This window comes from Microbacterium sp. USHLN272, assembly GCF_037149655.1.
Classification (GTDB): domain Bacteria; phylum Actinomycetota; class Actinomycetes; order Actinomycetales; family Microbacteriaceae; genus Microbacterium; species Microbacterium galbinum.
Genome location: NZ_JBBCRA010000002.1, coordinates 1 through 55,888, shown reverse-complemented (window position 1 = coordinate 55,888; position 55,888 = coordinate 1). Strand labels below are relative to the sequence as shown.

The window sequence follows — 55,888 nt, the reverse complement described above, 5'->3', positions numbered from 1 at the left end:
TCGCCTCGATGTTCATCGCGATCCTCATCATCCCGCGGGCGATCTCTCTGCTGCGGGAGGTCTTCTCGGTGCTCTCCGAGTCGGCACCGAAAGGGATGGCGGTGGCCGACATCCGCTCGCACCTGCTCGGCTACGACGGTGTGGTCGGGGTGCACGACGTGCACGTCTGGCAACTGACCCGTGGCGCGCCGGTGTTCAGCGCGCACGTGCTCGTCGACCCGGCGATCCTCGCCGACGGACGATCGACCAGGCTCCTCTCGGAGATGCAGGGATGCCTCGCCGAGCACTTCGACGTCGAGCACTCGACGTTCCAGATCGAACCGGCGGAGCAGTCGGACTGCGAGCCGCACCACGCCTGAGGGTCAGCTCTCGCGTACGACCTCATCGGGCGATTTGTCGGGGCGCAGTCCGCGCCAGCGCGCGTGCCGCAGCACCCCGTCCGGCGTCCAGTTCGCGAATTCCACCTCGCCGACCACTTCCGGGCGCACCCAGAGCGCGTCGGAGGCGTCGGGCGCGGGAACCCCGTCGAGGGGTGCGGTCTTCGTGCGCAGCGGCTCGAGCAGGTCGAGCAGATCGCGCAGGATGCGCTCGGTGAACCCGGTTCCGACCCGGCCGACGTAGCGCAGGGGTGAGCCGGGGGAGTCGTGCACCGCGAGCAGGAGGGAACCGAGCGTGCGCTCGCGATCGCCCTTGCCCGGACGGATGCCGACGATGACCGTCTCCTGCATTCGAGTGTGCTTGAGCTTGAGCCAGGAGGGCGAGCGCGTGCCGGGGCGGTAACGCGAGTCTCGGTCCTTGACGACGACGCCTTCGAGACCGAAGTCGTCGCTCGCGACGAGAGCGTCATCGACGTCGTCGAACACGGGCGGCACCTGCACCGGCGCGTCGAGATCGGCGATCAGGTCATCGAGGAGCGTGCGCCGCTGGTGCAGGGGGAGGCCGGTGAGATCGTGGCCGTCGAGGCGCAGCAGGTCGAAGAGCATGTACACGATGGGCGTGCGCACGACCTCTCGTTCGATCTCGCGCGCGCGGGTGAGGTGCATGCGGTTCTGCAGCCGCGAGAAGCTCGGGCGGCCGTCGTGGTCGAAGGCGACGATCTCTCCGTCGACGACCGCGTCCGCCGCCGGCAGGAACGGGGCGCCGTCGCTCGTGAGCTCCGGGTAGCGCGCGGTGATATCGGTGCCTCGGCGGGCGTGCAGACGCATCCGTCCGTTCGACCAGGTGCCCATCGCGCGGATGCCGTCCCATTTCACTTCGGCCCAGGCGGGATCGCTCAGGCGGCGCGCGAGTGCGGGGGTGCCGTGCTCGGCGAGCATCGGCTCGAAAGTCGGGAGCGTCGCCTCCGGATCGAGCGCGACGGGAGAGGCGCCGCGGCTGCTCGGCCGGTGTCGCTCCGCCTTCGACTGGGCGGCCGGCGGGGAACTCGGGGCCGGGGCATCCGCCGGGTGCAGCGCCGCCATCGGGTCGATGCTGGCTGCCGCGCGCTCCAGCACCTCGTCGAGGTCGAGCTGTGCGAGATCGGGGTCGTCGAGCTCGTCCCAGGTGCGGGGAGCCGCCACCCATGGCCGGGCGCGGCCGCGCAGCGAGTACGGCGAGATCGTCGTCTTCTTGCCGTTGTTCTGACTCCAGTCGAGGAACACTCGGCCGCTCCGCACGGCCTTCGACATGGTGGCGGTCGCGAGGTCGGGGTGCTCGTTCTCGATGACGCGGGCGAGTTCCTTCACGACCATCGAGATCTCGGCGCTCGTCTGCTCGCCGGGGAGCGCCGCGTACAGGTGGATGCCCTTGCTGCCGCTGGTCACCGGCACCGGATCGAGCCCCATCCCGGTCAGGATGCCGCGGGCGAGACGGGCGACGGCCGCGCACTGCGCGAGTCCCACGCCGGGGCCCGGGTCGAGGTCGAGCACCAGGCGGTCGGGTCGCCCGGGCAGTCCGTCGGATCCGAACCGCCACTGCGGTACGTGCAGCTCGATCGCCGCGACCTGAGCCAGCCACACCAGGGTCGGCACCTCGTCGACCAGCGGATAGTCCTTCGGACCGTCGGAGTGCACGATCGCCTGGCGGGGAATCCACTCGGGTGCCCCGCGTTCGAGCTGCTTCGCGAAGAAGGCATCGGCCGGGGCATCCGCCGTCCCCACACCCTCGACCCAGCGCTTGCGGGTCACGGGGCGACCGGCGAGCAGGGGCAGCAGCTGCGGCGCGATGGCCGAGTAATAGGCGAAGATCTCGCCCTTCGTCGTACCGGTTTCGGGATACACGACCTTGTCGAGGTTGGTCACGCGCAGGCGGCGTCCTTCGACCTGCACGATCCGACCGTCGACGACCATGGAGCCAGCGTAGTCAAGGGCTGGTCTCGGCCGGTGCCGCTGGTGTTCACTGGGGTCATGAGAACGATCTGGAAGGGCGCGGTCACGTTCGGGCTCGTCAACGTGCCGGTGAAGGTCTACTCCGCCACCGAGGACCACGATGTTCCGCTGCACCAGGTGCACGACAAGGACGGGGGACGCATCCGCTACCAGCGCACGTGCGAGGTCTGCGGCGAGACCGTGGCCTACTCCGACATCGATCGCGCCTACGTCGACGAGGGGCACACCGTCGTGCTCACCAAGGACGATCTTGCCGCTCTCCCGTCCGAGAAGAGCCGCGAGATCGATGTCGTGGAGTTCGTGCCCAGCGACCAGGTCGATCTGCTCACCCTCGACAAGCCGTACTACCTCGAGCCGGATTCGAAATCCCCCAAGGCTTACGTGCTGCTGCGCAAGACGCTCGAGCAGAGCGAGCGCACCGCGATCGTGCGCTTCACGCTCCGGCAGAAGACCCGTCTCGCCGCGCTGCGGGTGCGCGGGGACGTGCTCGTGCTGCAGACGCTGCTCTGGGCCGATGAGGTGCGCGAGGTCGACTTCCCTTCGCTGCACGAGGATGTGTCGATCTCGAAGAAGGAACTCGAACTGTCGGCATCGCTGGTCGAGAGCTACTCGAGCGACTTCGACCCCGAGGAGTTCGTCGACGAGTACCAGAAGGAGCTGCGCACGCTCATCGACGCCAAGATCGATGCGGGCGAGGGCTTCGACGTCGCCGACACCTTCGGCGAGGCGGAGGGAGCGGAGAAGGGCGGCGAGGTCATCGATCTCATGGAGGCCCTGCGCGCCAGCGTCGCGAAGTCGAAGGAACAGCGGGCGAAGGGCTCCGCGGAGAGGTCCGGTGGCAACGGGAAGGATGCCGACGCCGAGAAGTCGGCCGCGAAGAAGCCCGCCGCGAAGAAGGCGGCGGCGAAGAAGAAAGCGGGCTGACGGCCGCGCCCGCTTTCAGCCCGCGTCGTCAGTGCTTGCCGTCGCCGTCCAGGTCGGGCGCGCGGTCGAAGACCTCGGGATCGAGCGTGAGGGCCTCTGCCTCGGCCGCGTCGGTGACGACGTCGTGGCCGGCCTCGGCTTCCTTCTTGGCCTTGTAGCGCTCGCGGAGGTAGTGCCACAGCGTGACCAGAGCAGTGCCGCCGACGGCGGCGAGCAGGATCAGGTCGATGTAGCTCTCGACGAAGTCCGCCACGGGCGGGATGAACCCGATGGCGTAGCCGAACATCGTGAGACCGAAGCCCCAGAGGATGGCACCGATGAGGTTGTAGAGCGTGTACTTGCGCCACGGCATGTGTCCGACGCCCGCGGCGACCGGGGCGAACGTGCGCACGATCGGCACGAACCGGGCGAGGATCACGGTGATGCCGCCGAAGCGCTCGAAGAACGCGTTCGTGCGCTCGACGTTCTTCTTGCTGAAGAGTCCCGATTCCTTGCGCTCGAAGACGGCCGGACCGCCCTTGTGGCCGATCACGTAGCCGACCTCGCCGCCGACGAACGCCGAGAGACCGATCAACAGCGCCACGAACCACACGTTGATGCCGAAGACGCCGTGCTCGGAACCCGCGATCGGGTGCGACAGCAGGCCCGCGATCACGAGCAGCGTGTCACCCGGGAGCAGGAAGCCGACCAGCAGTCCGGTCTCGGCGAAGACGATGAAGCACACCACGAGGAGAGCCCACGGGCCCGCCGTGCCGATGATCGTGGCCGGGTCGAGCCAGGGGATGAGCGCGGCGTGATGCATGGGTGTCCCGTCGTGGTGCGATGGTGCGGCGGTCGAGCAGCCGAACGCGCGAATGCGCTCGTCCTGTGCGGAAGGTGGGACTTGAACCCACACGCCCTGGGGCACAGGAACCTAAATCCTGCGTGTCTGCCAATTCCACCACTCCCGCGCGGTGCTCACAGTCTACCGAGCGGAGGCCTCCGCTTTCCCGGGAGAATCCGGTACAAGGAGAGGGCGGGGATCGCTCGATCCGTCGGGTGACTCGACCGTCCGATCGACGGCCGCGTGATCATCCCCGCGGCGATCCGGGCACCGGGGGCTCCGAGGGGTCGGAGGCCACGTCTTCAGTGCAGGACGAGGGCCGTTCCGAGGTCGTTCCGTCTTCGCTGTGGATAACTTCCGCGCCGTTCTCGCGATTCTTGCGAGGATGCTCGGCGTGAATCCTCCCTCTCTCGCCGTGGCCGATCGTGTGCGCCTTCGTCTGCGCAGCGACGGCACCGACCCCTCGATCGATCCTGATGCCGTCCGTCGGATCACCGAGGCCGAGGTCCGCAGGCACAACGACCTGGCACTCGCCCGAGGGCAGGAGCTCATCGACGACGAGGCGCGCTCGGTCCGCGATGTGCTCGCGGCGGTCAGCGGGTACGGGGCGTTGCAGCCCTTGCTCGACGATCCGGGCATCGAGGAGATCTGGGTGAACGGGGGAGACCAGGTGCACATCGCGCGGGGCGGAGTGGCCGAGCGCGTCGATCTACGCCTCGGCGAGACGGTCGTGCGCGACCTCGTCGAGCGGATGCTGCAATCCACCGGTCGCCGCGTCGACATCAGCCAGCCGTTCGTCGACGCCTCGCTGCCCGACGGCTCCCGTCTGCACGTCGCGATCGCCGATGTGGTGCGCGGCGGGTGGGCGGTCAACATCCGAAAGTTCCTGCCCGGGCATCGGACTCTCGATGCGCTCGCCGCGCAGGGGGCGCTCCCCGTCGATCTCGCGCGATTCCTCGGCGATGAGATGCGTGCGGGGCGGAGTGTGATCGTCTCCGGGGCGACGCATGCGGGCAAGACCACGATGCTCGGCGCCCTCCTGGCCGCCTGCGCCGACCTGCAGCGCATCGTCACGGTCGAGGAGACCTTCGAGCTCTCGGTCGACGGACCCGATCTCGTCGCGCTGCAGGGGCGCCAGGCGAGTCTGGAGGGCTCCGGTGAGATCACCCTCCGCAGGCTCGTGAAGGAAGCCCTCCGCATGCGTCCCGATCGGCTGGTCGTCGGAGAGGTGCGCGATGCCGAGGCGCTCGACCTGGTGCTGGCGCTCAACACCGGGGTGCCGGGAGCGGCGACCGTGCACGCGAACTCCGCCGACGATGCGCTCGACAAGCTCACGATGCTGCCTCTCCTGGCCGGGCGGAACATCGACCGCTCCTTCATCGTGCCGGCGCTCGCCGCGTCCGTCGATCTCGTCGTGCACTGCGTGCGCGATCCGGAGGGCGGACGACGGGTACGCGAAGTCATCGCCCCGACCGGCGAGATCGCCGACGGACGGATCGCCACCCGCGTCATCTACTCGGACCCCGGGCGCGGCACCGCTCTGCGTACCCCGCGGCGCGACTCGTGACGCTGTTCCTCGGCGCCCTCCTGGCCGCAGGAGCGCTGCTGTGCCTTTCGCCGTGGCTGTGGCCGCCGGGCGCGCCGAAGAGCACGACGCCCCGTCGGGGGCATCTCGCTCGGCTCGTCGCGGAGGCGGGGATCGGCGCGCTGACGCCGCGAGCGGTGCTCACGGGCATGATCGCGGCGGCGCTCGCCGCGGCGGCTGCCGCCTGGCTCATCTCCGGTCTTCCGGTTCTGGCGCTCCTCGCCGGGCTCGCAGCGGGCTCGGCGCCGATCGGGTACCTGCGGGGGCGTCGACTGCGTCTGCGCCGTCTTCGCCGCCAGCTCTGGCCGGACGTATGCGATCTGCTCATTGCGTCGATCCGCGTCGGTCTGTCCCTCCCCGATGCGGTCGGAGCGCTGGAGGACTCCGCGCCGGCGATGCTGCGACCGGCGTTCGCGGTGTTCGCGCACGATGTGCGGGCGACGGGGCGGTTCGAGACGAGCCTCGATCGCCTCAAGGACACGCTCGCCGACCCCATCGGGGACCGCATCATCGAGACCCTGCGCATGGCCCGGCAGGTGGGTGGCACCGAGCTGACGGGCGTGCTCCGCGCGCTCGCCGCCTCTGTCCGTGCCGATGCCGCTCTCCGCGGCGAGGTCGAGGCGCGCCAGTCATGGATCCGCGGGGCCGCCGTGCTCGGCGCGGTGGCGCCATGGGTGATCCTCGGCCTGCTGGTGATGCGGCCCGAGGGCGCCGAGGCCTACGGCACGCCCGAAGGTGTGCTGGTGATCTGTCTCGGAGCCGCCGTGTCGACCGTCGCCTTCCGGGTGATGGTGCGGATCGGACGCCTGCCCGAGCCTCGTCGGTGGTTCGGATGAGCACCGGGTCGTCGATCGCGATCGCCGCACTGCTGGGTGGGATGTTCGGACTCGGCATTCTGGGCATCCTCTCGGTCGTGCCGCGCTGGGGTGCCGCATCCCTGGCCGTGCGGATCGCTCCGTACGTGCGCGACGTCGTGGACGATGCCGACCTTCCACTCTCGGCGCTCCCGTCGATCGCCCTGCTCCCCGCGGGGAGGCGCTCACCCTGGCAGCATCTCCTCGTTCTCTTCGAGAGGGTGCTCGGCGGGGGAGAAGCGCTCGCTCGTCGCATCGCGCAGTCGGGCGCGAGTGTCACTCCCTCGGGATTCCGGGCTCGCCAGCTCGGATGGATCGTCGGGGGGATCGCCGGCGGTGCGCTGGTGATCGTCGTCCTCGTGCTCACCGGCCGCATGACCGCACCCGTTGCCGTCCTTCCGCTCCTCTGCGGAGGGGCTGCCGGAGCCCTCTACGACATGCAACTGTCCACTCGGGTCAAGGCGCGACGCACCCGCCTGACCGACGAGCTTCCGACGACGCTCGAGTTCCTGGCCCTCTGCCTGTCCGCCGGCGAGGGGTTCCTCGACGCTCTGCGGCGGGTGTCATCGGTCGGATCCGGCGAGCTCACCGGCGAGTTCCGGCAGGTCGTCCTCGCGGTCGGCACCGGGTCGCCGCTGGCGGAGGCGCTGAGCGAGACCGCCGCACGACTCCAGCTGCCGGGCCTCTCACGCGCGATCGATCAGGTGATCGCCGCGCTCGAGCACGGCGCACCCCTCGCCGCCGTCCTGCAGGCGCAGGCGGGCGACGCCCGCGAGGACGCCAAGCGGATCCTCATCGAGCAGGCCGGGCGAAAGGAGATCCTCATGCTCCTGCCGCTCGTCTTCCTGATCCTGCCCCTGTCGGTCTTCTTCGCGATCTACCCAGGACTCTTCATCCTCCGACTCGGCATCGGCTGAGCTCCCACGAAAGGAAACCTATGAACCCGATCCTTCCCCTCCGCGCCCGCGCGACCCGGTGGTTGCGCGCGCTCGCGCACGATGACCGCGGCGATGTGCCCGGCTGGGTGCTCGTGACGCTCATGACCGCCGGCCTCGTCGTGCTCATCTGGGCGGTCGCCGGTCCGGCGCTGTCGGATCTGTTCGAGCAGGCGATCCAGCGGGTCTCCGGGATCCAGTGAGCTCGTCCGGGATCCGCGACGACGAGCGGGGATCGAGCCCCGTCGAGTTCGTTCTCGTCGGCACGCTCCTCACCGCGCTCACACTCGCCGTGATCCAGCTCGGTGTCGCCGTCTACGTCCGCAACGTGGTGCACGATGCAGCGGTCGAGGGCGCGTACCACGCGGCGCTCGCCGACACCACGCTCGAGGAGGGCGCCGAGCGGGCGCGCGAGGTGATCGAGCGCGCGGTCGGGGCCGCGTATGCCGAGGACATCGCCGTCGGCGTCACCGACCTCGGTGACCGCGATCGCGTCGACGTGCGCATCCGGACGACGTTCCCACTGGTGGGCCTGATCGGTATCCCCGCCGCCTGGGAGGTGACCGCGCATGCTCCGATGGAGAGCCTGGGGGAGGAATGACGACGGTTCCGCCGCGCTGGAGTTCATCACGGTCGGGGTGATCCTGCTGGTGCCGTTCGCCTACCTCGTGATCGTCCTGGGCGCGATCCAGGAGCAGTCCTTGGGGGCGGAGGCCGCTGCGAGACACATCGCCCGGACCATCGCGCTGTCGACCGGCCCGGAATCCGCGGCGCTCGCCGCGGACGACGTGCTCACCGCGGTCATCGACGAGTACGGGATGGATGCCGAGGCCACCGACGTCGCTCTCTCCTGCGTGCCCGAAGGTGCCGAGTGCCTGACGGGCGGCGCGACGCTCCGCGTGACGGTCACCACGGTCGTGCGGATGCCGTTCGTGCCGGAGATGCTCGGACTCGACAGCGCCCTCGCCGTTCCTCTGGAGGCCACCTCCGTGCAGAAGGTCGGTCGCGGTTGGGGGAGCGGATGATGCGACGTCGTACGAGCGAGGCCGAGGAGGGCAGCATCCTGCTCCTGACCCTGGGCTATGTGCTCCTCGCGCTCGCGATCGTGCTGGTCTGCGTGTGCGCCACCGACCTGTACCTCGCGCAGAAGCGGCTCGACGCTGTGGCCGATTCGGCGGCGGCAGCGGCAGCGGACGGGTTCACACTGGTCGCCGATGACCACGGCGTCCGTGCCGAGCTCGACGACGGCGACATGCGGGAGCAGGCGCTCGAGGTCATCGACGCGGTCGAACGCCACGCCGCCCTCATCGACGCGTGGACACCCGACGGTGTCTCGGTGCAGGTGACGGTGACGGCACCCTGGCATCCGCCGGTGTTCTCGCCCTTCGTGCCCGACGGCGTCGTGCTCGAAGCGACCGCGACGAGCCGCACCGCGCTGCGATGAGCGACCGTCAGCCGGGAGGCGGCACCGGGTCGTCGTCCCGAACCCTCGGGACGAACCGAGGGATCCACCGGACGAACCCCACGGCACCGAGCAGCCCGATCACCCCGATCGCAGCGGCTGCGACCGGAAGGGACGCGATCGCCGTGATCGCCGACACCAGGAGCGGCGCGATCGCCCCACCGGCATCCGTCAGCGTCCGCCAGGATCCGAGGAAGGCCGCGGGTTCGCGCTTCGGCGCGACATCGGCGCCCAGCGTGAGCAGGATGCCGCTGGACAGGCCGTTGCCCACACCGAGCACCGCCGCGAACATCCCGAACCACAGCACCGGTGCCTCGACGTCGTGCGACAGCGAGAGGGCGACGAAGCCCGCTCCCATCAGGATCATCGCCGGCATCGCCGCCCACATCCGGCCGAACCGGTCCATGACCTGCCCGCTCGCGTAGAACAGCGCGAAGTCGATCGCGCCCGAGATCCCGACGACCAGTGCGATCGTCTGCGCATCGAGGCCCAGCGAGAGGCCCCAGAGCGGCAGCACGACCTGGCGGGCCGAACGCACGGCCGAGAGCGACGCCGCGGCGAGGCCGAGCCGGCTGAGCACCGTGCGCTGCTGCCACATCGTGCGGAAGATCCCGATCCGCTCGAAGGTGGGGATCGCTCCGCTGACCACCGCGCCCGGGTCCTCGGCCGTGCCGATGCGGATGGGGGAGGTCACAGCGGGCGGCATCGTCTTCTCCGGATCGGGGCCGAAGAGTACGAGCAGCACCATCACCGTGAGGCATCCGAGGAAGAACCAGATCGCGGCGGTCTCGGTGGCGAACAGTTCCAGCAGACCCGCCGCGACGAACGGCCCGATGAAGATCCCCAGGCGGAAGCTGCCGCCCAGCAACGACAGCGCACGTGCGCGGAACTCGATGGGCACCCGCGTGGTCATGAAGGCGTGACGCGCGAGCCCGAAGGCGGCGGCGCAGAAACCGAGGACGAAGACGGATGCCGCCAGCACGCCGATCGACGGGGCGAAGACCATCCCGACCGCCGAGAGCATGGCGATCGCGCCGGCGATGACCATCGTGAACCGCTCGCCGATACGGGCGACCGCCCATCCGGCGGGCAGATTGCCGCAGAGCTGACCGACGACCAGCGCCGAGGCGACCAGCGCGGCGAACGCGACGTCGGCGCCCATCGATGCGGCGATGACGGGGATCAGCGGGATCACCGCGCCCTCGCCGAGCGAGAACAGCACGGTCGGGAGATACACCATCGGCCCGAATCGTCGGAGGACCGTGGATGCACTGCTCACCGTTCGAGGCTACTCCCGCGGCGACGACAGGATAGGCTCGGTGATCATGCTCGAACTCGATCTCTCCGCCGACATCCAGGCACTCAGGCACACCTTCGGCGACATCAGCGAGGTCGTCGATGTCGCACGGCTCCGCGACGAGATCGCGCGGCTCAGCGAAGAAGCCGGTGCCCCCGACCTCTGGGACGACACCGAGAACGCACAGAAGGTCACCAGCGCGCTGAGCCACCGCCAGTCCGAGCTCGCCCGCGTCACCGGCATCGCCCAGCGCCTCGACGACCTCGAAGTGCTCGTCGACCTGGCCAACGAGATGGGTGACGAGGACTCCGCCCAGGAGGCTCGCACCGAACTCGCAGCCCTCACCGAGATGATCAACCAGCTCGAGGTGCAGACGCTGCTCGACGGCGAGTACGACGAGCGCTCCGCGATCGTGACGATCCGCTCCGGCGCGGGTGGCGACGACGCGACCGACTTCGCCGAGATGCTCATGCGCATGTACCTGCGCTGGGCCGAGCGGCACAAGTACCCCGTGAAGGTCATGGACACCTCCTACGCCGAGGGCGCGGGCATCAAGTCGGCCACGTTCGAGATCGACGCGCCGTACGCGTTCGGCACGGTGTCGGTCGAGGCCGGCACCCACCGCCTGGCGCGCATCAGCCCCTTCGGTTCGGCCGACAAGCGTCAGACATCGTTCGCCGCGGTCGAGGTCATCCCGCTCATGGAGGAGGCGACCGAGGTCGACATCCCCGAGAACGACATCCGCGTCGACGTCTTCCGCTCGTCCGGCCCCGGCGGCCAGTCGGTCAACACCACCGACTCCGCCGTGCGACTGACGCACCTGCCGACCGGCATCGTCGTGTCGATGCAGAACGAGAAGTCGCAGATCCAGAACCGCGCCGCAGCCATGCGCGTGCTGCAGACCCGCCTCCTCCTGCTGCAGAAGGAGCAGGAAGCAGCGAAGAAGAAGGAACTCGCGGGCAACATCACCGCCAGCTGGGGCGACCAGATGCGTTCGTACTTCCTCTACGGTCAGCAGCTCGTGAAGGATCTTCGCACCGGATACGAGTCGGGCAACCCGATGGCGGTCTTCGACGGCGACCTCGACGGCTTCATCTCCGCCGGCATCCGTTGGCGTAAGCGTCCCGAAGAGGACTGATCTCGAACGGCCCGTCCGCGCCTCAGCGGGCGGCGCCTTCGAGGGTGCCGGTCACGGTGCCGTCGTAGCTGTAGATCAGGCACTGCATAGTGCGGTCTCCGCCGGCCCACGACGTCTCCGTCGGAGTGAGCCACCAGTAGTCCAGCTCGGATTCCTCGTAGGCGATATCGGCGAAGTCCTCGAACTCGGGCTCGCACTCGCGGATGGCCGCGTCGGCGAGTGCTTCCTCGCCGGGGAACTCTCCGTCCGGTAGGTCGAACTCGTAGTAGATCTCGTCGATGTGCGGACCGTCGCACGGCACGATCGTCACTTCGAAGAACTCTTCGCCGTCCAGCCCCTCGGGCAGGCAGTCGCCCACCTCCAGGTCGCTGGCGTAGATCACCTCGCTGCCGGGAACGTCGTCCGCGCTCCCTGACGCGGAGAACGAACCCACGAGGACGAACGAGAGCACGGCCGCGAGAAGCGCCCCGAGCACGGAGACCGCCAGCCCGGCGATTCCCGCCCACTTCCGGGCGCGGAGGAACAGCGACACGAGCGACAGGACGAATCCCGCGCCGAGAAGCAACCATCCGATGAGCGGGATCTGCGGGATGCAGGCCACGATCGTTCCGAGCGCGGCGGCGATGAGACCGGCGAGTCCGACGGCCGGGAACGGCGCAGGAGAGGTGCCGGGGAGTGCGTAGCCGTCGTACGGCGCCGGCACCCCCGGTGCCGACGGGTACGGCGAGAACTGCGGAGCGGGCGAGTACTGCGGTGCGGACGGGTACTGCGGGTAGGCCGCTGCAGAGGGGGACTGCGGCGCCGACGGATATGCAGGTGCCGAGGGGTACTGCGGCGCGGCGATCGGCGCTGCCCCTGGCGGTGCGGTGGGCACCGGCGGGGCGAGGGGCGGCGTGTACGGCGGTACGAACGGTGCGGGCTCAGGAGACACGAGCGCGGGGGCCGCGGAGGCGGCGACGTGCGCCGTCCATCCCGATCCGTCCCACCAGCGCTTCTGCCCGGATCCGTCGTCGTACCAGCCTGCGGGAGTCGACACCTCGGTGGTGCTCTTCGTCTCGACGCTCCGCGGTCAGCGGGCGCTGGCCTCGACGGTCACTTCCGCGACGTCCTGCAGCAGTTCGTCGGTGATGACGATCGTGTAGGAGTCGCTCTGCGCGACATCGAACGACAGCGTGCCCTGCGCGGTCTCGCCCGGGGCCAGCTGGGCGGACTCGAGCGTGGCGTCGCCGAAGTAGTCGTAGGTGCCCTCGTTGCCGTCGGCATCGATCACCGTGAAGTAGAGCGGGTTGACGGAGGTGTCGCCGCTGATGGCCTCCCACGTGAGCTCGACCGAGAGGTATCCGCCGTTCTCGGCCTCGAAGCTGGAGCCGTTGGAGGTGCCCCAGGACGCGGCGGTGATGGTGACCTCGCTCTCGCCCGAGTACTGGTTCACGGTGACGGGAGAGCCCATCGTGCCCTCGACGATCTCGCCGGAGTCCTCTCCGCCGTCGGTGCCGATCGAGGGCACGGGCGGGGGCGAGTACGACTCCGCGCTGTCGATGGCGATCTGGGCGATACCGAACGTGAAGAACACGATCGCCATGATGCCGCCGACGATGCCGCCGAGGACGGACACTCCGATTCCCGTGATTCCCGGCCACTTCTTACCCTTGAGGAAGAGCGACACGATCGAGACCACGAGCCCGGCGAAGAGGAGGATCCAGCCGAAGACCGCGGTCAGCAGGAAGCACACGAGGATCGTTCCCAGCACGGCGAGACCGAGTCCGACCAGGCCGAGCACCGAGATCGGGCGGGGCTCGGCGGCGGGGGATCCGGGGTACGGGGTGTACCCGCCGGGGGCGCCGCCGTAGGGAGCGATGCCGGGGTATGCGCCCGTCGGAGCGACGCCGTAGGCCGGAGCGCCTCCGGGGGCGGTGGTCGGATAGCCGGGTGCCGCGTAGGCCGGCGCTGCGTAAGCGGGTGCTTCGGGAGCGACGTACGCGGGCGCCTCGGGAGCCACGTACGCCGGTGCTTCGGGGGCGACGTAGGCCGGTGCTTCGGGGGCGACGTATGCGGGTGCTTCGGGGTCGACGTCGGATGCCGGCCCCTCGGCTGCGGCATCCGCATGTGCCGACGGCTCGTTCTCTTCGGCGACCGCGATGGTCGCGTCCACCTCGGCCTCGGTCGGGACGACGGGGAGCGGCTCCTCGGCGACCTGCGCGGTCGGCTGCTCGGAGACGGTGGTCGTCTCGGGAGCGCTCGCTTCGGGAGCCGTCGCCTCGGGAGCGAAGTGCTCGGTCCACTGCTCGCCGTCCCACCAGCGCTGACGCCCGGAACCGTCGTCGTACCAGCCTGCAGGTGTCGTCATGGCATCCCCCTCGGATCTCACGTCCGCGTGGATGGCGCGGACTGCCACTTCATGTATAGCAGTGGCTCGTGACATCGACGGAGACGGATGTCGAACGATGCCTTCTCGCACGTCCGGCCCGCGCGGGGTGTCGCGCGCGGCGCGGGAGGGGAGCGCGCTTAGGCTCGTACCGCCATGATTCGGTTCGAGAACGTCACGAAACGCTACCGCGGGACGTCCAAGCCCGCCCTCTCCGGAGTCGACTTCGAGGTGCAGCGCGGGGAGTTCGTCTTCCTCGTGGGTGCCTCGGGTTCCGGGAAATCGTCCTGCCTGCGGCTCATCCTGCGCGAGGACGTGCCCACCACGGGCCGCGTCGCCGTGATGGGGCGCGACCTCCGTTCGCTCGCGAACCGCAAGGTGCCGTACTTCCGACGCCACATCGGCTCGGTGTTCCAGGACTTCCGCCTGCTTCCGTCGAAGACGGTGTACCAGAACGTCGCCTTCACCCTCCAGGTGACCGGTTCGTCGCGGGGCTTCATCCAGCAGGCCGTTCCCGAGGCGTTGGCCCTGGTCGGTCTCGACGGCAAGCAGAAGCGCATGCCGCATGAGCTCTCGGGCGGTGAGCAGCAACGCGTCGCGATCGCGCGCGCTCTCGTCAATCGCCCGCAGGTGCTTCTCGCCGATGAGCCGACGGGAAACCTCGACCCCGCCACCTCTGTCGACATCATGCAGCTCCTCGCACGTATCAATGCGGGCGGGACGACCGTGCTCATGGCCACACACGAGGCCGGTTTCGTCGATCAGATGAAGCGCCGAGTCATCGAGCTCCGCGACGGCGTGATGGTGCGCGACGAGGTGCACGGCGGTTACGGCGACACCTCCAACATCCCGCGTCTCGTTCCCGAGGAGGTGCGCGGCGCCGCCGCCGCGGCTGCGCTCACGGCGGTGCAGGAGGTGCAGCGCCAGACGTCTGATCTGTCGATCGTGCGGGCCGCACTGACCGAGGAGCTCAGCGCGCAGCGCAAGGCCGCGGCATCCGCGCCGACCCCGGCCGCGCCGGCATCCGCTCCGACACCCGCTTCCCCGGCGCCCGTGCCGACTCCCGCCGCCGCGGCAGCCGCTCCGGCTCCGGGCCAGGTCCCCGCCGCGGCTCCCACGGAACACGCCGCCGATGCGGCTGCGCCCGCCGAAGCCGACGCCGCGCCGACGTCTCCCTCCACCGGTCCGCGCACGCATCCGATCGTCCTCCCCGAGGTCGACGTCGCCGAGCTCGGCGTCGCCGACAGACTCGGCCTCTCCAGCGGCGACGACGAGGAAGTGGGTCCGACCTCATGAGAATCGGACTGATCCTCACCGAGGCCCTGCTGGGCCTGCGCCGGAACATCTCGATGGTGATCTCGGTCGTGCTCGTGACGTTCGTCTCGCTCACCTTCGTGGGCGCGGCGATCCTGATGCAGTCGCAGATCGGCGTCATGCGCGGGTACTGGAGCGAACGCGCCCAGGTCGCCGTGTACATGTGCTCGGCGGTGTCGGAGTCCGACACCTGCGTAGACGGGGCTGCAAGCGAAGAGCAGGTCGCCTCGGTGCGCGCCCAGCTCGAGGGCGACGCGCTCGCGCCGCTCATCAGCTCGATGACCTTCGACACGAAGGAAGACACCTACGCCAAGCTCGTCGAGCAGGTGGGCGAGGAGCAGGCGAGCGTGATCACCCCGGACCAGGCGTTCGAGGTCTTCTTCGTGACGATGAAGGATCCGGGGCAGTCCCAGGTGCTCTCCGAAGCCTTCAGCGGTCAGACCGGCGTCGAGCAGGTCAAGGATCAGCTGCAATATCTCGAACCGCTGTTCTCGGCGCTCACGGTCGCGACGTACGTGGCCGTCGGGATCGCGGTGCTCATGCTCATCGCGGCGACGCTGCTCATCGCCACGACCATCCGATTGTCGGCCTACGCGCGGCGCAAGGAGATCGGGATCATGCGCTTGGTGGGCGCGTCGAACCGCTTCATCCAGACGCCGTTCGTGCTCGAAGGCGTCTTCGCCGCCCTGCTGGGATCGGCGCTCGCGAGCGCGGCGATCCTCGCGGGCGTGCACTTCGGCGTGAACGGCTACCTGCGGGGACGCGTGCCCTTCATCACGACCTGGATCGGAATGCAGGATGCCGCGTGGGTCGTGCCGGTGCTGATCGGCATCGGCGTCGTGCTCGCCGCACTCTCGGCGGGCTTCGCGATCCGGCGCTGGCTGCGCACCTGACCATCTCGGCCGGGTCGGAAGTGGCTCGGAGGCACGTGACGCAGGTATGCTGAAAGGCTGTTGTGCGAGCGCACGACACGGATCAGGAGAGCATCATGCCCAGGGAACGCGGGGAGAAGGTCATCGCGACCAATCGTCGCGCACGTCACGACTACAACATCGAGAAGTCGTACGAGGCGGGGATGGTGCTCACCGGCACCGAAGTCAAGTCACTGCGCCAGGGGCGCGCGAACCTCTCGGACGGTTACGCGTTCGTCAAGGGCAACGAGATCTTCCTCGACTCCGTGCACATCCCCGAGTACTCGCAGGGGCACTGGACGAACCATTCGGCCAAGCGCATCCGCAAGCTGCTGCTGCATCGCGAGGAGATCGCGAAGATCGCCCACGCGGTCTCGGCGGGCGGTTACACGCTGATCCCGCTCAAGCTGTACTTCTCCGACGGCCGCGCCAAGGTCGAGATCGCACTCGCCAAGGGAAAGCGCGAGTACGACAAGCGCCAGACCCTCCGTGAGCGTCAGGACACGCGCGAAGCGGAACGCGCGATGCGACTGCGCAACCGCGTCGGCGAATAGCCGCAGGTCACGGCGACGGCGTGAAGCCGAACGCCCGACCCAGGAACGCGAGTTCGCGTTCGAGGGCATCGACGACCGTCTCCGCGCGCCGGAAGCCGTGCCCCTCTCCGGGGTAGAGCACGTACTCGTGATCGACGCCCCGTCGGGCGAGCGCATCGCGGATCGCCTCGGACTGCGACGGAGGCACCACGATGTCATCGGCTCCCTGGAGCAGGAGCACCGGAACGTCGATCCGGTCGGCGTGCGTCAGGGGCGAGCGTTCGATGTACAGCTCCTCGGATGCCGGGAGCGGACCGACGAGGCCGTCGATGTAGTGCTTCTCGAAGTCGTGGGAGTCGGCGACGAGCATCCTGAGGTCGGAGACGCCGTAGCGCGAGATGCCCGCCGCGAACGCGCCCCCGCGCACGAGCGCGGAGAGGACCGTCCAACCACCGGCCGAGCCTCCGCGGATCGCGATGCGCGTCGGGTCCGCGAGGCCCGCCGCCGCGAGGCCGTGCGCCGCAGCGATGACGTCGTCGACGTCGACGACGCCCCACTGGCGGTCGAGCCGCTCGCGATAGGCGCGCCCGTAGCCGGTCGACCCGCCGTAGTTCACGTCGAGCACCCCGATCCCGCGGCTCGTGTAGAACGCGAGCGCCGCCGAGGTCGCCCCGGTCACGTGAGCGGTCGGGCCGCCGTGCACCAGCACCAGGTACGGCGGGAGTTCGTCGGTGGATGCCGCAGCACCCGGGTTCGCGGGCGGATACGCGTAGGCGTGCACCGGGCCGTGACGGCCGTCGAAGGTGAGAGCGAGGGGCGGCGGCATCCACGCGGGATCGACGGCCTCGCCTCCGCGGACCGCGACGACGGCACCCGTGCCGAGATCGGCGCACCACACGCCGGAGGTGACGCCCGATCCGTTCCCCGAGAGCAGGACGAGCGAGCCGACGACGTCATCGATGCTCACGTGCCCGTCGCACGGCACCTCGAGGCGTCGCTCGGAACCGTCGCCGGAGAGGACGACGATCTCGTCGCGGCCGTTCGTGCGCACGGCCACGAGACGGCCGTCATCGAGGGGCTGGAACCAGCGATTGCCGAGCACCCACAGTCCGTAGCCGGTGTCGGCGTCGGCGGAGGTGAGAGGGACCGGCGCGGCCGTGGGCACGATCCCGTCGACGGTGACACGGTGCACGGCCCAGCGCCCGTCTCGGTCGTCCGCGAAGAGGAGTTCGTTCTCGGATATCCACTCCGGCTGCAGGGCCGCACGTGTGGACACCGAGCCCGTCTCGCCGGAGCGCAGGTCACGCAGACGCAGGTGCGCTTCGTCCCACGGCATCCGCTCGCCCGACCATTCGACCCAGGCCAGCCTCGTGCCGTCGGGGGAGAGGGAGGGATGGGCGTAGAAGGCGCCGCTCTCGGCGTGCACGATGACGGCGGACGGGGACTCCGCGGCAGACCCGTCGGTCGGGATCTCGACGATCGCCCGACGGTGCTCGGTCGAGGTCAGGTCCTCGCGGACGGCGAGAAGGCGGCTGTCCTGCACGCGCAGCCCGCCGTGGGCGGGGCCCGGAGGAGTGAGAGCGACAGGCTCCGTGCCGCGACCGAGCCGGTAGACGCGCTGATCGTCGGCCTGGACGAAGAAGAGGGTGCCATCGGCGTCCGCCGTCCATGCTCCACCGCCGTACTCGTGCACGCGCGATCGGGCGCTCCAGGGAGCGGGGAGCACCTCATGTCCGAGCGATGAGCGCACCGTCATGCGACCGCCCTCTGCGGGTACGGACTCCGCCCACCAGATCTCCTCGCCGACGAATCGTGCTCCGTCGAGGCGCGGGGAGGCCGCGGCGACGGATGCCGGGGTGAAGGGCGAGGGCCAGGAACCGTACGGTGACGACATGCTTCGAGCCTATGCGTCGGCGCGAGCGCGCCGGGCCCGGGCGTGCGTCAGACCGCGCGGAGGACGGCGACGACCTTTCCGAGGACGACGGCTTCGTCGCCGAGGATCGGTTCGAACGCCGAGTTGCGCGGAAGCAGCCAGGTGTGGCCGTCGCGGCGCCGGAAGGTCTTGACCGTCGCCTCACCGTCGAGCATCGCCGCCACGATCTCGCCGTTCTCGGCGGTGTGCTGGGAGCGGACGACGACCCAGTCGCCGTCGCAGATCGCCGCGTCGATCATGGACTCGCCCGAGACCTTGAGCATGAACAGGTCGCCCTTGCCGACGAGCTGTCGCGGCAGGGGGAAGATCTCCTCGACGTGCTGGTCGGCCGTGATCGGGACGCCGGCGGCGATGCGACCGACGAGGGGCACCAGAGCAGCGTCGCCCACGGGAGTGGCGACATCGGCGGGGTTCTCGGTGCTCGTGCCGGGGAGATCGATCAGGACCTCCATCGCACGGGTCTTGCCGGGATCGCGACGCAGGTAGCCGCTGAGCTCGAGCTGGCCGAGTTGGTGGGTCACACTCGAGAGCGACTTGAGCCCGACGGCGTCACCGATCTCGCGCATGCTCGGCGGATACCCCTGCTGGGCGATCGACGACTGGATCACCTCGAGAATGGCCATCTGCTTGGGGCTCAGGCTCTTCCGACGGCGTGTGCGCGGTGCCTCGGGATCGGGGGCGGTGATCTCGCTCATGATGCTCCTTCGGTGCGCGATTCCGGCGTCCTTCTTCGAATGTCGGAGGCCCGTGGTTCGGTGTTGGTATCGAAACCGTATCCGAGAAAAGCGCGGATGTGGAAGATCTGTTCGAGCGTGTCGGTGAAATCACGAACGTGATTTCGAAGAAAGCTTGACAGATATTCGAATTCGAAGATACCTTCGGAACGTAGCTTCGCACTCGCCCCTCCCGGCCGAGAGGCGGATGCGAACGCTACGCCAACGTGGTCATCGCTCGCGGGTGATGACAGACCTCCGGTTCACCGGAGCAAGGCAGAGGAGAACGACATGAGCAGCATCACCTTCAGCACCGCAGCCGTCCGTCCGGTCCGCCCGGCGACGCGTCTCCGGCTGACGGCGCGCGGTCGTTGTGTGCTGCTCGCTCTGGCTGCGCTTCCTCTCGCATTCGGCATCGCCTTCGCCGCGCTCAGCGGCGGCAGCGCGCTGGCGACCGGCGAGGGGGCCGGCACGGTGACGTTCGAGACGGTCACCGTGATGCCCGGCGACACGCTGTGGTCGATCGCGGCCGAGGTCTCGCCCGAGTCCGACCCGCGAGAGGTGATCGGCGAGATCACTCGTCTCAACATGCTGCAGGGCGGCGTGCTGCAGATCGGCCAGGAGCTGTCGATCCCCGCGGAGTACGCGAGCTGACTCGTCCGGCCGTCGTCCCCACCGCAAAAGGCGGTAACGCGGAGAGCTGCCCCGCCCGTGCGGCCTAGCATGGAGTGGTGACTTCTTCGCTCGATGATCTCCCTCTCCGCGACGATCTCCGAGGGCTCACCCCGTATGGGGCACCTCAGGCGCCGCTCCCGATCGCTCTGAACGTCAACGAGAACACGCATCCCGTACCGGATGCCGTGGCAAGCGACATCCTCGACGACATCGCGGTCGCGCTCCGCGACGTGAATCGCTACCCCGACCGCGAGTTCACGGCTCTCCGTGAGGGCTTCGCGCAGTACCTCGGTCACGGCCTCGACGCCTCGCAGATCTGGGCGGGCAACGGCTCGAACGAGGTGCTCCAGCACATCCTCCAGGCTTTCGCCGGCCCGGGGCGGTCGGTCTTCGGCTTCGCGCCGACGTACTCGATGTACCCCCTGCTGGCCCAGGGGACGGGCGCGCGCTGGGTGGCGGGGGAGCGTCAACCCGACTACACGATCACCCCGGAAGAGGCGGTCGCTCAGATCGAGCAGGTCGATCCCGACGTGGTGCTCCTGTGCTCGCCGAACAATCCGACGGGGACGCCGCTCGGACTCGACGTCATCGAGGCCGTCTATGCCGCCGCGCGCGGTGTGGTCGTGGTCGACGAGGCCTATCAGGAGTTCGCTCCGCACGACGCGCCCTCGGCGCTCACGCTGCTGGAGGGACGCCCGCGGCTCGCGGTGTCGCGCACGATGAGCAAGGCCTTCGCCTTCGCCGGAGCGCGGGTGGGATACCTGGCCGCCGATCCCGCGTTCATCGACGCCCTGCGTCTCGTGCGATTGCCGTACCACCTGAGCGCGCTCACCCAGGCGGCGGCGGTCGCCGCGCTGCGCAACTCCGACGTGATGCTGGGCATGGTCGAGGAGATCGTCGCGCAGCGCGATCGCATCACAGCGACGCTTGAGGCGCTCGGATACACGCCTCACGAGTCCTGGTCCAACTTCGTGCTGTTCGGCGGCGTCTCCGATCCGAAGGCCACGTGGCAGCGTCTCTACGAGCAGGGCGTGCTCGTCCGTGACGTCGGGATCCCCGGCCACCTGCGCGTCACCGCGGGCACCGAGGCCGAGACCACGGCGTTCCTCGATGCGCTGGCCTCGATAGAATCGGCCTCATGAGCACCCCCACCCCGGCCCCGCGCACCGCGCGCCGCGTGCGCAGCACGTCGGAGTCCACCGTCGAGCTCGAGCTGAACCTCGATGGCACCGGCGCCAGCCGCATCGACACCTCCGTTCCGTTCTTCGACCACATGCTCACGGCTTTCGCCAAGCACTCGCTCACCGATCTGACGGTGCGGGCCTCGGGCGACACCCACATCGATGCGCACCACACCGTCGAGGACATCTCGATCGTGCTCGGCCAGGCGATCGGTGAGGCGCTCGGCGACAAGGCGGGCATCTCGCGCTACGGCGATGCGCTCGTGCCGCTCGACGAGGCGCTCGCCCAGGCCGTCGTCGACATCTCCGGCCGTCCGTACCTCGTGCACGAGGGCGAGCCTGCGGGCTTCGAGCAGCACCTCATCGGCGGCCACTTCACGGGCTCGCTCGTCCGGCACACCTTCGAGGCGATCGCCTTCAACGCGGCGCTCACCGTTCACGTGCGCGTGCTGGGTGGTCGCGACCCGCACCACATCGCCGAAGCGGAGTACAAGGCCTTCGCGCGCGCTTTCCGGCAGGCCAAGGCGTTCGACCCGCTGATCGACGGCATCCCGTCGACCAAGGGCGCGCTGTGACCCGCACGCCCCGGGTCGCCGTCTTCGACTACGAGTCCGGCAACGTGCACTCCGCGGTGAAGGCGCTGGTCGCCGCCGGAGCGGACGCCGTCCTCACTCGCGATCGCACCGAGGCGCTCGAAGCCGATGGACTGCTCGTGCCTGGCGTCGGCGCGTTCGCCGCGGTCCGTGACGCCCTGCGGGCGCACGGCGGAGACGACATCATCGATCGTCGGCTCGCGGGTGGACGCCCGGTCATGGGAATCTGCGTCGGGATGCAGGTGCTCTTCGAACGCGGTGTCGAACGCGGGCAGAACACCGAGGGACTGGGGGAGTGGCCGGGAGCGGTCACTGAGCTCAACGCCTCGGTCCTCCCGCACATGGGGTGGAACACGGTGTCCCCGGGGCCCGACAGCATCCTGTTCGACGGCATCGAGGACGAACGCTTCTACTTCGTGCACTCGTACGCGGCTCAGACCTGGGAACTCGACGTCATCCCGCCGTTCCCGCAGCCCGTTCTCACCTGGACGACCTACGGTGATCCGTTCCTGGCCGCGGTCGAGAACGGCCCGCTCACCGCGACGCAGTTCCACCCGGAGAAGTCGGGGGACGCGGGCATCCGTCTCCTGCGCAACTGGACCCGGAGCCTCTGAGAGGCGCCGCCCGGCGTCACGCATTTTGAGGCCCGAGCGGCCGCAGAGTACCCTCGAATCTCGTGCCCGCAGCGGGCGCCGAGCCCCCACACCAAGGACGTCATGAACGACTTCGCACAGTCTCCCTCTCTCACGCTGCTCCCCGCGGTCGATGTCGCCGGTGGCAAGGCCGTGCGCCTCACGCAGGGCGAGGCCGGCACGGAGACCAGCTACGGAGATCCGCTGGATGCCGCCGGCGAATGGGTCTCGCAGGGCGCTCAGTGGATCCACCTCGTCGATCTCGATGCGGCGTTCGGCCGGGGGAGCAACGCGCCGATCCTGCGCAAGGTCATCAAGCAGTACCGAGGCGTGAACATCGAACTCTCGGGAGGAATCCGCGACGATGCGACGCTCGAAGCGGCGCTCGAGAGCGGAGCGACCCGCATCAACCTCGGAACCGCCGCCCTGGAGAACCCGGAGTGGGCGGCCGACGTGATCGGCCGTTACGGCGAAGCGATCGCCGTCGGTCTGGACGTCCGCGGCACGACCCTCGCAGCGCGTGGGTGGACGAAGGAGGGCGGCGACCTCTGGGAGGTGCTCGACCGCCTGGAGGACGCGGGCTGCAGCCGTTACGTGCTCACCGATGTGACGAAGGACGGCACGCTGCGCGGCCCGAACCTGGAGCTCCTGCGTGAGGTCACCGCCCGTACGCCCAAGCCTGTCGTCGCCTCGGGCGGCATCTCGAGCCTCGACGACATCGCCGCGCTGCGCGAGTTGGTGCCGCTCGGAGTCGAGGGCGCTATCGTGGGCAAGGCCCTGTACGCCGGGGCGTTCACCCTTGCTGAGGCGCTGGATGTCGCCGGCGACTGACGACTCCTGCGGTCACGGCCCGCACGGTCACGGTTCCCACGACCACGCGGGTGCGGCGAACCGTGGCGACTCCGCCGGCGTTCCGTGGGAGGGGCGCAGTTTCGAGGCGAACCAGCACGCCGCCGATGACGGCTCCGCCGATCCCGCCCTGCTCGCCGCGCTGCTGAGTTTCCGCGCGGGTTCCGGCAGCCAGGTGGAGGTCGTGGACGCCTTCCGCCATGCGCGGGTGCTCATCCCGCTCGTCGCCGAGAAGGGTGAGGAGGGTGTCGCCCCGAGCGGACTCGCCGTCGACAAGACGCAGGAGCTCTCGATCGTGACGGTCGCGGCACCGGACGGGCGTCGCGTGCAACCCGTGTTCTCCTCGGTGGAGGCGATGCAGCGATGGGACGCGTCGGCGCGGCCCATCCCGGTCGAGGCCGTTCGCGCGGCTCTCGCGGCATCCGCCGACGACACCGATCTGATCGTGCTCGACCCGACGTCGGAGACCGAGTTCGTGATCCGCCGCCCCGCGGTGTGGGCGATCGCGCAGGAGCACGCGTGGGAACCGAGCTTCCTCTCGCCCGAGGTGTTCGCCGCCCTGCAGGCGAGCGTCGCGCAGGAGCTCGCGGTGATCGACGTGGCCGTGGCCGCGGGGGATCCGGATGCGCGTCTGCGGGGTCCCGAACTGATCGTGATCCTCGAACTCGTCGACGGACTCGAGCGAGAGGTCCTCGACGCGGTGCTCGCCCGCCTCGCTCAGCGCTGGTCGTCCGACGACCGCATCGCCGTCCTCGCGGACTCCCTCACCGTCAAACTCCGCCGCAGCGCCTGACGCGCCTATAGCTCCAACGGTCGAGCCGTTCCGACCGGCGAGCGCAGCGATGCCGCCGGGAGTGAGCATCGGGAGGGGCCCGCGAAGCGGGAGGGTCCCCGTTCTGCGAACGAAGGCGGCGTCGTTGCGCTCGCCCCCCGAGAAACTAGTTGACCGGCCCGGTCCACTTCTCGCCCGGCCCCTTGCCGATCGGGTCGGGGATGACGGAAGCCTCGCGGAAGGCGAGCTGGAGCGAGCGCAATCCGTCGCGCAGGGAGCGCGCGTGCATGTCGCTGATCTCGGGGGCACCGGCGGTGATGAGTCCCGCGAGGGAGTTGATGAGCTTGCGCGCCTCGTCGAGGTCGAGCTGATCCTGCGCGTTCGGGTCGTCTGCGAGACCGAGCTTGACGGCGGCCGCGCTCATGAGGTGCACGGCGGCGGTGGTGATGACCTCGACGGCGGGGACGTCGGCGATGTCGCGCGTCGCGGACGACGCGGCCTCCTCCTGCCGTGCCCAGCGCTCTTCGCGCTCGCGGTCAGCCTCGTTGGATGCCTGGTTCGTCACTTCGCCTTGCCTTCTGTTAGACTTTGTCGGGCTCCGGAGCGTCATGCTCCGGCACGAAAGAGGATTCACTTCCCACCCGCGCTTGCCGTTCCAGGCTACCGGGTCTTGCACTCCACCGGATCCGCTCGCAGAGCGGGGCGGTCGTCAGGGTGCGAAGCCGGCTTCTGAAGGCCGGTGGGTGGGGACGATTCTGATTTCGCCCGGAATGCTGACAGCATCCCGGTGGCCGAATCCCATCGTCTAAGGAGTTCCGCATCAGCGATCCCCGCACCAATGAGCGCATCCGCGTCCCCGAGGTCCGCCTCGTCGGCCCCGCGGGTGAGCAGATCGGCGTCGTCCGCATCGAGGCGGCGCTGCGCCTTGCGCAGGAAGCCGACCTCGACCTCGTCGAGGTCGCACCCAACTCGAAGCCGCCCGTGGTCAAGATCATGGACTACGGCAAGTTCAAGTACGAAGCCGCCCAGAAGGAGAAGGAGGCTCGCCGCAACCAGGCGAACACCGTTCTCAAGGAGGTCCGCTTCCGCCTGAAGATCGAGGCGCACGACTACACGACCAAGCTCAAGCGTGCCGAGGGCTTCCTGAAGGCCGGCGACAAGGTCAAGGCCATGATCCTGTTCCGCGGCCGCGAGCAGTCGCGTCCCGAGCAGGGTGTGCGTCTGCTGCGCAAGTTCGCCGAGGATGTCGCGGAGCTCGGAACCGTCGAGTCGAACCCGACGATCGACGGTCGCAACATGGTGATGGTCGTGGCTCCGCTGAAGAGCAAGTCCGAGGCCAAGCAGGAGCAGAACGCCGTTCGCGACGCGCAGCGCGCCGCCAACAAGCAGGCTGCCCGCGAGGCGAAGGCCGAGGCTCCGGCCGAAGCCGCCGCGGAGTGACACCCGCCCCACACACTCCCGCACCGCGGGTTGACACCGTCGCCTGAGAAGGCGCCATACGAAGGAAGAGAAGATGCCGAAGCAGAAGACCCATTCGGGTGCGAAGAAGCGCTTCAAGATCACCGGCAGCGGAAAGCTGAAGAAGCAGCAGGCTGGCATGCGTCACAACCTCGAGCACAAGTCGAGCCGTCGCACCCGTCGCCTCAACCAGGACCAGGTTCTGTCGAAGGCAGACGCCAAGGTCGCGAACAAGCTTCTCGGTCGCTGACGCGCCGAACGCACGATAGGAATACAGGAAAATGGCAAGAGTCAAGCGGGCGGTAAACGCTCACAAGAAGCGCCGGGTCATCCTCGAGCGCGCCTCCGGTTACCGCGGCCAGCGTTCGCGCCTCTACCGGAAGGCCAAGGAGCAGGTCATCCACTCCCTGGTCTACTCGTACCGGGACCGTCGCAAGCGCAAGGGTGACTTCCGTCGCCTCTGGATCCAGCGCATCAACGCTGCGGCACGCCAGAACGGCATCACGTACAACCGCTTCATCCAGGGCCTCGGCCTCGCGGGTGTGACGGTCGACCGTCGTATGCTCGCCGACCTCGCGGTCAACGACGCAGCGACGTTCACGACTCTCGTCGAGACGGCCAAGAAGGCTCTGCCTTCCGACGTCAACGCTCCGAAGTCGGCTGCGTAAGCAGCGATCTCTTCAGAAGGCGCTCTCCTCCGGGAGGGCGCCTTCTGCTTTCTCCGGACGCGCTGTCCACCTGGAGCGCACGCCGGCGTCGAGCGCAGCGGCCACCGCGACGGCGCAGACGTAGACGACCAGATCCCGGGGATCGAATCCCGAACCCAGCACCAGGTGCACGGGTGGGAACGCCTGGCCCAGGGCGTGCGGGATGCCGGTGAGTTGGGCGAACTCGACGGCAGCGCACACGAGGGCGGCCGACACCGCGATCGCGCCGGAGCGCGCACGGGGGAGTGCGCAGGCGATGAGCGCGTAGATCAGCACGGCGTAGAGGGCGTCCCCGGCGATGTCCCCGGCCGGCCCCTCGGCGAGACCGTGGACGAAGAGGCCTGCGCCGATGACTACCGCAGCCGCTGCGGCGCAACCGATCCGTCGGCGTCGCCTCGCCCGCGGGGACGATGGGCTGTCGGTTGTCACGCCCGCACCCTATCGATCGGACCTGGAACTGCGCCTGCGTCAATGGCTCGGCGCGGGGAAGGTGTTCCCTAGACTGTGATCGTGCTGGAGAACCCCCGCTCCCCCCGAGTCCGAGCCGTCGCCAAGCTGACGAAGCGAAGCGCACGAACCGAGACCGGGCTTTTCCTCCTCGAAGGGCCGCAGGCCGTCCGAGAGGCTCTGACCTACCGTCCCGAGGCGATCGTCGAGCTCTTCGCGACCCCGACCGGGTGGGAGAGGCATCCCGACATCCGGGCTCAGGCCGCAGATGCCGGCATCGATGTCGAGCACGTCACCGAGTACGTCCTGAACGCGATGGCCGATACGGTCACCCCGCAGGGGCTCGTGGCCGTCGTCCGGCAGACGCCGACGTCCGTGCGCGACGTCTTCGCGGCATCCCCTCGCCTGGTCGCGATCTGCCAAGAGGTGCGCGATCCCGGCAACCTCGGGACGATCATCCGCGCGGCGGATGCGGCGGGAGCGGATGCCGTCGTCCTCACCGGACGCACGGTCGATCCGTACAACCCCAAAGTCGTGCGCGCCACGACGGGATCGCTGTTCCACCTCCCGGTCTCGGTCGGCGGGGAACTCGAAGACGTCATCACCCGCGCGCACGAAGCCGGTCTGCGCATCCTCGCCGCGGATGTGAAGGGTGACGACCTGCTCTCCGCGCGCGCCGAGGGCGTGCTCGCCGAGCCGACCGGGTGGCTGTTCGGAAACGAGGCGCGAGGCCTGGAGGACGACGCTCTGGCGCTGGCCGATCGCGTTCTGCGCCTCCCGATCTTCGGCAAGGCGGAGTCGCTGAACCTGGCGACCGCGGCGAGCGTGTGCCTGTACGAGAGCGCGTTCGCGCAGCGCGCCGCGACGGTCGGCTGATACTTTTGCTCCTGCCCGTCCGTCACCGCCGACGGAGAGAGGAGGGGAGCGCATGCGGATACTGATCGTGGAAGACGACGATCGCGTCGCCGCGGCGCTCGACGCCTTCCTCGCCCGTTCGGGGTATGCGACCGTGAGGGCGTCCGACGGCGCCGCGGCGATGGATCTCCTGGGGGCGGACACCGAGGTCGTCCTCCTCGATCTCGGTCTGCCCGACGTCGACGGCATCGATCTGTGCCGCCGTATCCGTGGCCGCTCCGACGTGCCGATCGTCGTCGTGACGGCGCGCAGCCAGGTGACCGAGCGCATCAAGGGGCTGCGTGCCGGCGCCGACGACTTCGTGGTGAAGCCGTACGACGTGCACGAGCTCCTCGCTCGGATCGAGGCGGTGACACGACGCTCGCGAGCGGTGCGTCCCGAGTCCGACGGCGTGGTCACGATCCACGGCGGCGCTGTCGCGATCGATCTCGTGGCACGGCAGCTCCGGGTCGACGACCAGGCGGTCGACCTCACGCCCAAGGAGTTCGACATCGTCGCGGTGCTCGCGCGCTATCCCGGAGTCGCCGTTCCGAAGGATCGACTCATCCGCGAGGTGTGGAACACCGATTGGCGCGGCTTCGGTCACTCGCTCGAGGTGCACGTCGGAGCCATCCGTAAGAAGACGGGCTCGCACCGGGTGATCGAGACGGTGCGTGGCGTCGGCTATCGGCTCGTGGGGTCGTAGCCGGTGCGCAAGCGGCTCGTGATCGTGTTCCTGGTGCCCCTGGTCGCGATCCTCCTCTCCCTCGGCGGCGCGACCGGATGGAGCGCCGCGCGCAGCATCCAGCAGGCGGTCTACACCGAACAGATCGGTGACCTCGGCTACTTCGCCACGACGGCCCGGCAGGCGCTCCGCTCGGATGCTGCCGGGGTGTTCGAAGGCGAGGCGCGCAGGTTCGAGCAGGTCTACGGGATCGAGATCGCGGTGTACGACCTCACCGGATCCGTCTGGGCGGCGAGCGAGTCGGAGCCGGGGGTGCTCTCCGAGGAGGAGGCCGAGCAGGTGCGACTCGCGCTCTCCGGCCGCCGCGCGGAGGCCCCGGAGGCCTTCTTCCCCTGGATCATCTCGGACGCCACGATGGTCGAGCCGGTGTTCGACGACGGCGATGTGATCGGCGCGGTGATGATCTCGGCCGAGGTGGAGGCTCCGCGCACGGCGATCCTGCAGCAGCTGCTGATCCTGATCGGGGTCGCCCTCGTCTCGATCTCGCTGGGCGTTCTCCTGGTGTTCCAACTCGCCCGGTGGGTGCTCTCGCCCGTGCGGCGGCTCGACGATGCGATGGTGGCGATCGAGCACGGTGAGATGGATGCGCGCGTCGCGGAGGACACAGGGCCGCCCGAACTGAGGCGTATGACGAGGGTCTTCAACGGCATGGCCGAGGAGATTGAGCGCAGCCTCGCCCGCCAGCAGGAGTTCGCATTGAACGCCTCGCATGAACTGCGCAATCCTCTCAACGCCCTGCTGCTGCGCGTCGAGCACCTGGCGACGGGACTCGATGACGACTGGAAGGACGACATCGAGGAGACGCGCGAGGAAGGGCGCCGGATGACTCGGATCCTCGAGACCATGTTGAACCTCGCCCGCAGCGGTCGCGCCGATTCGATGTTCTCCGCGGTCGACCTCACCACGCTCGTCGAGCGTCGCAGCGATGCCTGGCGCGAGGTGGCGGGGCCCCGCGGCATCGGCTTCCGACGCACGGGGGAGGGGATCGTCATGTGCGTCACCGATCGCACGATCGTCGAGAGCGCACTCGATGCGGTCATCGACAACGCCGTGAAGTTCTCGCCGGCCGATTCGGTGATCGAGCTGGGGGTGGAACGCGACGGCGAGCGCTGTCGGTTGACCGTGCGGGATCGCGGGCCGGGGCTCGCCGGGGATCAGGTGGAGTACGCCACCGACAGATTCTGGCGCAGCGCCGACAGCGACGACACCCCGGGTACGGGACTCGGGCTGGCGATCGCCACCGATCTGCTCGCATCCATCGGTGGCGAACTGGTCGTGTCGTCGCCGGACGGCGGGGGTCTCCTGGTGTCGCTCGTGCTCACGAACGGGGGGTTCGAGTGACCAGGGATCGGATGCTCCGGCTCGCGCGCCGTGCCGTTGCCGCAGTCTGCGCCGCCGTCGTCGTCCTCGGCGCGAGCGGGTGCAGCCCGCGCGCGGGCGAGTGGGCGGAGGGCACGGCCGTCATCGCCGGCGGAGGCACGACGGGGGTCTACTTCGACTACGGCGGGCACTTCGCCGAGGAACTCTCGACCGCGCTCGGCGTATCGGCCGAGGTGACGGAGACGGACGGCTCCGTCGACAACCTGCGCAGGGTCGCGTCCGGCGAGGCGCTGCTCGGCTTCGCCCAGGGCGATGCGGCTGCGGATGCCGTGGCCGGACGCGGCGCGTTCGACGAGCCTCTCCCGATCCAGGCGGCGGCGCGCCTGTACGACGAGTACGTGCACGTCGTCGTGCGGGCGGACTCCGAGATCGACGACATCACCGATCTCACCGGGCGGACGGTGTCGCTGGGCGCCGTCGGATCGGGCGTCAACGTCATCGCCACGCGCATCCTCGATGCCGCCCGGGTGGATGCCGGGTCGGTGAGCAATCCGCAGCTAGATCTGCGCGAGTCGATCGCCGCGCTCGAGAGCGGCGAGATCGACGGGTTCTTCTGGGTCGGGGGGCTGCCGACGCCCGGCATCGAGAACCTCTCGGGTTCGCTGCCCCTGCGGTTGCTGCCGATCGAACAGGACTGGGTCAACGCCGTCAACGCACGGTACTCCGACGCGTACCGTTCGTCGGACTTCCCCGCGGGCGCCTACGGGATCGCGCAATCGGTGCCGACGATGGCCGTTCCGAACTACCTGATCGTCGCGTCCGCGACCCCGGATGCGGTCGTGAAGGACGTGCTCACGGTGCTCTTCGACGCGCGCTCGCGCATGGCGGAGGACGTGCCCGCGGCGGCGCTCCTGAGCCGCCGTCAGGCGATCTTCACCGTGCCCGTGGACCTCCATCCCGGAGCGGTGGACTTCTATCGCGATCAGCGCGGATGACGGCGCCGCGCCCCTCGGGGACCGCTGCGTAACGCCCTTGTTACGACCCTCAAGAAATCCTCAAGAAGTCTGACAGCGCCCGGGGGCTCTGCGATCGTGAGGTCGGTCGCGCACCGTTCGACGATGAACGCGGATGCCCGTGGGGACGGGTGGCGCGAGGACTGAACCCACCGGGGCCGACCCCCGATCGAGCACTGCCGACGACCTGGCGAGTTTGGAGAAAAGATGACCACCGGTAAAGCCCTTGTCGTGGTCGACAACGTGCAGAAGCACTACGGCGAATTCCAGGCTCTGACCGATATCGACCTCACCGTGAACGCCGGCGAGGTCGTCGTCGTGATCGGCCCGTCCGGCTCGGGCAAGTCGACCCTGTGCCGCACCATCAACCGTCTCGAGACGATCACCAGCGGGACCATCAGCATCGACGGCAAGGCGCTGCCCGCCGAGGGACGCGGCCTCGCCGAACTCCGTGCCGACGTCGGCATGGTCTTCCAGTCGTTCAACCTGTTCGCCCACCTGACGATCCTCGAGAACGTCACCCTCGGCCCGATCAAGGTGCGCGGCCTCAAGAAGGCCGACGCCGAGCGCGAGGCGATGGAGCTGCTCGAGCGCGTCGGCGTCGCCAAGCAGGCGTCCAAGCTTCCGGCCCAGCTCTCGGGCGGGCAGCAGCAGCGCGTCGCGATCGCGCGAGCGCTGGCGATGCATCCGAAGGTCATGCTGTTCGACGAGCCGACCAGCGCGCTCGACCCCGAGATGATCAACGAGGTGCTCGACGTCATGGTCGAGCTCGCGCACGAGGGCATGACGATGATCGTCGTCACCCACGAGATGGGCTTCGCCCGTAAGGCGGCCGACCGCGTGGTCTTCATGGCCGACGGTCGGATCGTCGAAGAGGCCACGCCCGAGGAGTTCTTCACCCATCCGAAGAGCGATCGCGCCAAGGACTTCCTCTCGAAGCTCCTCACGCACTGATCACCCCAGACCCTGCACCCACAGCACACGAAGGAGACGCACATGCGACGCACACGGACACTGGCAGGTATCGGAATCGCGGCGGTGGCGCTGCTCGCGCTCACCGCCTGCAACAGCGGAACCCCGTCGAGCACGGGCACCGGCGGCGGCGACGACGGCGGCGACGCCTCGAGCAGCACGCCCTGGACGGTGGCGACCGATGTCAGCCTCGACGGCAGCCCGACGTTCGACCGGATCTCGTCCAGCGGGACGATCAAGGTCGGCGTCAAGGAGGACCAGCCCGGGCTCGGCTACCTCGACCCCGTGACGGGCGAGCGCACCGGTTTCGACGTCGACATCGCACGCTGGATGGCCGCATCCCTCGGGGTCGACCCCGAGAAGATCGAGTTCCAGGCGATCGCCTCGGCGAACCGCGAGCAGGCGATCGTGAACGGTGACATCGACTACTACGTCGGCACCTACTCGATCACCGACAAGCGCAAGGAGCAGATCTCCTTCGCCGGTCCGTACTTCGTGACGGGCCAGGGCCTCCTCGTCGGGGCCGACAGCGACATCGAGAGCGTCGACGACCTCGACTCCTCGACCACGGTGTGCTCGGCCACGGGCTCCACGCCCATCCAGAACATCAACACCAACTACCCCGAGGTTCCCACCAAGGAGTACGACACCTACTCCAAGTGCGTCGAGGACCTCAAGAACGGCCAGGTGGACGCCGTCACGACCGACGAGGCGATCCTCATCGGCTACGCGGCTCAGGACCCCGACAACCTCAAGGTCGTCGGCGAGCCCTTCAGCGAGGAGCGCTACGGCATCGGTGTGGCGAAGGATGACACCGCACTCGTCGAGTACTTCAACACGCAGCTGACCGACGGCGGCGACGTCTGGGAGCAGATCTTCGAGAACAACCTCGGAGCCTCCGGAGTCAAGGCGACCCAGCCCGAGGTCGACCCGATCAGCTGATCCGAGCGGGGCGGCCGATATCCTCGGCCGCCCCGCCCCTCGGCAGAGCGTCGCGCCAATTCGAATCGACAGGAGCACCAGTGGGAGTCATCACCGACCACCTCGATCTCTGGGGGGAAGCGCTGTGGGGAACGATCGCGCTGTTCCTGGGTGGAGGTCTCATCGCGATCGTCCTCGGACTGATCGTCGGCGCGGCCAGAGTGTCCCCGGTCCCCATCGCACGCGCGGTCGGCGGCGTGTACGTGAACTGGATCCGCAACACCCCGTTGACCCTGGTCATGTTCTTCTTCGCGTTCTGCCTGCCGATCCTTCTCGGCGAACGCGTCAATTCCCTCCTGCTCGCGGTCATCGCCCTCGGTCTCTACACGGCCACCTACGTCGCGGAGGCGCTGCGCGCCGGTATCAACACGGTGCCCGTCGGGCAGGCTGAGGCCGCCCGGGCGATCGGCCTCAACTTCGGCCAGGTCATGCGCTACGTCGTCCTGCCGCAGGCGACCCGATCCGTCGTCCCCCCGATGATGAGCGTGCTCATCGCCCTCATGAAGAACACGACGGTCGCGGCGGGCTTCTCCGTCGTCAACCTGGGCACGATCCGCGCCGCACTCAGCGAGCGCGGCGAGAGCGCCCTGGTCGTGCTGCTGTGGGTCATGGTCATCTTCGTCGTGCTGGTGCTGCTGCTCGCCTGGGTCCAGCGAGTGCTCGAGAACAAGTGGAGGATCTCGCGATGAGTTCCGTTCTTTTCGACGTCCCCGGTCCCCGCGCCATCGCGCGCAACAGACTCATCGGAGTCGCGACCGTGCTCGTGGTGCTCGCCGTGCTCGGCTGGGTCGTGTGGCGGCTCTTCGCCACCGGGCAGTTCTCGGCGGAGAAGTGGAACATCTTCTCCTACTCCGCGGTCTGGGTCCGCTTCGGCGAGGGGCTTCTCAGCACGCTCGCCGCCTTCGCCGCGGCCGGCGTCGGCTCGCTCGTCCTCGGCTTCGTCCTGGGCATCGGGCGTCTCTCCGAGCACGCCTGGGTCCGGGAACCGGTCCGGTGGATCATCGAGGTGCTGCGCGCCGTCCCCGTGCTCGTCCTCATGATGCTGCTGTACTACGGCCTCCCCGTCGTCGGCATCAAGATGTCGCCCTACTTCGCGGTCGTGATCGCGCTCATCGTCTACAACGGCTCGGTGCTCGCCGAGGTGCTGCGCGCCGGTGTCGAGTCGCTGCCGCGCGGGCAGGCGGAGGCCGGGTACGCGATCGGACTCCGCAAGAGCGGAGTGATGTGGTTCATCCTCCTGCCGCAGGCCGTGCGAGCGATGATGCCCGTGATCATCGCGCAGCTCGTCGTCGCGCTGAAGGACACGGCTCTCGGGTTCATCATCACGTACCAGGAGCTGCTGTACGTCATCAACCAGATCGGCAACCAGGCGCCCTACGGCTCCCCGCTCATCCCGGCGGCGATCGTCGGCGGCTCCATGTACGTCGCCGTCTGCCTGGTGCTCTCCTACATCGCATACCGCCTCCAGCGTCGTACCAAGCGTTCGCCCAAGGCGGGAGATGCGGCTCCGGACCCGCGTCAGCACGCCGGTGAGACGAACACCGAGCTGATCACGCTGCAGCGCGGGACCGACAGCGGGCGAAGCGCGACCCCCGGAGCATGACGGTGGCGGGATCGTCCGATCCCGCCACCCCGCGCCGGTAGACTCGTTTCTCGTGTCCGAGACTCCAGAAATCACCCCGGAAGCGGTCGAAGCAGCCGTAGCCGCCGCCCTGGCAGCGATCAACGCAGCGACCGACACCGCCGAGCTCAAGGCGGCCCGTGCCGCCCACGTGGCCGACGGTTCGCCCCTCGCCGTCCTGAACGCCTCGATGCGTCAGGTCGCCCCCGAGAACAAGGCCGCCTTCGGCAAGCTCGTCGGCCAGGGGCGCGGTCAGGTCACGCAGGCGCTCGCCGCCAAGGAGGCCGAGCTCGCTGCCGCCGAGGTCGCGGCGCGCCTCGAAGCCGAACGCATCGACATCACGGCGGTGCCGTCGCGCACGCGCGTCGGTGCGCGGCATCCGCTCTCCCTGCTCCAGGACCAGGTCTGCGACATCTTCGTGGGCATGGGATGGGAGATCGCGGAGGGTCCCGAGCTCGAGCACGAGTGGTTCAACTTCGACGCGCTCAACTTCGACGTCGACCACCCCGCCCGCCAGGAGCAGGACACGTTCTACGTCGACCCCGCCTCGCGACACCTCGTCATGCGCACGCACACGAGTCCCGTCCAGGTGCGCTCGATGCTCGACCGCGAGGTGCCGATCTACGTGCTCTGCCCCGGGCGCGTCTACCGAACCGACGAGTTCGATGCGACGCACCTGCCGGTGTTCACCCAGTTCGAGGGTCTCGTGATCGACAAGGGCATCACGATGGCGCACCTCAAGGGCACGCTCGACCACTTCGCGAAGCAGCTGTTCGGTCCCGAGGCCAAGATGCGCTTCCGCACCAACTACTTCCCCTTCACCGAGCCCTCCGCCGAGCTCGATCTGTGGCACCCCACTTTCAAGGGCGGCGCACGGTGGATCGAGTGGGGCGGCTGCGGCATGGTCAACCCGAACGTGCTGCGTGCGGCCGGGATCGATCCCGAGGTGTACAGCGGCTTCGCGTTCGGCATGGGCATCGAGCGGGGACTCATGTTCCGCAGCGATGTGCAGGATATGCGTGACATGGCCGAGGGCGATGTCCGATTCAGCGAGCAGTACGGGATGGTGGTGTGATGCGCGTCCCGCTTTCGTGGTTGCGTGAGTACGTCGATGTGGCAGCGGATGCGTCCCCCGAGGACGTCCTCGCGGCACTGGTGACGGTCGGCTTCGAAGAGGAGGACGTGCACCGCTTCGACATCACGGGTCCCGTCGTCGTCGGACAGGTGGTCTCGCTCGAAGGCGAACCGCAGTCCAACGGCAAGACCATCAACTGGTGCCAGGTCGACGTCGGCGAGGCGAACGGCGGCGTGCGCGGCATCGTCTGCGGCGCCCACAACTTCGTCGCCGGAGACAAGGTCATCGTGACGCTCCCGGGCGCGGTGCTGCCCGGCCCGTTCCCGATCGCGGCCCGCAAGACCTACGGGCACGTGTCGGACGGCATGATCGCCTCGGCGCGGGAGCTCGGGCTCGGTGACGAGCACAACGGCATCCTCGTGCTGTCCGACCTGGGGATCGACGCCCCGGTCGGTACCGACGCGATCGCCCTCCTCGGGCTCGACGACGTCGCGGTCGAGATCAACGTCACGCCCGACCGCGGGTACGCCTTCTCCCTGCGCGGCGTGGCCCGTGAGTACTCGCACGCGACGGGAGCGGAGTTCCGCGACCCGGCCGAGCGGGACTTCGCCGAGCTGCAGCCAGGCACCGGCCATGTCGCGATCGTCGACGATCAGGCGCCCGTGCGCGGACGTGTGGGCGCGAGCGAGTTCGTGACCCGGGTCGTCCGCGGGGTCGACCCGTCCCGCCCGACACCTCCCTGGATGATCGCGCGGCTCTCGCTCGCGGGCATGCGCTCGCTCGGCGTGCTGATCGACATCACGAACTACGTCATGCTCGAACTCGGCCAGCCGCTGCACGGCTACGACCTCGACAAGCTCACGGGCGGCATCACGGTGCGCCGTGCTCGGGCGGGCGAGAAGATGACGACTCTCGACGGCCAGGAGCGCACGCTCCACGTCGAGGATCTGCTCATCACCGACGAATCCGGACCCATCGGCCTCGCCGGCGTCATGGGCGGCGGCACGACCGAGATGAGCGACACGACGACCGACGTCCTCATCGAGGCCGCGTCGTTCGATCCCACCACGATCGCGCGCACCGCACGCCGGCACAAGCTGCCCAGCGAGGCGTCCAAGCGCTTCGAGCGCGGCGTCGACCCGCTCATCCCGTTCGTGGCGGCCCGTCGTGCGGCCGACCTCATGGTCGAGCTGGCCGGCGGCACGCTCACCGACGAGGGGGGCGCGCTCTTCGCCGAGGTCTTCGTCGGCGAGATCGACCTGCCCGCAGGCTTCGTCGAGGGCCTGATCGGCGTCGACTACACCGAGGCCGAGATCACCGGCGCCCTCACCACGATCGGTGCGGAGGTGACCGCTGCCGAAGACGGGTGGACCGTCATCCCTCCGACCTGGCGTCCCGATCTGACCGACAAGTGGACGCTCGCCGAAGAGGTCGCCCGTATCCACGGCCTCGACCGCATCCCCTCGGTGCTTCCCACGCCGCCGTCGGGCCGCGGACTCACCGCGCACCAGCAGGGCCGCCGCCGGGTGGCGAACGCCCTGGCGTCCGCGGGCTTCGTCGAGACCCCCGCCTTCCCGTTCACGACCGAGGCGCAGAACGACCTCCACGGATCGGCGACGGGGGAGCACCTGCCCAGCATCCGGCTGGCGAACCCGCTCGACGGCCAGGCGCCGTTCCTGCGACGCTCGCTGGTGCCGGGGTTGCTCCAGACGGCGCACCGCAACATCTCACGCGGTCTCACCGACCTCGCGATCTTCGACACGGGCGCGGTGTTCCTGCCCGAAGCCGGGACGACCTACGGCACGGATGAGGTTCCGCCACTCGGGGAGCGCCCCTCGGAGGAGACCCTCGCCGAGCTGAACGCATCGATCCCGCCGCAGAACCGCTTCCTCGCCGCTCTCCTGACCGGGAACGCGACCCCGCGCCAGCCGGGACGTCCGGCCGAGGCGGCCGGGCTCTCGGATGCTCTCGACGCCGTGCGCGTGATCGCGACGGCCGCAGGCGTCGAGATCGACGTCGTGCAGAGCACGCGAGCCGCCCTCCACCCGGGGCGCACGGGCGACCTGCGCGTCGCGGATCGGGTCGTCGGCTACGTCGGCGAACTCCACCCCGCTGTCACCGCGGATGCGGATCTCCCTGGGCGAGCGACCGTGCTCGAGGTCGATCTCGATCTCGTGCTCGCCCTCGCGGGCGAGCGCATCGTCGCCGCATCGCTCTCGACGTTCCCCGCCGCGACGCAGGATGTCTCGCTCGCTGTGCCGATCGAGGTGCCGGCCGCGGATGTCGAGGCAGCACTCGCCGAGGGCGCGGGTGCGCTCCTCGAATCGGTGCGCCTGGTCGACGACTACCGCGGCGAGGGCGTTCCTTCGGGTTCGAAGAGCCTGAGTTTCGCGCTGCGTTTCCGCGCCGACGATCGCACTCTCACGGCGGCCGAGGCCAGCGAAGCCAAGCTCGCGGGCGTCGCCGTCGCCGCCGGGCGCTTCGGGGCGGCTCTCCGCGACTGAGCCCCACACGATCCCCTCGCAGGCACTGGCCGTCGCGCAGCGTTACCGCTAGCGCGACGGCCAGTGCCAGCTCGGACGCTCGAGCGGCAGCTGATCGCGCACACGGGTTCCGTAGCCGTTCGACTCGAGCTCGACGACCGACCCGCCCGCCTCGGCGAGTGCGCGGCGGAGGGGTGCCGAGTGGGTGACGACGATCACCTGCGTCTGGGACGCCGCATGAGCGAGCAACGAGCCGAGAGGGTCGATGAGGCTCTCGTGCAGGCTCGACTCGGGCTCGTTGACGACGAGGAGCGGCGGCGGGTCGGCGGGCAGCAGTGCCGCGCACCACAGCAGGTACCTGAGCGTGCCGTCGGAGAGTTCGGCGGCGTCGAGCGGACGCAGCAACCCGGGTTGCCGCAGCTGCAACCGGAACGAGCCGTCGGTGACGGAGATCTGCACGCGTGATCCCGGGAAGGCGCGGTCGACGGCCTCGTCGAGCGGAGCGCCGCGTCCGGCTTCCGTCGTCGTCGCCCACACGGCGGCGAGGTCGGAGCCGTCGTCGCTCAGCCAGCGCGTGCGGGTTCCGACCTGCGGCTGTCGCGCGGGGGCGGACGCGTCGGTGCGGAAGTGGTCGTAGAAGCGCCAGCTGGCGATCCGGGAGCGCAAGGATGCCGTCTCCCACCGCGCGGTGCCGTCGACGAGGTCGAGCAGCACGCTCTGCCCCGGTCCCATCGGCTGATCCACCGACTCCCAACCGTCGTCGCCCCGCACCCGCACCCCGCCGCGCTGACGATCGACGAACAGCGTTCCCGGCCGCGCGAACGGGCCGCTGAACAACTGTTCGCGTTTGATCTCCGGGTCGCGCGTGAAGAGGCTGCGCGCGTCGGTCTGCGGCAGGCCCAGGTCGATGAGGTACCCGACCTCGTCGGCGGCGATGCCGAGGCGCACCGAGATCGGTCGGGTACGCCGTGTGCCCTGGGCTCCCTCACCCTGCGGCGTCTCGGGGCCCGCCCACAGCACGCTGTCGAGGCCTCCCTCCCGTGCGACGGCGGCGACCGCGCGGCCGTGGCCGGTCGCTGCGAGCAGGCGCAACGCGCGGTAGAGGTTCGACTTGCCCGTGCCGTTCGCCCCCGTGATCACGGTGAGCGGATCGAGCGGCACGACGACGTCGACGAGCGAGCGGTAGCCGGAAACGGCGAGGGTCGTGAGCATGGCCCCATCGTGTCAGGCGCATCCGACACTCTGCTCTGAGCGGATGCGCTTCCGTCGGCGCGCCGATCCTGGTGTGCTGGTGTCATGACGAAGGCTCTGATCCTCGGCGGCACCGGATGGCTGTCGAGCCGGATCGCCCGCCGCCTCCTCGACGAGGGCGCCGCCGTGACCTGCCTCGCGCGGGGGACCCGCCCGGTGCCGCCGGGGGCGACGCTCGTGGTCGGGGACCGGACCGGCGCCGATCCGTACGCGGCGCTCGACGGCGAATGGGACCTCGTGGTCGACGTCTCGTCCTCGGCGCTCCAGGTCGCCCGGGCCGTCGACGAGCTCGGAGACCGCGCCGCCCGCTGGACCTTCGTGTCGTCCGTCTCGGTGTACGCCGACGACGAGACGGTGGGCGCCGACGACGAGACGGTGGGCGCCGACGAGAGCGCGCCGCGGCATCCGTCCTCCCGCGCGGAGGATGCCGACTACGGTGCGCAGAAGGCGGCGGCGGAGGATGCCGTCGCCGCACTGGGCGATCGGGCGCTGATCGTGCGACCCGGTCTGATCGTGGGCGAGGGCGACCCGAGCGACCGCTTCGGGTACTGGGCGGCGGCGTTCGCGCGGGCGGGGGAGCGACCGGTGCTGGTGCCGCCCCTGGCCGGCCGGACCGCGCAGGTCGTCGACGTCGACGACCTCGCCGCGTACGTCGCCTCCTCGCGAGCCGTCGGCGCGGTGAACGCGGTCGGCGACAGCATCCCGCTCGCCGACATGCTCGAGATCGTGCGCGGTGCCGCCGGACACACCGGCGGCGTGCGCGAGGCGAGCGAGGAGTGGTTGCGCGCGCGCAGCGTGGAGTACTGGATGGGCGTGCGCTCGTTGCCGCTCTGGTTGCCGGCCGACATGACCGGATTCATGACCCGTCGCAACGAGAGGTTCCTCGCGACGGGAGGCGCGCTGAGCCCGCTCGACGCGACGGCCGCACGGGTCGTGGCCGACGAGCTCGTGCGCGGTGTGGATCGTCCGCGCCGCGCCGGGCTCAGCCGCGCGGAAGAGGCGGATCTCCTCGCCGAGCTCGGCGGCCGATCACGGTCGCTTCGCTAGACTCTGGGCGAGTGACACGGGGTGCCGCATCCGCGGCTGAGATCACACCCGTCGAACCTGATCTAGTTCGTACTAGCGAAGGGATGTCGCAATGAGCGATCTTCTGCGTCCATCGTCCGCCCCCTCGACCGCGCAGTCCGCGGCCGAACTGCTCGAAGCGCTGCGCACGGCTGCGCCGTTGACCCACTGCATCACCAACGCGGTCGTCACCGGATTCACCGCCAACGTGCTGCTCGCGGTCGGAGCCGCGCCGGCGATGGTCGACATCGTGGGCGAGGCGGGGATGTTCGCGGGTGCGGCCTCCGGGCTGCTCGTGAACCTCGGCACCCCGACCCCGGAACAGCGCGCGGCGAGCCTCGAGGCGGTCGACGCGGCGACCCTCGCCGGCACTCCCTGGGTGCTCGATCCTGTCGCGATCGGTGTGCTCCCGGTGCGCACCTCCCTGGCGGGCGAGCTCGCCGAGCGTCGGCCGACGGCCATCCGCGGCAACGCGTCGGAGATCCTCGCGCTGGCGGGCATGAGCACGGGCGGACGCGGGGTCGATGCCACCGACGGCACCGAAGCCGCGCTCGACGCGGCCCGACACCTCGCTCGTCGCCATGGCAGCATCGTCGCCGTCTCGGGCCCCGTCGATCTGCTGACCGACGGCGAGCGGGTTCTCCGGCTGTCGAACGGTGACGCGCTCCTGACGCGCGTGACCGGAGGAGGATGCGCACTCGGCGCGGTGATGGCGGCGTTCCTCGGCACCGCCAGGGCGACCGGTACCGGAGCGCTGGATGCCGTCGCCGGGGGTTCTCTCGTCTACACGATCGCCGCGGAGGATGCGGCGGCGTCGGCGTCGGGGCCGGGCAGCTTCGCCGTCGCCCTGCTGGACGCGCTCGCCGCCGTCGAGCCGGCAGAGGTCATCGCTCGCGCGCACGTCGAGGAGGGAGCGCGGTGATCGCGGATCTCTCCCTGTACCTCGTGACGGACGCCGCCCTGTGCGGTGCACGCGGCGTCGTCGAGACCGTGCGGGAGGCGGTCGACGGTGGCGTGCGTATCGTCCAGCTCCGCGAGAAGGATGCCGAGCACTCCGACGTGGTCGCTCGCCTGGTCGAGCTGTCGCGCGTGATCGATGGGCGAGCGCTCCTCGTGGTGAACGACCGGCTGGAGGCGGCTCTCGATGCACGCGCGCAGGGCGCCCGAGTCGACGGGGTGCATCTCGGTCAGGGCGACGAGTCGGTGCTCCACGCGCGTGCGGTGCTGGGACCCGACGCGCTGATCGGGCTCACGGCGAACAGCGCGGCCCATCTCGCTGCGGTCCACGCATTGCCCGAGGGCACGGTCGACTACCTCGGGGTGGGAGTCATCCGCCCGACGGCGACCAAGCCCGACCACCCGCCGGCTCTCGGGATCGAGGGGTTCCGGGCGTTCGTCCGGGCCACCGCCCTTCCCTGCGTCGCGATCGGTGGCGTCGGCATCGACGACACCGAGGATCTGCAGTCCGCCAGCGCCGCTGGGCTCGCCGTCGTCTCCGCGCTCTGCGCCTCGCCGGATCCGCGTGCCGCGGCCTCCGAGTTCCGCGCGCGGTGGCGGCGGGGCGCGGTGCCACGGGTGCTGAGTATCGCCGGCAGCGATCCCTCCGGCGGTGCGGGGATCCAGGCCGACCTCAAGTCGATCGCGGCGAACGGCGGATACGGGATGGCGGCGATCGCCGCGCTCACCGTGCAGAACACGCGCGGCGTGCGCGATGTGCACGTGCCCGACGCCGCGTTCCTCTCGGCGCAGCTGGAGGCGCTGTCGGACGACATCGTGATCGACGCCGTCAAGATCGGGATGCTCGCGAACGTCGAGGCCGTGCGCGTCGTGAGCGCGTGGCTGGATCGGGTGCGCCCGCCGATCGTGGTGCTCGACCCCGTGATGGTGTCGACGAGCGGGGATCGTCTGCTCGACGCGGATGCCGAGGACGCTCTGGCCTCGTTGCTGCACCGCGCGCATCTCGTCACCCCGAACCTCGCGGAACTCGCCGTCCTCACCCGCCGGGAGATCGAGGGATGGCCCGCGGCGCTCGCCGCAGCCGAGGAGGTGTCGACCGAGTACGGCACGGCGGTGCTGGTGAAGGGCGGTCACCTCCCCGGTGATCAGGCTCCGGACGCGATCATCGACGTGCGATCCGGCTCACGGGAGGAATTCGGCGGCGGTCGCATCGCGACGGCGAACACCCACGGCACGGGATGCTCTCTGTCCTCCGCCCTCGCGACACGACTCGCCCGCGGAGACGACCTCACCGAGGCGGTGCGCGCTGCGCGGAGCTGGCTGCGCGAGTCGCTGCGGGAGAGCGGTGCCCTGCACGTCGGTGGCGGTCACGGCCCGGTGCATCACTTCGCGGGGCTCTGGGCGCGGGGCGGTGTGGGCACGCGACCGCTCCCGGAGGAGGTCGCCGAGGACTGGTGGCAGGGCATCGCCGGGATCCGGGCGGGCATCGACGGCCTCCCGTTCGTCCGCGGACTCGCCGACGGTTCCCTCCCCACGGAGGACTTCCTCTTCTACCTCGCGCAGGACGCGCTGTATCTCCGCGACTATGCGCGTGTCCTCGCCGACGCCGCCCGACTCGCGCCCACCCCGGACGAGCAGGTGTTCTGGGCGGAATCGGCCCGCGGGTCGATCCTGGGTGAACTCGAACTGCACGCCTCCTGGTTGACACCGGCGCAGGGGGTGGCGGCGGCCACGTTCGCCGCGGACGCCTCGCCGACGACAACCGCATACCTCGACCACCTGCGATCCGTGGCGTTCGGGGGTGACTATCCCGAGCTGATCGCCGCCGTGCTGCCGTGCTTCTGGCTCTACACGGACCTCGGCGAGCGTCTGCACGCGGGGGACTTCGGGGAGCGCGCCCGAGACCCGCAGCATCCGTACGCCACGTGGCTCGCGACGTATGCCGACCCCGCCTTCGCCGAGGCCACCGCCCGGGCGATCGCGTTCGTCACCCGGGCGGCGGCCGCGGCGGATGACGAGGCCCGCGCGCGCATGCGGCGTGCGTTCGAACGCTCCAGCGCTCACGAGCAGGCGTTCTTCCGTGCCCCGGGGGAGCGGGCAGCGCCTCGGTGACGTGACGGATTTGCGGATGCCGTCGAGGGCGCGCTATCGTCGCGACATGCCTTCGGCCGCTTCCGCTGTCTCGACGCTCGTCCCGAGCGCCGCTCCGGTGCGCCGACGCCGCGACCGCCGACGTTAGGCGACCCCGCGCTCCTGCCTGCCGATCCCGGCGGACGATGGTCGAGCACCGGTGTCGCCGCCCCGGTCCCCGACAGCCCCGACCGTTAAGGTAGAAGCATGACGTACTCCGTCGCCGTCTCCGGCGCATCCGGCTACGCGGGCGGCGAGATCCTCCGCCTCCTCGCCGCTCATCCCGACATCGAGATCCGCACCGTCACGGCGCACTCGAACGCCGGACAGCCGCTCGTCCAGCATCAGCCCCACCTGCGCTCCCTCGCGCACCTCACCCTGCAGGACACCACACCCGAGATCCTCGCGGGTCACGACATCGTCGTGCTCGCGCTCCCGCACGGACAGTCCGGGCAGTACACGGATGCGCTGGGCGACGTTCCGCTCGTCATCGACGCCGGTGCCGATCACCGTCTGACGTCGCAGGACGCCTGGGACGCGTTCTACGGAGGCACCTTCCACGATGCCTGGACCTACGGCGTGCCCGAGCTCCTCGTCGACGGAACGAAGCAGCGCGAGCGCCTGCGCGGTGCCGCACGCATCGCTGCTCCCGGCTGCAATGCCTCCACCGTCAGCCTCAGCCTCGCCCCCGGGGTCGCCGCCGGTGTGATCGACCCGGGCGACATCGTCTCGGTGCTCGCGGTCGGCCCCTCCGGTGCGGGCAAGAGCCTGAAGACCAACCTGCTCGCCAGCGAGGTCCTCGGCACCGCGAACCCCTACGCCGTGGGCGGCACCCACCGGCACATCCCCGAGATCCGGCAGGCGCTCGCCGCAGCGGCGCCCGCGAGCACCGGCGCATCGGGCGACGGCATCCGCATCTCGTTCACCCCGGTGATCGTGCCGATGTCGCGGGGGATCCTCGCGACGTCGACCGCGCCGATCGTGCCCGGTGCGTCCGACGCCGACATCCGCGCCGCCTGGCAGAACGCCTACGGTGACGAGACCTTCGTGCAGCTGCTGCCCGAGGGCGTGTTCCCGCGCACCGCCGACGTGCTCGGTGCGAACACCGCGCTGATCGGTCTCGCGATCGACCGTGCGGCGAATCGGGTCACGGTGGTCGCCGCGGTCGACAACCTCGTCAAGGGGACCGCCGGCGCCGCCATCCAGTCCATGAACATCGCGCTCGGCCTCCCCGAGGACCGCGCGCTCTCAGTGAACGGAGTCGCCCCGTGAGCGTCACCGCCCCCGCAGGTTTCGAAGCGGCAGGCGTCGCCGCCGGCCTCAAGTCCACCGGCAAGCCCGATGTCGCCGTCGTCGTCAATCGTGGCCCGCGCAAGGTCGGCGCCGCCGTGTTCACGAGCAACCGCGCCAAGGCGAACCCGATCATCTGGTCGCAGCAGGTGATCGCCGATCGCGTCGTCGAGGCGGTCGTGCTCAACTCCGGTGGCGCGAACTGCTTCACCGGAAGCTTCGGATTCCAGACCACGCACCAGACGGCCGAGAAGGCCGCGGAGCTGCTCGACATCAGCGCGGGTGACGTGCTCGTGTGCTCGACCGGGTTGATCGGCACCGGTGACGAGGTGTTCCGCGCGAAGGTGCTCGCCGGCACCGAGCAGGCCATCGCCACGCTGTCCGCCGACGGCGGCGACGCCGCGGCCCAGGCGATCATGACGACCGACACCGTCGCGAAGACGGCGGTCGTGCAGGGCGACGGATGGACGATCGGCGGCATGGCGAAGGGCGCGGGCATGCTGGCTCCCGGACTCGCCACCATGCTGGTCGTGGTGACGACGGATGCCGACCTCGAGCCGCTCGAGGCGGATGCCGCGCTCCGCGCAGCGACCGGCACCACGTTCGACCGGCTCGACTCCGACGGATGCATGTCGACCAACGACCAGGTCACCCTCCTCGCCAACGGGGCGAGCGGGGTGAAGCCCGACCTGGATGCGTTCCGCTCGGCGCTGCGCGAGCTCTGCCAGGAACTGGCGGTCAAGCTGCAGGGCGATGCGGAGGGCGCGAGCCACGACATCACGATCGAGGTGCGCGGCGCGGTGTCCGAGCAGGATGCCGTCGAGGTCGGCCGTTCGGTGGCCCGCAACAATCTCTTCAAGGCGGCGATCTTCGGCAACGACCCCAACTGGGGTCGGGTGCTCGCCGCCATCGGCACGACGTCCGCGCAGTTCGACCCCTACGACGTCGACGTCTGGATGAACGACGTGCGCGTGTGCACCGCAGGCGGTCCGGATCGTCCGCGCGAAGATGTCGACCTGACGCCTCGGGCGACGAACCTCGTCATCGACCTGCGTTCGGGCGAGGCATACGCCACGATCCTCACGAACGACCTCACCCACGACTACGTGCACGAGAACAGCGCCTACGCCTCATGACCGACATCCAGGACACTCCCGCCGAAGAGGCGGCGCAGAAGGCGACGACGCTCATCGAGTCGCTGCCGTGGCTGAAGAAGTTCCGCGACCAGATCGTCGTGGTCAAGTACGGCGGCAACGCCATGGTGTCGGACGAACTGCAGGACGCCTTCGCGCAGGACATCGCGTATCTGCGCTATGTCGGCGTGCAGCCGGTGGTCGTGCACGGCGGCGGCCCCCAGATCTCCGACATGCTCGGGCGCCTCGAGATCCCCAGCGAGTTCAAGGGCGGGTATCGCGTCACCAACACCGAGGCGATCGGCGTGGTGCGCATGGTGCTCACCGGCCAGGTGAACCCGCAGCTGGTCACCAAGATCAACTCCCACGGCCCGATCGCCACGGGGCTCAGCGGTGAGGACGCGGGCCTGTTCGGCGGTCGCCGTCGCGGGGTCATGGTCGACGGTGAAGAGGTCGATCTGGGGCGGGTCGGCGACGTCGTGCAGGTCGATCCGACGGCGGTCATCGATCATCTGGTCGCCGGGCGCATCCCCGTCGTGTCGAGCATCGCGCCCGATCTCGACCACCCGGGGCACTCCCTCAACGTCAACGCCGACGCGGCGGCGGCTGCGCTCGCGATCGCTCTCGGCGCCCGCAAACTCGTGATCCTCACCGACGTGCCGGGACTCTACGCCGACTGGCCGAACCGCGATTCGCTCGTGTCCCATCTGACGTCGACGGCCCTCATCGACATGCTGCCGAGTCTCGAGTCGGGGATGATCCCGAAGATGCGCGCCTGCCTCGACGCGGTCGAGGGCGGAGTGGACGCCGCGGCGATCATCGACGGACGCGTGCCGCACTCGGTGCTCGTCGAACTCTTCACCAGCAAAGGAATCGGAACGGAAGTGGTGGCAGGATGACCATCTGGCAGGACGACGCGCAGCGCGACCTCGTACTCAACGCGGGAGCGCGCCTGGCGCTGCTGACGCGTGGCGAGGGCTCCTATCTGTGGGATTCCGAGGGCCGACGCCACCTCGACTTCCTCGCGGGGATCGCCGTGACCTCCCTGGGCCACGCGCACCCGGTGTTCGTCGAAGCGGTCTCTCGCCAGGCCGCGACGCTCGCCCACGTCTCGAACTACTTCGCGACCCCCTCGCAGCTCGCGCTCGCCGCACGCCTCAAGCGTCTCGCGGGGGCCGGGATCGACGGTCGGGTGTTCTTCTCGAACTCCGGCGCCGAGGCGAACGAGGCCGCGTTCAAGCTCGCCCGTCTGCACGGCGGTGCCGAGCGTCCGCGCATCATCGCCCTCGAGAACGGCTTCCATGGCCGCACGATGGGCTCGCTCGCGCTGACCGCGAAAGAGGCGATGCGCGCCCCGTTCGAGCCGATGCCCGGCGGCGTCGAGCACATCCCGGCGACCATCGAGGCGCTCGAAGCCGCGATGGACGATCGCGTCGCGGCGGTCATCGTCGAGCCGATCCAGGGCGAGGCCGGCGTGGTCGAGCTTCCCGAGGGCTACCTCGCCGCCGCCCGCTCACTGACGCTCGCGCACGGAGCGCTCCTCATCGTCGACGAGATCCAGACCGGTGCCGGGCGCACCGGCGCCTGGTTCGGGTTCAGCCATGAGGGCATCACCCCGGATGCGATCACGCTCGCGAAGGGGATCGGCGGGGGCTTCCCGATCGGCGCGCTCGTGACCTACGGTGCGGCGAGCGATCTGTTCACCCCCGGCTCGCACGGATCGACCTTCGGCGGGAATCCGCTGGCCACCGCGGTGGCGGATGCCGTGCTCGCCGAGATCGAGGACGCGGGACTCGTCGAGAACGCCGCCCGACGCGGAGAAGAACTGCGCGAGACGATCCTCGGACTGGAATCGCCGCTGGTCTCGGGTGTGCGCGGTCGCGGTCTGCTGATCGGCGTCGCCCTCACCGAGCCGGTCGCGGGTGCGGTGGTCGCTGCGGCGCAGGAGCGCGGCCTCATCGTCAACGCGGCCAATCCCGACACGGTGCGCATCGCGCCCGCTCTCACGATCGGCGACGCCGAGATCTCCGAGTTCCGCGAGCTGTTCGCGGCCACGCTCTCCGACGTCTTCGCGACGCTCCCCGGAAAGGTATCCGCATGACCCGCCACCTGCTGCGCGACGATGACCTCACGCCCGCCGAACAGGCCGAGATCCTCGATCTCGCGATCGAGTTGAAGAAGGATCGGTGGGCGGACAAGAGCCTCGCCGGACCCCAGACGGTCGCGGTGATCTTCGACAAGTCGTCGACCCGCACCCGTGTCTCCTTCGCGGTCGGGATCGCCGACCTCGGCGGATCGCCCCTCATCATCTCGACCGCGAGCAGCCAGCTCGGCGGCAAGGAGACCCCCTCGGACACCGCGCGGGTTCTCGAGCGCCAGGTCGCCGCGATCGTGTGGCGCACCTACGCGCAGTCGGGGCTCGAAGAGATGTCGGCGGGCACCCGAGTGCCCGTGATCAACGCGCTGTCCGACGATTTCCACCCCTGCCAGCTGCTCGCCGATCTGCTCACGATCCGTGAGCACAAGGGCGAGCTCGCGGGGCTCACGCTGACGTTCTTCGGCGATGGGCAGAGCAACATGGCGCACTCCTATGCGCTCGCCGGCGTCACAGCGGGCATGCATGTGCGCATCGCCTCTCCCGCCGACTACTCGCCGCGGGCGGACGTCGTGGAGGCGGCCGACCGTCGAGCGGCCGAGACCGGTGGGTCCATCACGCTGTACACCGATCCCGTCGAGGCTGCGGCCGGCGCCGACGTCGTCGTCACTGACACGTGGGTGTCGATGGGCAAGGAAGAGGAGAAGATCGCGCGCATCCGTGATCTCGGCGGCTACAAGGTGACGCCCGAGACGATGACGCTCGCCGACTCGGAGGCGATCTTCATCCACTGCCTTCCCGCCGATCGCGGATACGAGGTCGACTCCGAGGTCATCGACGGCCCGAAGAGCGTCGTGTGGGACGAGGCCGAGAACCGCCTGCACGCACAGAAGGCGCTGCTGGTGTGGCTGCTGCGGAAGAACGGCTCGGCATCGGCCCTCGCCGGAGCATCCGCATGAGCGGCGCGAAGAGCGACGGCACGAACGAGGGCGCTCTCTGGGGCGCCCGGTTCGCGACCGGTCCGTCACCCGAGCTCGTGGAGCTGAGCCGGTCGACGCATTTCGACTGGATCCTGGCCCCGTACGACATCGCGGGTTCGCATGCCCACGCCACGGCCCTCGAGGCGGCGGGCTACCTGGAGCCGGAGGAGGCGGTGCGCATGCACGCGGGCCTCGACGCGGTCGCGCGCAAGGTCGCCGACGGCACGCTGCTCCCGGCGCCGACCGATGAAGACGTTCATGGCGCGCTCGAGCAGGCGCTGATCGCCGAGCTCGGCCCGGAGCTGGGCGGACGCCTGCGCGCCGGCCGCAGTCGCAACGATCAGATCGCGACGCTCGTGCGCATGTACCTCATCGACCACGCGGCGGTGATCGCCCGTGACATCCTGCGGGTGATCGACGCGCTCGTGGCGCAGGCCGAGGCGCACCCCGAGGCGATCCTGCCGGGGCGTACACATCTCCAGCACGCACAGCCCGTGCTGCTGGCTCATCACCTGCAGGCCCACGGCTGGCCGCTGGTGCGCGAGCTCGAGCGCCTGGTCGACTGGCGTCGACGGGCCGGCGTCTCGCCGTACGGCGGGGGAGCGCTCGCGGGTTCCACGCTCGGTCTCGATCCGTCGCTCGTCGCCTCGGAGCTGGGGCTCGATCGTCCGGCCGAGAACTCACTCGACGGCACGGCCGCACGCGACGTGGTCGCCGAGTTCGCCTTCGTGACCGCGATGATCGGTGTCGACATCTCGCGCCTGTCAGAGGAGATCATCCTCTGGAACACGCGCGAGTTCGGCTTCGTGACCCTCGACGACGGCTACTCGACAGGCTCGAGCATCATGCCGCAGAAGAAGAACCCCGACATCGCCGAGCTCGCGCGGGGCAAGTCGGGGCGCCTCATCGGAAATCTCTCGGGGCTTCTCGCGACGCTCAAGGGACTGCCGTTGGCCTACAACCGCGATCTGCAGGAGGACAAGGAGCCGGTCTTCGACTCGGTTCGCACCCTCGAGGTCGTGCTTCCCGCTTTCGCCGGCATGATCGCCACGCTGCGTTTCGACACGGGTCGGATGGCGGCTCTCGCACCGCAGGGCTTCTCGCTCGCGACGGACGTCGCGGAGTGGCTCGTGAAGCGACGGGTGCCGTTCCGCGACGCGCACGAGATCTCGGGTGCGCTGGTGCGCGCCTGCGAGGAGCAGGGGATCGGTCTCGAGGACGCGTCCAACGAGCTGCTCGCCGGCGTCTCCTCGCATCTGACCCCGGAGGTGCGCGAGGTCCTCACGATCGAGGGCTCCGTCGCCTCGCGCACGGGGATCGGTGGAACCGCTCCGGTGCGCGTGGCCGAGCAGCGCGCCGAACTCGTCGCCCGCGCACAGGCCGCCGCGCACGCGCTCGGCATCTGAGCCGGGCTCCGGCCTCGGTGGGCCGGAGCCCGGTGCTCAGTGCAGGTCGGTGTCGGCGGGCGTCCGCGTCCATCGGGAGAACCGCACGGCGAGTCCGCTGCGCGTCGGCCCGGCGAGGAACGGCCCGGCGGATGCCGCGGCGTCGCCGTCGAACGGGGCGACCCGCACGAGTCGCCACGGGCCGTCGGCCGCGCGGGCACGCACGATCAGGGCATCCGCCCACCGGCTCACACGCACCGTGACCTCGGTGTCGAGCCAGTCGTCGACGTACCCGACGGACCAGTCGGAGCGGATGGCGGTGACGACGGCGCCGAGGCCGAGGTGCCCGTCGGCGTACTCGAGGCCGGCTTTCATCCAGTGCTCGTCGTCGATGCGCACGAACACGCCGGCTTGATCGAACTCTCCGGTCCAGGGCGCGTCGAAGGTGACCTCCATGGCTTCGCCGACGGCGAGCGGGGCGAGGAGCGCGTGCTCGGTGTCGTGGACGAATCCGTAGGCGGTGTGCCGCCAGGCATCGCTTCCTTCGACGGCGGTGGCGATGAGCTCTTGTCCGCTCTCGGTCGAGAGGGGAGGATGGGTCCAGGTTCCGGCGCTCCACGGGACGTTCTGCGATTCAGGCATATCTCGAGAATATAGCCAATAAAGGCATGACTCAAGAATATGCGTGATACGGTTATACACATGGTCATCGCCGTGATCGCCGACATCGTCGGCTCCCGTTCGCTGAGCGACCGCGGGGTCGCCCAGCGTCGACTCGACGACGCGATCGCTCAGGCCGAGCGCGATCGCCCGCTGGCGCTGCAGCCCCTCACCCCGACGGTGGGCGACGAGCAGCAGGCCGTCTATGGCGATCTCGAGGGGGCGATGACGTCGCTCCTGATGATCCATCTCGCGCTTCCCGACGGCATCGGGTTGCGGTTCGGGCTCGGTGTGGGGGAGGTCCGCCGCGTGGATTCCGCGCACGGAGCGCTTCCTGACGGGCCGGGATGGTGGGCTGCACGGGAGGCGATCGACCTCGCCCACGAGCGCGAACGACGAGCGGTCCCGCGCTCGCGCACGTGGATTGTCGGTGCCCCCGGTCAGAATGAGGTCATGGAGTCGACGATCGCGGTATCGAACGCCTACCTCCTCGTCCGCGACGAGCTGGTGGGAGCGATGAGCGAGCGAGAGCGACGGCTGACCTACGGTCGCCTGGTGGGCCGCTCCCAGCAAGAACTCGCCGAGATCGAGGGCGTGACCCAACCCAGCGTCTCCAAGGCGCTGCGTCGGGCCGGAGCCCAGGCGCTCATCGACGGCCTGGCGACGCTGCGCGGTGACATCGCATGATCCTCGCCGGCTTCCTCCTTCTCGCGGTCGGTGCCGTCGACCTCGTGCGGCAGTTCGCCGCGCGCCGCTGGATCGGTTATCTGGTGGTCGCGGTGCTGCTCCTCGTGCTCGGCAGCGTCGGCGACGCGCTGCTCCCGATGCTGGCTGCGCTCGTGGTCGGTGCGCTCTGGGTGTGGTGCATGCCCGACGACCGTCCATCATCCGCCGGGTTCTGGCCGGCCGTGCTGCTCGGCATCGTCAGCGTCGGCGCCGTGGTCACTCTCCCCGAGCGCTCGGGCGCGGGCCTGATCGGCGAGGTGTGGCACCTCGATTCGCCGGTCGGCGCGATCTCCTTCGATCTCGCCGTCCTGGTGGTCGGTGCGGCGGCGTTCCTCCTCGAATCCGCGAACCTCGTGGTGCGCGCGGCTCTCGACGGCGAACACACCTGGCGCCCGGTCGAGCGCCGAGAGCTCGAGCCGACCCCCGCCGATGCGGAGCGGGCCGACGGCGAGTCATCGGCATCCGCATCCGAACCGACGGCGGCGATCGATCGGCGCAGTGCATTCCAGGGCGGGCGATTGATCGGCCCCCTCGAGCGGATCCTGGTGCTCATGCTGACCCTCGCTGCGGCGTACCCGCTTCTGGCGGCGATGCTCGCGGCCAAGGGCATCGTGCGATTCCCCGAGATCTCGCGCGGACGCGAGACCGGTGCGCGAGCCGAGTACTTCCTGGTCGGCAGCCTCGTCAGCTGGGTGATCGCCCTCGGCGCGGCGTTCCTCGTCTGGTGGTCGGCGAACGGGTGAGGCATCCGGCGCTGATAGCCTGGAAAGCGTGTCTGATCCCGCTCTGACGACTGCGACGCCGGCGATCGACCCCACGTTCGAGAACGTGTGGGACGAACTCGTGTGGCGTGGCCTCGTCCACGTGTCCACCGACCAGGAGGCGCTGCGCGCCCTGCTCGCGGGAGACCCCATCACGTATTACTGCGGGTTCGATCCCACGGCACCCAGCCTGCACCTGGGCAACCTCGTGCAGCTGCTGACGCTGCGCCGCATCCAGCTCGCCGGTCACAAGCCGCTGGGGCTCGTCGGAGGGTCGACGGGGCTGATCGGCGATCCGCGCCCGACGGCCGAACGCACACTGAACACGCGTGAGACGGTGGCCGAGTGGGTCGATCGTCTGCGTGCTCAGGTCGAGCGCTACCTCAGTTTCGAGGGCGACAACGCCGCTCGGATCGTCAACAACCTCGACTGGACGGCGCCGCTCTCGGCGATCGACTTCCTGCGCGAGGTCGGTAAGCACTTCCGTGTGGGCACGATGCTCAAGAAGGACGCGGTGGCAGCTCGCCTCAACTCCGACGAGGGCATCAGCTACACCGAGTTCAGCTACCAGATCCTCCAGGGCATGGACTTCCTCGAGCTCTACCGCCAGTACGACTGCGTGCTGCAGACCGGCGGTTCCGATCAGTGGGGCAACCTCACCAGCGGCACGGATCTCATCCGGCGCTCCGAGGGGGCGTCGGCGCACGCGATCGGCACCCCGCTGATCACGAACAGCGACGGCACCAAGTTCGGCAAGAGCGAAGGCAATGCGATCTGGCTGGATGCATCGATGTGCAGCCCGTACCGCATGTACCAGTTCTGGCTGAGCACCGCGGATGCCGATGTGATCGAGCGTCTGAAGGTCTTCACCTTCCTCTCGCGCGCCGAGATCGAGGAGTACGCGGCACTCGTCGAGTCCGAACCGTTCCGTCGCGCCGCGCAGAAGCGCCTCGCGCTCGAGGTGTGCGCGACCGTGCACGGCGTCGAGGCGACGGCGGCGGTGATCGCGGCATCCGACGCGCTGTTCGGTCAGGGTGACCTGACCGCACTCGATGCGGCCACGCTGCGGACCGCGCTCGAGGAGCTCCCGAACACGACCGTCGCGCTGGGCTCGCCAGTGGTCGAGGCACTCGTCTCGACCGGTCTGGTGTCGAGTCTCTCCGAGGCGCGGCGTGCGATCGCCCAGGGTGGCGTCTCGATCGACGGCGCGCGCGTCGAAGACGAGAACGACACGGTGCGTGGTGGTCTCCCCGGTGGGGTCTCCGTGCTCCGTCGCGGTAAGAAGACCCTGGCCGGCGTGTTCATCGCCTGACGGTTCCGTGCCGTCGCGCCTCGGCGCCGACACCGAGGAGGACGGATGCCGTTCACACCCAGCCACGCGCTGGTCGCACTTCCGTTCGTCCGGACGCCGCTCGTGCCGGCGGCGATCGCGATCGGGGCGATGACCCCGGACCTTCCGCTGTTCCTCCGCGGCGTGGGACTGAACTACGAGTTCACCCACACCGCGGGGAACGTGGTCTGGACCGCGCTCCTCGCGTTCGTGCTCTTCCTCGTGTGGCGCGTCGTGCTGCGTCCGGCCGTGCCGGAGCTCGTTCCGGCATGGGTCGCGCGGCGGCTTCCCGAGGGGTGGAATCGCTCGGCGTTCGCGGCGGCGGGGGAGGCCGTGGGAGTCGGTGGGCGTCGGGCGTACCCGGTGCTGCTCGCTGCATCGCTGATCCTCGGAGTGATCTCGCACATCCTCTGGGACCTCTTCACGCACGAAGGGCGTACCGGCGTCGAGCTGGTCCCGGCGCTCGACGAGATGTGGGGCCCGCTACCGGGTTACAAGTGGCTACAGCACGGATCGAGCGTGATCGGGCTGGCGATCATCGGAATCTGGGCGCTGGTCTGGGTGCGGCGTCGGCCGCCTCGACCCACCCTGGATCGCCGCGTGCCGCAGGGTGTGCGCGTCGCCTGGTGGGTGTCGCTCCCCGTCGTCCTGATCGGATCGTGGATCGTGGGACTGTTGATCTGGGGTCCACTCGACGCGGAGTTCACCGCGCAGCACCTCGCCTACCGGGTGCTGCCTCCGGCCTGCGCGATCTGGGGAGCGGCCACGATCGTGCTGTGCCTCGTAATCGCGATGCGCCGCTCACGTCACCAGCGCGGCTGATCCCGTCCCCAGGGTCGCGGGGCTGCGAAGTCGAATCCCGGAATCGCCGAGCCGACGGTCACGATGCTCCGCCCGACGGAGAACCGCGTCGTATGGCCTGAGCCGTCGATCGTTCGCTCGGCGGCGAGGACATCGTGTCGTGGCAGCCCGAGCAGTTCGGCGGCGATCCGTCGCAGCGAGGTCGAGATGATCCAGCTTCCGCCCTCGAGCTCCCGCCGGCGGAGAGCGACGCAGACGGCGGCGGCCAACAGGTATCCCGCGCTGTGATCGAGCGCCTGAGCAGGGAGCGCACCGGGCGCACGCCCATCCCGTGACTCGATCCACGAGATGCCGGACTCGGCCTGCACCAGACTGTCGAATCCCGCCCGGTCCGGATGCTCGCTGCCCCAGGCACTCAGTTGGGCGATCACCAGGTGCGGATGCCGACGCGCGAGCGCGTCCGGATCGAGCCCGAGGCGCGCGATGCTCGACGGGCGGTATCCGAGCACGACGGCATCCGTGGACGACAGCAGCTCCTCCATCTGCGGGGAACGGGCATCGAGGAGAGCCGTTCGCTTCCCATGACCGGTATCGAGGTGCTGCCACTCCGGTTCGGGCAGATGCGGAGGATCGATGCGCAGCACGTCGGCACCGAGGAGGGCGAGCGTGCGCGTGCACACCGGTCCGGCGACGACGCGTGTGAGATCGAGCACGCGGTAGCCCGCGAGCGGAGCGTCGGGTGACCGGGGTCTCGACAGGTCTGCAAGCGACGGGCGGGTGCCGTCACGCGACACCTCGACGAGTGCTGTCGTGCGCAGAGCACGATCGACCGCGGGACGTTCGTGCTCCACGACGACGGCGAGCCCACCCGCAGAGGCGATCTCACGGGCGGCGTCGACCGCGGTGATACGGGCGAGAGCGGACGCCACGTCCGTGGCGTCACCGTTCGGCGCGACGCCGAGGCCGCGACGCAGGGCAGCCGCGTGATGCGGGTAGTTCCCGTGGGTGCGGAGCCAACCGTCGGCGGTCGACCAGAAGCCGGAGAACGGCGACCAGACCGGGGGCGTGGAGCCGTCGATCGTGAGGAGGCGATCGCTCCGATACGCCAGGGCGATGCGCTCGAGGTCGATCGTCCGGAGGTCGCGTCCCGCTACGGCGCTGATCGCCGCGACGCTGGAGCGGGCGAGTTCGTCCGTCGCGAGCCGAGAGGAGAGGGGGACGGTGCCCCGCGGTTCGGGGGCATCGGCGTCCACCGGGGGAGTGATCGCCAGATCCTCGAAGACGCGTCGCAGCAGTGAGGTGGGCATGCGCCGAGCGTAGTCCCGGCGCGTCGCGGGCGGGAAAACGCCTGTGACCGGGACGAAGGCGATCCGAGAGCCCCGGCGACACGCCCGAGCGGTGCGTCCCGATTTGCCAGAACCCCGGAAGCCACGTAACTTATTACTTGTTCGCCCCACAGGGAAGCGGAGAAAGCCTAGAGCTTCACCCCCCTCAAGCGGAGAACGACTCCCGATCCACTCTCACTTGAGAGAACAGGCGCTTGCGTCTAGGATGGGAGACTCACCTCTTCTACAGCTTGTCTGGCTGTGCAGCGGATCACTGATCTGCTCGACACGCCGACTTGACAAGCCGGATGAGATGGGTAAGATAGAGAAGTTGCCCTTCGGGCCTGGTTGTGATGACTGGGTCGTGGGAGCATCCGATCCTTGAGAACTCAACAGCGTGCACTTGTCAAATGCCAAATAACCTCGAT

57 protein-coding genes, 1 tRNA gene and 1 riboswitch (1 of these 59 cut by a window edge) are annotated in these 55,888 nt (G+C 69.6%); of the genes, 45 read left to right on the top strand and 13 right to left on the bottom strand.

The genetic code is table 11. The annotated features are described in order from the left end of the window. A protein-coding gene (locus WFJ97_RS13595; protein WP_336641913.1) for a cation diffusion facilitator family transporter crosses the window boundary here: on the top strand, positions 1-359 show its 3' end. Its footprint begins 562 nt before the window's first position; only the last 359 of its 921 coding nucleotides appear in the window; its start codon lies beyond the left edge, outside the window; the stop codon is at positions 357-359. 3 nt (positions 360-362) lie between these two features. On the opposite strand, the gene ligD is transcribed toward WFJ97_RS13595, so the two are convergent. After that, positions 363-2,327, bottom strand: coding sequence for a non-homologous end-joining DNA ligase (ligD, locus tag WFJ97_RS13590; protein WP_336641912.1), 1,965 nt, complete (start codon positions 2,325-2,327; stop codon positions 363-365). A gap of 57 nt (positions 2,328-2,384) precedes the next feature. Here ligD and ku point away from each other — a divergent pair, with 57 nt between their 5' ends. Then, the gene (ku, locus tag WFJ97_RS13585; protein ID WP_336641911.1) at positions 2,385-3,290 is read left to right on the top strand and encodes a non-homologous end joining protein Ku; all 906 of its coding nucleotides are present in this window, start codon (positions 2,385-2,387) and stop codon (positions 3,288-3,290) included. A 28-nt stretch (positions 3,291-3,318) separates the two neighbouring features. Here ku and WFJ97_RS13580 read toward each other — a convergent pair whose 3' ends face one another. Further along, entirely contained in the window at positions 3,319-4,092 is a 774-nt protein-coding gene (locus WFJ97_RS13580) for a DedA family protein (RefSeq protein WP_247624792.1), read from the bottom strand. 66 nt (positions 4,093-4,158) lie between these two features. Next, positions 4,159-4,240 (bottom strand) — tRNA-Leu (locus WFJ97_RS13575). A gap of 267 nt (positions 4,241-4,507) precedes the next feature. Between WFJ97_RS13575 and WFJ97_RS13570 the strand changes: the two genes are divergently transcribed. The 7 genes from WFJ97_RS13570 to WFJ97_RS13540 are packed head-to-tail and all read left to right on the top strand — an operon-like array spanning position 4,508 to position 8,931. Then, complete coding sequence (locus WFJ97_RS13570; RefSeq protein WP_336641910.1) at positions 4,508-5,680, top strand: CpaF family protein; 1,173 nt, start codon at positions 4,508-4,510, stop codon at positions 5,678-5,680. Next, positions 5,677-6,534 carry a type II secretion system F family protein gene (locus tag WFJ97_RS13565; protein WP_247634348.1) on the top strand — a complete coding sequence of 286 codons (858 nt, stop codon included), beginning with the start codon at positions 5,677-5,679 and terminating at the stop codon, positions 6,532-6,534. Before WFJ97_RS13570 ends, WFJ97_RS13565 begins: the two co-directional genes overlap by 4 nt. Then, a complete protein-coding gene (locus WFJ97_RS13560) occupies positions 6,531-7,469 on the top strand; it encodes a type II secretion system F family protein (RefSeq protein ID WP_336641909.1) in 939 nt (312 codons plus the stop codon). Before WFJ97_RS13565 ends, WFJ97_RS13560 begins: the two co-directional genes overlap by 4 nt. Before the next feature lie 20 nt (positions 7,470-7,489). Next, positions 7,490-7,690, top strand: coding sequence for a hypothetical protein (locus tag WFJ97_RS13555; protein WP_247956546.1), 201 nt, complete (start codon positions 7,490-7,492; stop codon positions 7,688-7,690). Next, complete coding sequence (locus WFJ97_RS13550; RefSeq protein WP_247634384.1) at positions 7,687-8,088, top strand: TadE/TadG family type IV pilus assembly protein; 402 nt, start codon at positions 7,687-7,689, stop codon at positions 8,086-8,088. The genes WFJ97_RS13555 and WFJ97_RS13550 overlap by 4 nt, the downstream gene beginning before the upstream one ends. Next, on the top strand, positions 8,057-8,512 hold the full coding sequence (locus WFJ97_RS13545; protein WP_336641908.1) for a TadE family protein: 456 nt from the start codon (positions 8,057-8,059) through the stop codon (positions 8,510-8,512). Before WFJ97_RS13550 ends, WFJ97_RS13545 begins: the two co-directional genes overlap by 32 nt. Then, positions 8,512-8,931, top strand: coding sequence for a pilus assembly protein TadG-related protein (locus WFJ97_RS13540; RefSeq protein ID WP_336641907.1), 420 nt, complete (start codon positions 8,512-8,514; stop codon positions 8,929-8,931). The genes WFJ97_RS13545 and WFJ97_RS13540 overlap by 1 nt, the downstream gene beginning before the upstream one ends. Before the next feature lie 7 nt (positions 8,932-8,938). Here the strand turns inward: WFJ97_RS13540 and WFJ97_RS13535 are convergent, their stop codons facing one another. Next, positions 8,939-10,189: an MFS transporter gene (locus tag WFJ97_RS13535; protein ID WP_336642095.1), complete on the bottom strand. Its 1,251-nt coding sequence runs from the start codon at positions 10,187-10,189 to the stop codon at positions 8,939-8,941. A gap of 85 nt (positions 10,190-10,274) precedes the next feature. Between WFJ97_RS13535 and prfB the strand changes: the two genes are divergently transcribed. Then, positions 10,275-11,384, top strand: coding sequence for a peptide chain release factor 2 (prfB, locus tag WFJ97_RS13530; RefSeq protein ID WP_247625325.1), 1,110 nt, complete (start codon positions 10,275-10,277; stop codon positions 11,382-11,384). A gap of 22 nt (positions 11,385-11,406) precedes the next feature. On the opposite strand, the gene WFJ97_RS13525 is transcribed toward prfB, so the two are convergent. Beyond that, on the bottom strand, positions 11,407-12,420 hold the full coding sequence (locus WFJ97_RS13525) for a DUF2510 domain-containing protein (RefSeq protein WP_336641906.1): 1,014 nt from the start codon (positions 12,418-12,420) through the stop codon (positions 11,407-11,409). 33 nt (positions 12,421-12,453) lie between these two features. Next, complete coding sequence (locus tag WFJ97_RS13520; protein WP_336641905.1) at positions 12,454-13,731, bottom strand: DUF2510 domain-containing protein; 1,278 nt, start codon at positions 13,729-13,731, stop codon at positions 12,454-12,456. A gap of 174 nt (positions 13,732-13,905) precedes the next feature. Here WFJ97_RS13520 and ftsE point away from each other — a divergent pair, with 174 nt between their 5' ends. The 3 genes from ftsE (at position 13,906) to smpB (ending at position 16,528) form a co-directional block, all read left to right on the top strand. Then, positions 13,906-15,045, top strand: coding sequence for a cell division ATP-binding protein FtsE (ftsE, locus tag WFJ97_RS13515; RefSeq protein ID WP_336641904.1), 1,140 nt, complete (start codon positions 13,906-13,908; stop codon positions 15,043-15,045). Continuing rightward, complete coding sequence (gene ftsX / locus WFJ97_RS13510; RefSeq protein ID WP_247625329.1) at positions 15,042-15,956, top strand: permease-like cell division protein FtsX; 915 nt, start codon at positions 15,042-15,044, stop codon at positions 15,954-15,956. Before ftsE ends, ftsX begins: the two co-directional genes overlap by 4 nt. 95 nt (positions 15,957-16,051) lie before the next feature. After that, positions 16,052-16,528: an SsrA-binding protein SmpB gene (smpB, locus tag WFJ97_RS13505; protein WP_336641903.1), complete on the top strand. Its 477-nt coding sequence runs from the start codon at positions 16,052-16,054 to the stop codon at positions 16,526-16,528. A gap of 7 nt (positions 16,529-16,535) precedes the next feature. Here the strand turns inward: smpB and WFJ97_RS13500 are convergent, their stop codons facing one another. Both WFJ97_RS13500 and lexA read right to left on the bottom strand, forming a co-directional pair. Then, entirely contained in the window at positions 16,536-18,401 is a 1,866-nt protein-coding gene (locus tag WFJ97_RS13500; RefSeq protein WP_336641902.1) for a S9 family peptidase, read from the bottom strand. 47 nt (positions 18,402-18,448) lie between these two features. Beyond that, a complete protein-coding gene (gene lexA / locus WFJ97_RS13495; protein ID WP_336641901.1) occupies positions 18,449-19,135 on the bottom strand; it encodes a transcriptional repressor LexA in 687 nt (228 codons plus the stop codon). A 309-nt stretch (positions 19,136-19,444) separates the two neighbouring features. On the opposite strand from lexA, the gene WFJ97_RS13490 reads away from it, so the two are divergent. From WFJ97_RS13490 to WFJ97_RS13465, 6 genes are all read left to right on the top strand, one after another. Then, a complete protein-coding gene (locus tag WFJ97_RS13490) occupies positions 19,445-19,807 on the top strand; it encodes a LysM peptidoglycan-binding domain-containing protein (RefSeq protein WP_336641900.1) in 363 nt (120 codons plus the stop codon). Between the two features lie 77 nt (positions 19,808-19,884). Continuing rightward, the gene (locus WFJ97_RS13485; protein WP_336641899.1) at positions 19,885-20,970 is read left to right on the top strand and encodes a histidinol-phosphate transaminase; all 1,086 of its coding nucleotides are present in this window, start codon (positions 19,885-19,887) and stop codon (positions 20,968-20,970) included. Continuing rightward, positions 20,967-21,584 (top strand): imidazoleglycerol-phosphate dehydratase HisB, encoded by a 618-nt coding sequence (gene hisB / locus WFJ97_RS13480; RefSeq protein ID WP_336641898.1) that lies wholly within the window; start codon positions 20,967-20,969, stop codon positions 21,582-21,584. Before WFJ97_RS13485 ends, hisB begins: the two co-directional genes overlap by 4 nt. Beyond that, positions 21,581-22,216, top strand: a complete 636-nt coding sequence (hisH, locus tag WFJ97_RS13475; RefSeq protein ID WP_247625336.1) for an imidazole glycerol phosphate synthase subunit HisH — start codon at positions 21,581-21,583, stop codon at positions 22,214-22,216. The genes hisB and hisH overlap by 4 nt, the downstream gene beginning before the upstream one ends. Before the next feature lie 102 nt (positions 22,217-22,318). After that, the gene (priA, locus tag WFJ97_RS13470) at positions 22,319-23,065 is read left to right on the top strand and encodes a bifunctional 1-(5-phosphoribosyl)-5-((5-phosphoribosylamino)methylideneamino)imidazole-4-carboxamide isomerase/phosphoribosylanthranilate isomerase PriA (protein ID WP_247634394.1); all 747 of its coding nucleotides are present in this window, start codon (positions 22,319-22,321) and stop codon (positions 23,063-23,065) included. Next, positions 23,049-23,876: an SseB family protein gene (locus WFJ97_RS13465; protein WP_336641897.1), complete on the top strand. Its 828-nt coding sequence runs from the start codon at positions 23,049-23,051 to the stop codon at positions 23,874-23,876. Before priA ends, WFJ97_RS13465 begins: the two co-directional genes overlap by 17 nt. A gap of 145 nt (positions 23,877-24,021) precedes the next feature. Here the strand turns inward: WFJ97_RS13465 and WFJ97_RS13460 are convergent, their stop codons facing one another. Further along, on the bottom strand, positions 24,022-24,420 hold the full coding sequence (locus tag WFJ97_RS13460; RefSeq protein ID WP_247956537.1) for a DUF1844 domain-containing protein: 399 nt from the start codon (positions 24,418-24,420) through the stop codon (positions 24,022-24,024). 230 nt (positions 24,421-24,650) lie between these two features. On the opposite strand from WFJ97_RS13460, the gene infC reads away from it, so the two are divergent. From infC to rplT, 3 genes are all read left to right on the top strand, one after another. After that, positions 24,651-25,295 carry a translation initiation factor IF-3 gene (gene infC / locus WFJ97_RS13455; RefSeq protein WP_308194271.1) on the top strand — a complete coding sequence of 215 codons (645 nt, stop codon included), beginning with the start codon at positions 24,651-24,653 and terminating at the stop codon, positions 25,293-25,295. Positions 25,296-25,368: 73 nt separating this feature from the next. Next, the gene (gene rpmI, locus WFJ97_RS13450; RefSeq protein WP_247625340.1) at positions 25,369-25,563 is read left to right on the top strand and encodes a 50S ribosomal protein L35; all 195 of its coding nucleotides are present in this window, start codon (positions 25,369-25,371) and stop codon (positions 25,561-25,563) included. A gap of 31 nt (positions 25,564-25,594) precedes the next feature. After that, the gene (rplT, locus tag WFJ97_RS13445; protein ID WP_045252681.1) at positions 25,595-25,981 is read left to right on the top strand and encodes a 50S ribosomal protein L20; all 387 of its coding nucleotides are present in this window, start codon (positions 25,595-25,597) and stop codon (positions 25,979-25,981) included. Positions 25,982-25,993: 12 nt separating this feature from the next. Here the strand turns inward: rplT and WFJ97_RS13440 are convergent, their stop codons facing one another. Then, entirely contained in the window at positions 25,994-26,449 is a 456-nt protein-coding gene (locus WFJ97_RS13440) for a ribosomal maturation YjgA family protein (RefSeq protein WP_336641896.1), read from the bottom strand. Positions 26,450-26,530: 81 nt separating this feature from the next. On the opposite strand from WFJ97_RS13440, the gene WFJ97_RS13435 reads away from it, so the two are divergent. The 10 genes from WFJ97_RS13435 to pheT all read left to right on the top strand — a co-directional run bounded on the left by WFJ97_RS13435 (position 26,531) and on the right by pheT (position 37,592). After that, entirely contained in the window at positions 26,531-27,343 is an 813-nt protein-coding gene (locus tag WFJ97_RS13435; RefSeq protein ID WP_247625342.1) for a TrmH family RNA methyltransferase, read from the top strand. A gap of 52 nt (positions 27,344-27,395) precedes the next feature. Then, positions 27,396-28,067 (top strand): response regulator transcription factor, encoded by a 672-nt coding sequence (locus WFJ97_RS13430; RefSeq protein ID WP_247625343.1) that lies wholly within the window; start codon positions 27,396-27,398, stop codon positions 28,065-28,067. 3 nt (positions 28,068-28,070) lie between these two features. Next, the gene (locus WFJ97_RS13425) at positions 28,071-29,447 is read left to right on the top strand and encodes a sensor histidine kinase (RefSeq protein WP_247634398.1); all 1,377 of its coding nucleotides are present in this window, start codon (positions 28,071-28,073) and stop codon (positions 29,445-29,447) included. A gap of 11 nt (positions 29,448-29,458) precedes the next feature. Beyond that, positions 29,459-30,421 carry a TAXI family TRAP transporter solute-binding subunit gene (locus WFJ97_RS13420; protein WP_336641895.1) on the top strand — a complete coding sequence of 321 codons (963 nt, stop codon included), beginning with the start codon at positions 29,459-29,461 and terminating at the stop codon, positions 30,419-30,421. A gap of 225 nt (positions 30,422-30,646) precedes the next feature. Next, the gene (locus WFJ97_RS13415; RefSeq protein WP_247625346.1) at positions 30,647-31,393 is read left to right on the top strand and encodes an amino acid ABC transporter ATP-binding protein; all 747 of its coding nucleotides are present in this window, start codon (positions 30,647-30,649) and stop codon (positions 31,391-31,393) included. A gap of 42 nt (positions 31,394-31,435) precedes the next feature. After that, positions 31,436-32,353 (top strand): glutamate ABC transporter substrate-binding protein, encoded by a 918-nt coding sequence (locus tag WFJ97_RS13410; RefSeq protein WP_247625347.1) that lies wholly within the window; start codon positions 31,436-31,438, stop codon positions 32,351-32,353. An 80-nt stretch (positions 32,354-32,433) separates the two neighbouring features. After that, positions 32,434-33,081, top strand: a complete 648-nt coding sequence (locus WFJ97_RS13405) for an amino acid ABC transporter permease (protein ID WP_247625348.1) — start codon at positions 32,434-32,436, stop codon at positions 33,079-33,081. Further along, the gene (locus tag WFJ97_RS13400; RefSeq protein WP_336641894.1) at positions 33,078-33,995 is read left to right on the top strand and encodes an amino acid ABC transporter permease; all 918 of its coding nucleotides are present in this window, start codon (positions 33,078-33,080) and stop codon (positions 33,993-33,995) included. Before WFJ97_RS13405 ends, WFJ97_RS13400 begins: the two co-directional genes overlap by 4 nt. 52 nt (positions 33,996-34,047) lie before the next feature. Further along, entirely contained in the window at positions 34,048-35,088 is a 1,041-nt protein-coding gene (gene pheS, locus WFJ97_RS13395) for a phenylalanine--tRNA ligase subunit alpha (RefSeq protein ID WP_247625350.1), read from the top strand. Continuing rightward, a complete protein-coding gene (gene pheT, locus WFJ97_RS13390) occupies positions 35,088-37,592 on the top strand; it encodes a phenylalanine--tRNA ligase subunit beta (RefSeq protein WP_336641893.1) in 2,505 nt (834 codons plus the stop codon). The genes pheS and pheT overlap by 1 nt, the downstream gene beginning before the upstream one ends. 48 nt (positions 37,593-37,640) lie before the next feature. On the opposite strand, the gene WFJ97_RS13385 is transcribed toward pheT, so the two are convergent. Then, positions 37,641-38,783 carry an AAA family ATPase gene (locus WFJ97_RS13385; protein ID WP_247634402.1) on the bottom strand — a complete coding sequence of 381 codons (1,143 nt, stop codon included), beginning with the start codon at positions 38,781-38,783 and terminating at the stop codon, positions 37,641-37,643. Positions 38,784-38,867: 84 nt separating this feature from the next. Here WFJ97_RS13385 and WFJ97_RS13380 point away from each other — a divergent pair, with 84 nt between their 5' ends. The 9 genes from WFJ97_RS13380 (at position 38,868) to argH (ending at position 49,878) form a co-directional block, all read left to right on the top strand. Further along, a complete protein-coding gene (locus WFJ97_RS13380; RefSeq protein ID WP_336641892.1) occupies positions 38,868-39,869 on the top strand; it encodes an NAD-dependent epimerase/dehydratase family protein in 1,002 nt (333 codons plus the stop codon). Positions 39,870-39,876: 7 nt separating this feature from the next. Beyond that, positions 39,877-39,970: riboswitch (TPP riboswitch) on the top strand. Continuing rightward, entirely contained in the window at positions 39,961-40,809 is an 849-nt protein-coding gene (thiM, locus tag WFJ97_RS13375) for a hydroxyethylthiazole kinase (RefSeq protein WP_336641891.1), read from the top strand. Its footprint overlaps the riboswitch before it by 10 nt. Beyond that, entirely contained in the window at positions 40,806-42,956 is a 2,151-nt protein-coding gene (locus tag WFJ97_RS13370; RefSeq protein WP_336641890.1) for a bifunctional hydroxymethylpyrimidine kinase/phosphomethylpyrimidine kinase, read from the top strand. Before thiM ends, WFJ97_RS13370 begins: the two co-directional genes overlap by 4 nt. 225 nt (positions 42,957-43,181) lie before the next feature. After that, on the top strand, positions 43,182-44,246 hold the full coding sequence (gene argC / locus WFJ97_RS13365) for an N-acetyl-gamma-glutamyl-phosphate reductase (RefSeq protein ID WP_336641889.1): 1,065 nt from the start codon (positions 43,182-43,184) through the stop codon (positions 44,244-44,246). Next, positions 44,243-45,400 carry a bifunctional glutamate N-acetyltransferase/amino-acid acetyltransferase ArgJ gene (gene argJ / locus WFJ97_RS13360; RefSeq protein ID WP_336641888.1) on the top strand — a complete coding sequence of 386 codons (1,158 nt, stop codon included), beginning with the start codon at positions 44,243-44,245 and terminating at the stop codon, positions 45,398-45,400. The genes argC and argJ overlap by 4 nt, the downstream gene beginning before the upstream one ends. Further along, on the top strand, positions 45,397-46,296 hold the full coding sequence (argB, locus tag WFJ97_RS13355) for an acetylglutamate kinase (RefSeq protein WP_247634407.1): 900 nt from the start codon (positions 45,397-45,399) through the stop codon (positions 46,294-46,296). Before argJ ends, argB begins: the two co-directional genes overlap by 4 nt. After that, positions 46,293-47,498, top strand: a complete 1,206-nt coding sequence (locus WFJ97_RS13350) for an acetylornithine transaminase (RefSeq protein WP_247625359.1) — start codon at positions 46,293-46,295, stop codon at positions 47,496-47,498. Before argB ends, WFJ97_RS13350 begins: the two co-directional genes overlap by 4 nt. After that, positions 47,495-48,451: an ornithine carbamoyltransferase gene (argF, locus tag WFJ97_RS13345; RefSeq protein ID WP_247956524.1), complete on the top strand. Its 957-nt coding sequence runs from the start codon at positions 47,495-47,497 to the stop codon at positions 48,449-48,451. Before WFJ97_RS13350 ends, argF begins: the two co-directional genes overlap by 4 nt. Beyond that, positions 48,448-49,878, top strand: a complete 1,431-nt coding sequence (gene argH, locus WFJ97_RS13340; RefSeq protein ID WP_336641887.1) for an argininosuccinate lyase — start codon at positions 48,448-48,450, stop codon at positions 49,876-49,878. The genes argF and argH overlap by 4 nt, the downstream gene beginning before the upstream one ends. A gap of 36 nt (positions 49,879-49,914) precedes the next feature. On the opposite strand, the gene WFJ97_RS13335 is transcribed toward argH, so the two are convergent. Next, entirely contained in the window at positions 49,915-50,499 is a 585-nt protein-coding gene (locus tag WFJ97_RS13335) for a DUF1349 domain-containing protein (RefSeq protein WP_336641886.1), read from the bottom strand. Positions 50,500-50,559: 60 nt separating this feature from the next. Here WFJ97_RS13335 and WFJ97_RS13330 point away from each other — a divergent pair, with 60 nt between their 5' ends. From WFJ97_RS13330 to WFJ97_RS13315, 4 genes are read left to right on the top strand one after another with little or no spacing between them, the layout of a single operon-like run. Beyond that, positions 50,560-51,204: a SatD family protein gene (locus WFJ97_RS13330; protein WP_336641885.1), complete on the top strand. Its 645-nt coding sequence runs from the start codon at positions 50,560-50,562 to the stop codon at positions 51,202-51,204. Then, complete coding sequence (locus tag WFJ97_RS13325; protein ID WP_336641884.1) at positions 51,201-51,986, top strand: hypothetical protein; 786 nt, start codon at positions 51,201-51,203, stop codon at positions 51,984-51,986. The genes WFJ97_RS13330 and WFJ97_RS13325 overlap by 4 nt, the downstream gene beginning before the upstream one ends. Positions 51,987-52,014: 28 nt before the next feature. Further along, positions 52,015-53,316 carry a tyrosine--tRNA ligase gene (tyrS, locus tag WFJ97_RS13320; protein ID WP_247634412.1) on the top strand — a complete coding sequence of 434 codons (1,302 nt, stop codon included), beginning with the start codon at positions 52,015-52,017 and terminating at the stop codon, positions 53,314-53,316. Between the two features lie 45 nt (positions 53,317-53,361). Further along, complete coding sequence (locus tag WFJ97_RS13315) at positions 53,362-54,156, top strand: DUF4184 family protein (protein WP_336641883.1); 795 nt, start codon at positions 53,362-53,364, stop codon at positions 54,154-54,156. Here WFJ97_RS13315 and WFJ97_RS13310 read toward each other — a convergent pair. Continuing rightward, complete coding sequence (locus WFJ97_RS13310; protein ID WP_336641882.1) at positions 54,141-55,442, bottom strand: CoA transferase; 1,302 nt, start codon at positions 55,440-55,442, stop codon at positions 54,141-54,143. The genes WFJ97_RS13315 and WFJ97_RS13310 overlap by 16 nt on opposite strands. Between the last annotated feature and the right edge of the window lie 446 nt (positions 55,443-55,888).

Bases quoted from the DNA above. Each gene is read 5' to 3' on its own strand.
- ligD (WP_336641912.1), bottom strand. From the start codon at position 2,327: ATGGTCGTCGACGGTCGGATCGTGCAGGTCGAAGGACGCCGCCTGCGC.
- ku (WP_336641911.1), top strand. From the start codon at position 2,385: ATGAGAACGATCTGGAAGGGCGCGGTCACGTTCGGGCTCGTCAACGTG.
- WFJ97_RS13580 (WP_247624792.1), bottom strand. From the start codon at position 4,092: ATGCATCACGCCGCGCTCATCCCCTGGCTCGACCCGGCCACGATCATC.
- WFJ97_RS13560 (WP_336641909.1), top strand. From the start codon at position 6,531: ATGAGCACCGGGTCGTCGATCGCGATCGCCGCACTGCTGGGTGGGATG.
- WFJ97_RS13555 (WP_247956546.1), top strand. From the start codon at position 7,490: ATGAACCCGATCCTTCCCCTCCGCGCCCGCGCGACCCGGTGGTTGCGC.
- WFJ97_RS13545 (WP_336641908.1), top strand. From the start codon at position 8,057: ATGCTCCGATGGAGAGCCTGGGGGAGGAATGACGACGGTTCCGCCGCG.
- WFJ97_RS13540 (WP_336641907.1), top strand. From the start codon at position 8,512: ATGCGACGTCGTACGAGCGAGGCCGAGGAGGGCAGCATCCTGCTCCTG.
- WFJ97_RS13535 (WP_336642095.1), bottom strand. From the start codon at position 10,189: ATGGTGTATCTCCCGACCGTGCTGTTCTCGCTCGGCGAGGGCGCGGTG.
- prfB (WP_247625325.1), top strand. From the start codon at position 10,275: ATGCTCGAACTCGATCTCTCCGCCGACATCCAGGCACTCAGGCACACC.
- WFJ97_RS13520 (WP_336641905.1), bottom strand. From the start codon at position 13,731: ATGACGACACCTGCAGGCTGGTACGACGACGGTTCCGGGCGTCAGCGC.
- ftsE (WP_336641904.1), top strand. From the start codon at position 13,906: ATGATTCGGTTCGAGAACGTCACGAAACGCTACCGCGGGACGTCCAAG.
- ftsX (WP_247625329.1), top strand. From the start codon at position 15,042: ATGAGAATCGGACTGATCCTCACCGAGGCCCTGCTGGGCCTGCGCCGG.
- smpB (WP_336641903.1), top strand. From the start codon at position 16,052: ATGCCCAGGGAACGCGGGGAGAAGGTCATCGCGACCAATCGTCGCGCA.
- WFJ97_RS13500 (WP_336641902.1), bottom strand. From the start codon at position 18,401: ATGTCGTCACCGTACGGTTCCTGGCCCTCGCCCTTCACCCCGGCATCC.
- lexA (WP_336641901.1), bottom strand. From the start codon at position 19,135: ATGAGCGAGATCACCGCCCCCGATCCCGAGGCACCGCGCACACGCCGT.
- WFJ97_RS13490 (WP_336641900.1), top strand. From the start codon at position 19,445: ATGAGCAGCATCACCTTCAGCACCGCAGCCGTCCGTCCGGTCCGCCCG.
- hisB (WP_336641898.1), top strand. From the start codon at position 20,967: ATGAGCACCCCCACCCCGGCCCCGCGCACCGCGCGCCGCGTGCGCAGC.
- priA (WP_247634394.1), top strand. From the start codon at position 22,319: ATGAACGACTTCGCACAGTCTCCCTCTCTCACGCTGCTCCCCGCGGTC.
- WFJ97_RS13465 (WP_336641897.1), top strand. From the start codon at position 23,049: ATGTCGCCGGCGACTGACGACTCCTGCGGTCACGGCCCGCACGGTCAC.
- rpmI (WP_247625340.1), top strand. From the start codon at position 25,369: ATGCCGAAGCAGAAGACCCATTCGGGTGCGAAGAAGCGCTTCAAGATC.
- rplT (WP_045252681.1), top strand. From the start codon at position 25,595: ATGGCAAGAGTCAAGCGGGCGGTAAACGCTCACAAGAAGCGCCGGGTC.
- WFJ97_RS13430 (WP_247625343.1), top strand. From the start codon at position 27,396: ATGCGGATACTGATCGTGGAAGACGACGATCGCGTCGCCGCGGCGCTC.
- WFJ97_RS13420 (WP_336641895.1), top strand. From the start codon at position 29,459: ATGCTCCGGCTCGCGCGCCGTGCCGTTGCCGCAGTCTGCGCCGCCGTC.
- WFJ97_RS13415 (WP_247625346.1), top strand. From the start codon at position 30,647: ATGACCACCGGTAAAGCCCTTGTCGTGGTCGACAACGTGCAGAAGCAC.
- WFJ97_RS13410 (WP_247625347.1), top strand. From the start codon at position 31,436: ATGCGACGCACACGGACACTGGCAGGTATCGGAATCGCGGCGGTGGCG.
- WFJ97_RS13400 (WP_336641894.1), top strand. From the start codon at position 33,078: ATGAGTTCCGTTCTTTTCGACGTCCCCGGTCCCCGCGCCATCGCGCGC.
- pheT (WP_336641893.1), top strand. From the start codon at position 35,088: ATGCGCGTCCCGCTTTCGTGGTTGCGTGAGTACGTCGATGTGGCAGCG.
- WFJ97_RS13385 (WP_247634402.1), bottom strand. From the start codon at position 38,783: ATGCTCACGACCCTCGCCGTTTCCGGCTACCGCTCGCTCGTCGACGTC.
- WFJ97_RS13380 (WP_336641892.1), top strand. From the start codon at position 38,868: ATGACGAAGGCTCTGATCCTCGGCGGCACCGGATGGCTGTCGAGCCGG.
- thiM (WP_336641891.1), top strand. From the start codon at position 39,961: ATGAGCGATCTTCTGCGTCCATCGTCCGCCCCCTCGACCGCGCAGTCC.
- argC (WP_336641889.1), top strand. From the start codon at position 43,182: ATGACGTACTCCGTCGCCGTCTCCGGCGCATCCGGCTACGCGGGCGGC.
- argB (WP_247634407.1), top strand. From the start codon at position 45,397: ATGACCGACATCCAGGACACTCCCGCCGAAGAGGCGGCGCAGAAGGCG.
- WFJ97_RS13350 (WP_247625359.1), top strand. From the start codon at position 46,293: ATGACCATCTGGCAGGACGACGCGCAGCGCGACCTCGTACTCAACGCG.
- argF (WP_247956524.1), top strand. From the start codon at position 47,495: ATGACCCGCCACCTGCTGCGCGACGATGACCTCACGCCCGCCGAACAG.
- argH (WP_336641887.1), top strand. From the start codon at position 48,448: ATGAGCGGCGCGAAGAGCGACGGCACGAACGAGGGCGCTCTCTGGGGC.
- WFJ97_RS13335 (WP_336641886.1), bottom strand. From the start codon at position 50,499: ATGCCTGAATCGCAGAACGTCCCGTGGAGCGCCGGAACCTGGACCCAT.
- WFJ97_RS13330 (WP_336641885.1), top strand. From the start codon at position 50,560: ATGGTCATCGCCGTGATCGCCGACATCGTCGGCTCCCGTTCGCTGAGC.
- WFJ97_RS13325 (WP_336641884.1), top strand. From the start codon at position 51,201: ATGATCCTCGCCGGCTTCCTCCTTCTCGCGGTCGGTGCCGTCGACCTC.
- WFJ97_RS13315 (WP_336641883.1), top strand. From the start codon at position 53,362: ATGCCGTTCACACCCAGCCACGCGCTGGTCGCACTTCCGTTCGTCCGG.
- WFJ97_RS13310 (WP_336641882.1), bottom strand. From the start codon at position 55,442: ATGCCCACCTCACTGCTGCGACGCGTCTTCGAGGATCTGGCGATCACT.